The organism is Maribacter sp. R86514, from assembly GCF_044597005.1.
Lineage (GTDB): Bacteria > Bacteroidota > Bacteroidia > Flavobacteriales > Flavobacteriaceae > Maribacter.
Genome location: NZ_CP138999.1, coordinates 1910657 through 1968327, shown reverse-complemented (window position 1 = coordinate 1968327; position 57671 = coordinate 1910657). Strand labels below are relative to the sequence as shown.

Annotated in this window: 42 protein-coding genes (2 of these 42 running past the window's edge); 17 read left to right on the top strand and 25 right to left on the bottom strand. The window is 34.9% G+C overall.

Annotated features, from left to right (window positions below):
- Nucleotides 1-92, top strand: partial view of a hypothetical protein gene (locus SJY30_RS08695; protein ID WP_396635159.1) — the 3' end only. It extends 355 nt beyond the left edge of the window; 92 of the gene's 447 nt are visible here — the last part of the coding sequence; the start codon falls outside the window, past its left edge; its stop codon occupies nucleotides 90-92.
- 58 nt (nucleotides 93-150) lie between these two features.
- On the top strand, nucleotides 151-1197 hold the full coding sequence (locus SJY30_RS08690) for a quinone-dependent dihydroorotate dehydrogenase (protein ID WP_396635158.1): 1047 nt from the start codon (nucleotides 151-153) through the stop codon (nucleotides 1195-1197).
- Nucleotides 1198-1267: 70 nt separating this feature from the next.
- Here the strand turns inward: SJY30_RS08690 and SJY30_RS08685 are convergent, their stop codons facing one another.
- Nucleotides 1268-1678 (bottom strand): Dabb family protein, encoded by a 411-nt coding sequence (locus SJY30_RS08685; RefSeq protein ID WP_303598097.1) that lies wholly within the window; start codon nucleotides 1676-1678, stop codon nucleotides 1268-1270.
- 85 nt (nucleotides 1679-1763) lie between these two features.
- Here SJY30_RS08685 and SJY30_RS08680 point away from each other — a divergent pair, with 85 nt between their 5' ends.
- The 7 genes from SJY30_RS08680 to guaB all read left to right on the top strand — a co-directional run bounded on the left by SJY30_RS08680 (nucleotide 1764) and on the right by guaB (nucleotide 11360).
- Nucleotides 1764-2384, top strand: coding sequence for a LysE family translocator (locus tag SJY30_RS08680; RefSeq protein ID WP_396635157.1), 621 nt, complete (start codon nucleotides 1764-1766; stop codon nucleotides 2382-2384).
- A gap of 53 nt (nucleotides 2385-2437) precedes the next feature.
- Complete coding sequence (locus SJY30_RS08675) at nucleotides 2438-3307, top strand: hydroxymethylglutaryl-CoA lyase (RefSeq protein WP_396635156.1); 870 nt, start codon at nucleotides 2438-2440, stop codon at nucleotides 3305-3307.
- 141 nt (nucleotides 3308-3448) lie between these two features.
- Entirely contained in the window at nucleotides 3449-4684 is a 1236-nt protein-coding gene (locus tag SJY30_RS08670) for a DUF4856 domain-containing protein (protein WP_396635155.1), read from the top strand.
- A gap of 92 nt (nucleotides 4685-4776) precedes the next feature.
- Nucleotides 4777-5910: an imelysin family protein gene (locus tag SJY30_RS08665; RefSeq protein ID WP_396635154.1), complete on the top strand. Its 1134-nt coding sequence runs from the start codon at nucleotides 4777-4779 to the stop codon at nucleotides 5908-5910.
- Nucleotides 5910-7277: an HTTM domain-containing protein gene (locus SJY30_RS08660; protein ID WP_396635153.1), complete on the top strand. Its 1368-nt coding sequence runs from the start codon at nucleotides 5910-5912 to the stop codon at nucleotides 7275-7277. Before SJY30_RS08665 ends, SJY30_RS08660 begins: the two co-directional genes overlap by 1 nt.
- On the top strand, nucleotides 7258-9729 hold the full coding sequence (locus SJY30_RS08655; RefSeq protein WP_396635152.1) for a TonB-dependent receptor domain-containing protein: 2472 nt from the start codon (nucleotides 7258-7260) through the stop codon (nucleotides 9727-9729). Before SJY30_RS08660 ends, SJY30_RS08655 begins: the two co-directional genes overlap by 20 nt.
- Before the next feature lie 158 nt (nucleotides 9730-9887).
- Nucleotides 9888-11360, top strand: a complete 1473-nt coding sequence (gene guaB / locus SJY30_RS08650) for an IMP dehydrogenase (protein ID WP_036152871.1) — start codon at nucleotides 9888-9890, stop codon at nucleotides 11358-11360.
- 58 nt (nucleotides 11361-11418) lie between these two features.
- On the opposite strand, the gene SJY30_RS08645 is transcribed toward guaB, so the two are convergent.
- From SJY30_RS08645 to lysA, 4 genes are all read right to left on the bottom strand, one after another.
- Nucleotides 11419-14001 carry a M1 family metallopeptidase gene (locus SJY30_RS08645; RefSeq protein WP_396635151.1) on the bottom strand — a complete coding sequence of 861 codons (2583 nt, stop codon included), beginning with the start codon at nucleotides 13999-14001 and terminating at the stop codon, nucleotides 11419-11421.
- A 204-nt stretch (nucleotides 14002-14205) separates the two neighbouring features.
- On the bottom strand, nucleotides 14206-14871 hold the full coding sequence (locus SJY30_RS08640; protein WP_396635150.1) for a hypothetical protein: 666 nt from the start codon (nucleotides 14869-14871) through the stop codon (nucleotides 14206-14208).
- A gap of 121 nt (nucleotides 14872-14992) precedes the next feature.
- A complete protein-coding gene (locus SJY30_RS08635; protein ID WP_396635149.1) occupies nucleotides 14993-15529 on the bottom strand; it encodes a thioredoxin family protein in 537 nt (178 codons plus the stop codon).
- 60 nt (nucleotides 15530-15589) lie between these two features.
- Nucleotides 15590-16828 (bottom strand): diaminopimelate decarboxylase, encoded by a 1239-nt coding sequence (gene lysA / locus SJY30_RS08630; RefSeq protein ID WP_396635148.1) that lies wholly within the window; start codon nucleotides 16826-16828, stop codon nucleotides 15590-15592.
- 151 nt (nucleotides 16829-16979) lie between these two features.
- Here lysA and SJY30_RS08625 point away from each other — a divergent pair, with 151 nt between their 5' ends.
- The 4 genes from SJY30_RS08625 (at nucleotide 16980) to SJY30_RS08610 (ending at nucleotide 20238) form a co-directional block, all read left to right on the top strand.
- Nucleotides 16980-17618 (top strand): LON peptidase substrate-binding domain-containing protein, encoded by a 639-nt coding sequence (locus SJY30_RS08625; RefSeq protein ID WP_396635147.1) that lies wholly within the window; start codon nucleotides 16980-16982, stop codon nucleotides 17616-17618.
- Between the two features lie 151 nt (nucleotides 17619-17769).
- Nucleotides 17770-18963, top strand: a complete 1194-nt coding sequence (gene sucC, locus SJY30_RS08620) for an ADP-forming succinate--CoA ligase subunit beta (protein ID WP_036152884.1) — start codon at nucleotides 17770-17772, stop codon at nucleotides 18961-18963.
- 237 nt (nucleotides 18964-19200) lie between these two features.
- On the top strand, nucleotides 19201-19536 hold the full coding sequence (locus SJY30_RS08615; protein WP_396635146.1) for a hypothetical protein: 336 nt from the start codon (nucleotides 19201-19203) through the stop codon (nucleotides 19534-19536).
- A 366-nt stretch (nucleotides 19537-19902) separates the two neighbouring features.
- Nucleotides 19903-20238 carry a hypothetical protein gene (locus SJY30_RS08610; protein WP_396635145.1) on the top strand — a complete coding sequence of 112 codons (336 nt, stop codon included), beginning with the start codon at nucleotides 19903-19905 and terminating at the stop codon, nucleotides 20236-20238.
- A 44-nt stretch (nucleotides 20239-20282) separates the two neighbouring features.
- Here the strand turns inward: SJY30_RS08610 and SJY30_RS08605 are convergent, their stop codons facing one another.
- On the bottom strand, nucleotides 20283-20660 hold the full coding sequence (locus SJY30_RS08605; protein ID WP_396635144.1) for a DUF1456 family protein: 378 nt from the start codon (nucleotides 20658-20660) through the stop codon (nucleotides 20283-20285).
- A gap of 497 nt (nucleotides 20661-21157) precedes the next feature.
- Between SJY30_RS08605 and SJY30_RS08600 the strand changes: the two genes are divergently transcribed.
- Nucleotides 21158-21553 (top strand): hypothetical protein, encoded by a 396-nt coding sequence (locus SJY30_RS08600; protein ID WP_396635143.1) that lies wholly within the window; start codon nucleotides 21158-21160, stop codon nucleotides 21551-21553.
- 110 nt (nucleotides 21554-21663) lie between these two features.
- Complete coding sequence (locus tag SJY30_RS08595; RefSeq protein ID WP_396635142.1) at nucleotides 21664-22065, top strand: TerB family tellurite resistance protein; 402 nt, start codon at nucleotides 21664-21666, stop codon at nucleotides 22063-22065.
- On the opposite strand, the gene SJY30_RS08590 is transcribed toward SJY30_RS08595, so the two are convergent.
- Nucleotides 22062-23336, bottom strand: coding sequence for a DUF2254 domain-containing protein (locus SJY30_RS08590; protein ID WP_396635141.1), 1275 nt, complete (start codon nucleotides 23334-23336; stop codon nucleotides 22062-22064). The genes SJY30_RS08595 and SJY30_RS08590 overlap by 4 nt on opposite strands.
- 206 nt (nucleotides 23337-23542) lie before the next feature.
- Here SJY30_RS08590 and SJY30_RS08585 point away from each other — a divergent pair, with 206 nt between their 5' ends.
- The gene (locus tag SJY30_RS08585; RefSeq protein ID WP_396635140.1) at nucleotides 23543-23968 is read left to right on the top strand and encodes an Hsp20/alpha crystallin family protein; all 426 of its coding nucleotides are present in this window, start codon (nucleotides 23543-23545) and stop codon (nucleotides 23966-23968) included.
- A 659-nt stretch (nucleotides 23969-24627) separates the two neighbouring features.
- Here the strand turns inward: SJY30_RS08585 and uvrB are convergent.
- The 8 genes from uvrB to SJY30_RS08545 all read right to left on the bottom strand — a co-directional run bounded on the left by uvrB (nucleotide 24628) and on the right by SJY30_RS08545 (nucleotide 46859).
- The gene (gene uvrB, locus SJY30_RS08580; RefSeq protein ID WP_396635139.1) at nucleotides 24628-26616 is read right to left on the bottom strand and encodes an excinuclease ABC subunit UvrB; all 1989 of its coding nucleotides are present in this window, start codon (nucleotides 26614-26616) and stop codon (nucleotides 24628-24630) included.
- Nucleotides 26617-26675: 59 nt separating this feature from the next.
- Complete coding sequence (locus tag SJY30_RS08575; protein WP_396635138.1) at nucleotides 26676-28157, bottom strand: T9SS type B sorting domain-containing protein; 1482 nt, start codon at nucleotides 28155-28157, stop codon at nucleotides 26676-26678.
- Between the two features lie 3 nt (nucleotides 28158-28160).
- Nucleotides 28161-29930, bottom strand: a complete 1770-nt coding sequence (locus SJY30_RS08570) for a T9SS type B sorting domain-containing protein (RefSeq protein ID WP_396635137.1) — start codon at nucleotides 29928-29930, stop codon at nucleotides 28161-28163.
- A gap of 96 nt (nucleotides 29931-30026) precedes the next feature.
- Nucleotides 30027-30860 carry an ABC transporter permease gene (locus tag SJY30_RS08565; protein ID WP_396635136.1) on the bottom strand — a complete coding sequence of 278 codons (834 nt, stop codon included), beginning with the start codon at nucleotides 30858-30860 and terminating at the stop codon, nucleotides 30027-30029.
- Nucleotides 30861-30872: 12 nt separating this feature from the next.
- On the bottom strand, nucleotides 30873-31775 hold the full coding sequence (locus tag SJY30_RS08560) for an ABC transporter ATP-binding protein (RefSeq protein WP_396635135.1): 903 nt from the start codon (nucleotides 31773-31775) through the stop codon (nucleotides 30873-30875).
- 66 nt (nucleotides 31776-31841) lie between these two features.
- Complete coding sequence (locus SJY30_RS08555; protein WP_396635134.1) at nucleotides 31842-33497, bottom strand: DUF11 domain-containing protein; 1656 nt, start codon at nucleotides 33495-33497, stop codon at nucleotides 31842-31844.
- Nucleotides 33494-33616 (bottom strand): hypothetical protein, encoded by a 123-nt coding sequence (locus SJY30_RS08550; RefSeq protein ID WP_396635133.1) that lies wholly within the window; start codon nucleotides 33614-33616, stop codon nucleotides 33494-33496. Before SJY30_RS08550 ends, SJY30_RS08555 begins: the two co-directional genes overlap by 4 nt.
- 409 nt (nucleotides 33617-34025) lie before the next feature.
- A complete protein-coding gene (locus tag SJY30_RS08545; RefSeq protein ID WP_396635132.1) occupies nucleotides 34026-46859 on the bottom strand; it encodes a T9SS type B sorting domain-containing protein in 12834 nt (4277 codons plus the stop codon).
- A gap of 162 nt (nucleotides 46860-47021) precedes the next feature.
- Between SJY30_RS08545 and SJY30_RS08540 the strand changes: the two genes are divergently transcribed.
- The gene (locus tag SJY30_RS08540; RefSeq protein WP_396635131.1) at nucleotides 47022-48110 is read left to right on the top strand and encodes a hypothetical protein; all 1089 of its coding nucleotides are present in this window, start codon (nucleotides 47022-47024) and stop codon (nucleotides 48108-48110) included.
- Between the two features lie 85 nt (nucleotides 48111-48195).
- On the opposite strand, the gene SJY30_RS08535 is transcribed toward SJY30_RS08540, so the two are convergent.
- From SJY30_RS08535 to SJY30_RS08490, 10 genes are all read right to left on the bottom strand, one after another.
- Nucleotides 48196-49254: a nucleoid-associated protein gene (locus SJY30_RS08535; RefSeq protein WP_396635130.1), complete on the bottom strand. Its 1059-nt coding sequence runs from the start codon at nucleotides 49252-49254 to the stop codon at nucleotides 48196-48198.
- Nucleotides 49255-49307: 53 nt separating this feature from the next.
- The gene (locus SJY30_RS08530) at nucleotides 49308-49805 is read right to left on the bottom strand and encodes a hypothetical protein (protein ID WP_396635129.1); all 498 of its coding nucleotides are present in this window, start codon (nucleotides 49803-49805) and stop codon (nucleotides 49308-49310) included.
- Nucleotides 49806-49831: 26 nt separating this feature from the next.
- On the bottom strand, nucleotides 49832-50866 hold the full coding sequence (locus tag SJY30_RS08525; protein WP_396635128.1) for a heme A synthase: 1035 nt from the start codon (nucleotides 50864-50866) through the stop codon (nucleotides 49832-49834).
- Between the two features lie 14 nt (nucleotides 50867-50880).
- On the bottom strand, nucleotides 50881-52341 hold the full coding sequence (locus SJY30_RS08520) for a CCA tRNA nucleotidyltransferase (protein WP_396635127.1): 1461 nt from the start codon (nucleotides 52339-52341) through the stop codon (nucleotides 50881-50883).
- Nucleotides 52310-52879 (bottom strand): L-threonylcarbamoyladenylate synthase, encoded by a 570-nt coding sequence (locus SJY30_RS08515; protein ID WP_396635126.1) that lies wholly within the window; start codon nucleotides 52877-52879, stop codon nucleotides 52310-52312. Before SJY30_RS08515 ends, SJY30_RS08520 begins: the two co-directional genes overlap by 32 nt.
- 10 nt (nucleotides 52880-52889) lie before the next feature.
- The gene (locus SJY30_RS08510; protein ID WP_396635125.1) at nucleotides 52890-53651 is read right to left on the bottom strand and encodes a glycosyltransferase family 2 protein; all 762 of its coding nucleotides are present in this window, start codon (nucleotides 53649-53651) and stop codon (nucleotides 52890-52892) included.
- Nucleotides 53644-54711, bottom strand: a complete 1068-nt coding sequence (locus SJY30_RS08505; protein ID WP_396635124.1) for a glycosyltransferase — start codon at nucleotides 54709-54711, stop codon at nucleotides 53644-53646. The genes SJY30_RS08510 and SJY30_RS08505 overlap by 8 nt, the downstream gene beginning before the upstream one ends.
- Nucleotides 54712-55824, bottom strand: a complete 1113-nt coding sequence (locus tag SJY30_RS08500; RefSeq protein ID WP_396635123.1) for a glycosyltransferase family 4 protein — start codon at nucleotides 55822-55824, stop codon at nucleotides 54712-54714.
- 101 nt (nucleotides 55825-55925) lie between these two features.
- Nucleotides 55926-56975 carry a hypothetical protein gene (locus SJY30_RS08495; RefSeq protein ID WP_396635122.1) on the bottom strand — a complete coding sequence of 350 codons (1050 nt, stop codon included), beginning with the start codon at nucleotides 56973-56975 and terminating at the stop codon, nucleotides 55926-55928.
- A gap of 59 nt (nucleotides 56976-57034) precedes the next feature.
- Nucleotides 57035-57671, bottom strand: the 3' portion of a protein-coding gene (locus tag SJY30_RS08490; protein ID WP_396635121.1) for a glycosyltransferase family 2 protein. It continues 200 nt past the right edge of the window; 637 of the gene's 837 nt are visible here — the last part of the coding sequence; its start codon lies beyond the right edge, outside the window — the gene reads right to left on this strand; the stop codon is at nucleotides 57035-57037.

Here is a 57671-nt window from a genome sequence, read left to right as displayed (position 1 = left end):
TATACTTGTCTTTATGTAAAGATGCATCACGGTCTGCATACATTGTAGTACCTGCTGTCTATACGGATAGCATACCTAATGAAAACAGATAAAATATTGCTTAACTTTTTCATTTACAGTTTGTACTTTTGCGGCTTATAAATTATATACATGTACAGGCTTTTTATTAGACCTCTTTTATTTCTTCTCGATCCAGAAAAAGTTCATCACATTAGTTTTTCAAGTATTAAGTTTTTTTCCAAAATAGGTCTGTCAGGACTTATTAAATCTATGTTCGTTGTTGAGGATAAGAGTTTGGAACGTGAGCTTTTTGGTTTAAAATTTAAAAACCCCGTTGGTTTGGCCGCCGGTTTTGATAAAAATGCTGTTTTATATAATGAACTTTCTGATTTCGGGTTTGGATTCGTAGAGATAGGTACATTGACACCTAAGCCTCAGGAGGGGAACCCTAAGAAGAGATTATTCCGTTTAAAAGAAGATAAGGCTATCATTAACCGAATGGGATTTAATAACCATGGCGTTTTTGAAGCCGTAGAGAATTTAAAGAAAAATCATAAGGTACTTATAGGTGGTAATATAGGTAAGAACAAAGTGACACCTAATAATGAAGCCATCAAAGATTACCTCATTTGTTTTGATGCATTATTTGATCATGTAGATTACTTTGTTGTGAATGTAAGTTCACCAAACACTCCGGGTTTGCGTGAGCTACAGGATAAAGAGCCATTAACGGCATTGTTGAATGAACTTCAACTAGAAAATGCTAAGCAAAGTGAACGTAAAGAAACTATACGTAAACCTATTTTGTTGAAAATAGCACCAGACCTTACTGATAGTCAATTGTTAGATATTATTGATATTGTAAGCGATACTTCTATAGATGGGGTTATTGCGACCAATACAACTATTTCTAGAGAGAATTTGAAATCCCATGCGCTAATAACGGAAGAAGCTGGCGGTCTTAGTGGTGCTCCTTTGAAGGATAGAAGTACAGAGGTTATTCGCTTTTTAGCTCAAAAAAGTAATAAAGCATTTCCAATAATTGGTGTGGGTGGTATAAACTCTGCTGAAGATGCCATAGAGAAACTAGATGCCGGGGCAGATTTAATTCAATTATGGACAGGGTTTGTATATGAAGGTCCTGCATTGGTGAAACAAATTAACAAAGCTCTTTTGGAGAAAACAGCAACTGCGTAGCAGAAACTTTTTAATATAGAAAAAGCCCTTGTACAATTTGTGCAAGGGCTTTTTTTAATTGTAATGGGTTCTATTTTTTGGTCCAATAATCTACCACGAATACATCTTCTAAATGCGGAGTTAATACAGCTCCAAAAGCTTTGTGGTCTGGGTGCGGTAAATAAATTGCCCGATCTTCTTCGCTTTCAAAAGTGAGAAAAAAGGCATGTGTAAAGCCTTTATCCAAACCTTCCGGACTATTGTTCAGTCCCCATTCATATCCTTTGATTTGCTCAATTTTTGAAGGTAGTGCACTAAAAGCATCTTCAACTTTTTTAATCTGTGCAGGGGTTGTTCCTTCCTTAAACTTAAAAAATACGGTGTGCCTTAATAAGCTATCGCTTTGGATCATTGTTGTTGAGTTCATGTTTTCATTTGTCTTGGCAAAAGCGTTTGAAGCAAATGAAATACTAATTAGTAACAGAAGTAATTTGATTTTCATAGTGTTTGATTTTTAAACAAGATATTAAAAATAGGTGTAATTGGCGGTAATTCGTACTTTTCGGGTAGAACTAATATTTTTAAGTTTGAATTACGAGATTTTATTGGCTTTTTCAATGGCGACCTTTGTTCTGGCACTTTCACCCGGTCCTGATAATATATTCGTGCTCATACAAAGCATTAGTAATGGCAAAAAATATGGCTTAGCGGTCGTTGCAGGATTAATGACCGGTTGTTTAGTACATACTACATTATTGGCATTTGGGGTTTCTGCAATTATTAAGAATAACCCTCCCATATTTACTTTTATTAAAATGTTTGGAGCTGTCTATTTATTATATTTAGCTGTAATGGTGTATAGAGGTGGTGATGCCATTTCTATTGCCGGCGAAACAAAGAACAAAAACAAATTAGGTATATTATACAAACAAGGTTTTATAATGAATGTGTTGAACCCTAAGGTGACCATATTCTTTCTAGCTTTTTTTCCGGGATTTCTATTTTCAGATTCTTTAAGCAATGTTATTCAATTCTATACCCTTGGCTTTTTATTTATCGTAGTTTCTTCACTTGTTTTTGGCGCTATCGCAGTTTTATCTGGTCAAATCTCCAATTTTCTGACAGCCAATAAGAGAACAGGATTTGTTTTAAAGTGGATTCAAGTTATCGTCTTCATCGGAATTGCGATTTATTTACTTATCGGGTAGTTTATTTGAAATATTAATATGAGATACTGATTTAGAGTTCGTATTTTTACGAAATGTCTAATTCAAACATCAAAATAGTTGAGTGTCCTAGAGATGCTATGCAAGGCATAAAGCAATTTATACCCACAGATCAAAAAGTTAGGTATATACAATCTTTGTTAGGCTGCGGATTTGATACTATTGATTTCGGAAGTTTTGTTTCGCCAAAGGCAATACCACAAATGGTAGATACTGCAGAGGTGTTGTCCAAGTTAGATTTGTCTAAAACAAATTCTAAATTACTTTCTATAGTGGCAAACGTGCGTGGTGCACAAGATGCGGTTACACACCCTGAAATTGACTACCTAGGTTTTCCATTTTCTATTTCAGAAAATTTTCAAATGCGAAATACGCATAAGACCATTGCCCAGTCCGTAGAAACTTTGCAAGAGATATTCAACTTAGCCGATGCCGCAAATAAAGAGGTAGTAACCTATATTTCTATGGGTTTTGGTAACCCATATGGTGATTCTTGGAATGTTGATATTGTAGGGGAGTGGACAGAGAAGTTGGCAAAAATGGGTGCAAAAATATTATCACTTTCAGATACCGTTGGTTCTTCTGATCCCGAAACTATTTCATACTTGTTCTCGAACCTAATTCCTAAATATCCAAATATCGAATTTGGTGCGCACTTACATACTACGCCTACCAAATGGCATGAGAAAGTGGCTTCAGCCTACGAATCTGGGTGTAGACGTTTTGATGGTGCTATACAAGGTTTTGGTGGCTGCCCTATGGCTAAGGATGATTTAACCGGCAATATGCCCACAGAAAAAATGCTTTCCTATTTTACTTCGGCAAAAGCAGATTCAGGAGTTAATTGGATGACTTTTGAGGCTTCTTATAATAAAGCCACCGAGTTATTTACAGCCTACCATTAACTATCTTATTCTCTATCAGCCTAATATTATTTAATCGTTAAGTTTATTTAGATTTATTATAGATAAGCTTGTTTTGTATTGCATCAAGTTATAAGTTTGCATTGTTATTTGAAACAAGTCTAAATAAAAATTGAAAGTAAAATGAATAAATATTTATTAGCATTAACTGCGGTTGCGGGATTGGCAATAACATCTTGTAGTTCTGAAGATGATAATTTAGATCTTTCACCATGTGATAATTGTACCATTGATTTTGAGGTGCCAGATTCTTATACGTTTACTAGAGACGGGTCATCTACAGTTAGTTTTGATGGGCAGACTACAAGAATAAAAATGGGACAAGAGCTTTTGTCAAATTTCAATGTCCCAACCAATACGGTTGATGATTTAAACGGAATGTTCGCTCATGTGGAAGGAGATAGCAATTTTGAAGAAGCGGCATTGAATGAATCAGATAAAAGTATTCGTAGTAAAGTTGCGGCATCTGCAGATTTTTATTCGACCAACGCTACAGATCAAGCTTTAATTCGTGCAGACTTAGATGGATTCATAAGTGCACAGGTTTCTGAAGTATATCCTAATTGGGAGATTGCCGCAGAAGCTGGTGTTGCCGGGCAATTAGCTGATGGTGAAAGTACACGTTATGTAAATGCCAATGGTTTGGAATATAATCAAATGTTCGCAAAATCATTGATCGGTGCCTTAATGACGGATCAGATTCTGAATAATTACTTAAGCACGGCTGTTTTGGACGAGGCAGAAAATATTTCCAATAATGATGCAGATATAGTGGAAGAGGGTAAAGAGTATACCACTATGGAGCACAAGTGGGATGAAGCTTATGGTTATGCTTACGGTTTAAACGCCGACCAAGCAAACCCTAATGCTGACCTTGGTGCAGATAGTTTCTTGAACGAATACATAGAGCGTGCCAATGCAGATTCAGATTTTGACGGTATTGCTGATGAAATATTTGATGCCTATAAATTAGGTCGTGCTGCAATTGTAGCTAAAGATTATAATGTTAGAAATCAACAGGCAGAAATAATCAAAGAGAATATTTCTAAGGTAATTGCAATTAGGGCTATTTATTATTTACAAAATGGTAAAACGAAGTTAGAAGGAGATAATCCGAATTTCGGTGGTGCCTTTCATGCACTTTCAGAGGCTTATGGCTTTATTTACAGTTTGCAATTTACAAGAAAGCCAAATTCTTCAGAACCATATTTTTCTAAAGATGAGGTCGATACTTTCTTAACTACATTATTGGCAGATGGTGAAAACGGATTGTGGAATGTAGAAGCTTCAACGCTTGATACTATATCTGATGATATTGCAGCGCGTTTTGATTTTACCGTAGAGGAAGCTGCTGAATAATGGTTTAAAATTTTAAAAAAAGCAATTATAACGAATAAGATTAAATTGCTTTTTTTATTTTTGCATTTAATTAGAATAAATAAAAATAAGCTATGAAAAAGATAATAGGGACATTGTGTATGATGACCTTAGTATGGGCATGTTCTAGTGATAGTACTACAGATGATGAGGTAATTATACCAGATGAAAAAGAAGAAGTTTCTTTTGAGCGTAGTGCCATGTTGATCAATTGGGCAGATAATATAATTATTCCTTCGTATGAAGCATTCTCTAGTGACTTAGAAGCTTTAATAAATTCATTCAACACTTTTAAAGTAGATGTTAATGAAGGTAATTTAACAGCATTTCGCTCTGCATGGATAAATGCTTATACTTCTTGGCAGCGTGTTGAAATGTTTGAAATTGGTCCTGCGGAATCAGTAGGTTTTCAACTGAACATGAATATATATCCAACGGATAATGAGAAAATTGATGGGTTTATTGTGGATGGAAGTTATGACTTATCCTTATCCTCTAACAGAAGTGCTAAAGGGTTTCCGGCTTTAGATTATCTGTTAAACGGGTTAGGTGAGAACGATGCTGAGATTTTAGGCTTCTACAATGGCGATAATAAAGAAGCGTATCTGAAATATACAGAAGATGTTTTATTGGACATGCAAGCATTGACCGCAACTGTTGTTTCAGATTGGACAACGGGGTATAGAGATACTTTTGTAGCTAATGATGGATCTTCATCTACGGCATCTGTTGATCGTATGGTAAACGATTATATTTTTTATTTCGAGAAATATCTAAGAGCAGGTAAAATGGGAATTCCATTAGGCGTTTTTTCCGGCAGTACTTTGCCAAGAAATGTTGAAGCGTATTTTGATGCAAGTATTTCCAATGATTTATTTCTAGAAGGTTTAGCCGCTGTTCAAGATTTTTTTAATGGCAAGCATTTTAACTCAACTACAGAGGGAGAAAGTTTGGCGTCTTATTTAGGTGCATTGAATTCGGTTAAAAACGAAGAAGATTTATCTACGTTGATCAACGATCAAATGAATACAGCAAAAAGTATGGTGATGGATCTTTCAGCCTTTAGAGCGGAGATTGAAGATAACAATCCGCCTACCAATATGCTTTTAGCTTATGATGAAGTACAAAAAGCAGTACCTATGCTAAAAGTAGATATGGTTTCAGCAATGAGTATTAGTATTGATTTTGTTGATGCCGACGGTGATTAATGGAATCGGTGATTAATAAATATATAAAAGCTCCCGTAGAGACCGCCCCTTTGGCGGTCTTTCGTATTTTATTTGGTCTAATGATGTTTTTTAGCATTGTTCGGTTTTGGAGCTATGGTTGGATCGATAAACTTTACATTCAGCCAACATTCTTTTTTTCTTACTTTGGGTTTGAATGGGTAAAGCCATTAGGTATGTATACTTATCTCATATTTATTATTTGTGGTCTTGCAGCGCTACTGGTGGCTCTTGGGTATCGGTATAAATTAAGTATTGTCATATTCTTTTTGAGTTTTACCTATATAGAATTAATGGATAAGACAACATACCTTAACCATTATTACTTTATAAGCTTACTTAGTTTTTTAATGATATTTCTGCCCGCAAATGCAACATATTCCGTAGACGCATATCTAAACCCTAAAAAAAGTTTTGAATATGTACCTAGCTGGACAGTGAATAGCATTAAGCTACTTTTAAGTATCGTATATTTTTATGCTGGACTGGCGAAGTTAAATTCAGATTGGTTGCTAAAGGCTATGCCTTTGAAAATTTGGTTGCCTTCAAAATTCGATACTCCGTTTATAGGTGGTTTACTTGGTGAAGAGTGGGTGCAATATGCATTTAGCTGGTCTGGAGCACTATATGATTTAACGATTCCTTTTTTCTTGTTATACAAAAAAACCAGACCGTATGCATTTGTAATGGTCGTAGTTTTTCATGTGTTGACTAGGGTACTTTTTCCTATTGGCATGTTCCCGTATGTAATGATCATTTCTGCTTTGATATTTTTCGATGCAAGCTTTCATGAGAAAATATTAAAATACCTTTCGAAGTTCTTGAAAGTGGATGATACGAAATTTAATAATCAGAAAGTTTATCAGCATTTTTCGACTATTACATCGAAAATGAAAATGACCGTTTTAATTGCCTTTTTTGCTATACAACTTATTTTTCCTTTTAGGTATCTTTTGTACCCCGGTGAGTTATTCTGGACGGAAGAGGGATACCGATTTTCTTGGCGCGTAATGCTCATGGAAAAATCTGGTTACGCACAGTTTAAAATTGTAGATGGTGAATCTGGCAGATGGTTTTATGTGGATAACACAGATTTTATCACTCCGTTTCAAGAAAAACAAATGGCATTTCAGCCAGATTTTATATTAGAATATGCCCATTTTTTAAAAAATCATTTTGAAAAAGATGGCCATAAAAATGTGCAGGTATTCGTAGATTGCCAAGTTAGTTTAAATGGTAGGTTAAGTACAACATATATAGACCCTACTATTGATCTTGGAAAACAAAGAGAGTCTTTTTTACATAAGAATTGGATAACACCATTTAAAGATGAGATTAAAGGAATTTAGTTATATACTGTTATTATTAGTATCATTTCCATTATTTGGGCAACTAAGTATTTCAGGACAAGTAACCGATGAAGATGGCGCACCCGTTTCTGATGCAGAATTGTACATTAAAGAATTAGAGCGTTTAGAAACAACAAATTCAGAAGGTTATTATTCAGTAGAAAGTTTAGCGGCAGGTACGTATACCATAATTGTATTTGCCTATGAGTTTGAAATTGAAGAACAAGATGTTGTTCTAAATGACAACGTTACTTTTAATGTAACACTGCAGCGTCTACAAGTCAACAATTTGTCAGAAGTTGTTTTAATTCATAAAAGAGAAGAGGTTTTTGCATTAAAACAACTGAAGAAAGTAGAAGGTACAGCAATCTATGCCGGTAAAAAGAGTGAGGTAGTATTACTTGAAGGTATTACTGGTAATTTGGCGGCTAACAACCCAAGACAGATATATAGCCAAGTAGTAGGACTCAATATTTATGATAACGGCGACGCAGGTTTACAATTGAATATAGGTGGTAGAGGTTTGGACCCTAATAGAACGGCGAATTTCAACACCAGACAGAATGGGTATGATATAAGCGCAGATGTTTTGGGTTACCCAGAAAGTTATTACACTCCGCCAGCTGAAGCTTTAGAGGAAATTCAAGTAGTTAGAGGTGCAGCTTCATTACAATATGGAACACAATTTGGAGGATTGGTGAATTTTAAATTCAAACAGCCCAACCCAAATAAGAAAATCGAATGGGTTAGTAGGCAGACAGTGGGGTCTTATGATCTAAAAACCTCGTTTAATAGTCTTAGTGGTACGGTAGGTAAAATAAGTTATTATACATATTTTAATTATAAAGAGGGCAGTGGTTTTAGACCAAATTCTAATTACAATAGTAGAAATTATTTTGCGCACATAGGGTATCAGGTTTCTGATAAAACGAAACTTACGCTAGAGACTACATTTCTTAATTATTTGGCGCAACAGCCAGGTGGTCTTACAGATGCCCAATTTATTGAAGATCCTACTTTTAGTAATAGGGAACGTAATTGGTTTGATATTGATTGGAAATTGTACTCCTTGCGTTTAGATCATAAATTCTCTTCAAAAATGGATTTTAGTTTGAATCTTTTTGGATTAGATGCTTCTAGAAGTGCACTTGGTTTTCGTACAAACAGGGTGTCGCAGCCAGATGACCTTGAAGAACCACGAGAGTTGTTAATTGATAATTTTCAGAATTGGGGTGCAGAAGCTAGATTGCTTACTAGGTATAAACTGGGTAATACAGAATCGGCTCTTTTATTAGGCTCTAAAATTTATAGAACCGATAATGATCAAAGACAAGGTCCTGGTACAAACGCTTCTAATGCGGACTTTAATTTTGCGGATGATGAATTTCCAAATTACGAGAGACAATCTCAATTTAATTTTCCTAATTCTAATTTGGCATTCTTTGGTGAGAATATATTCAATATAACTCCAAAATTCACCTTAACACCTGGTTTTAGATTAGAGCATATTAAAACAGAAAGTATTGGTAGTTATAAGAATATTGTCCTTGATCTGGCGGATAACCCACTTTTAAATGAAGAGATAGAAGATAATAGAGAGTTTGATAGAACGTTTTTGTTGCTTGGTATAGGGGCTAGCTATAAGTTAAATTCCAGTATTGAGTTTTACGGTAATTTTTCTCAGAATTATAGGTCCGTCACTTTTAGTGATATACGAGTGGTGAACCCTTCTTTTCAAGTGGATGAAAATATCTCAGATGAAGATGGCTTTACTGCAGATATTGGATTTCGAGGTAGATATAACAATGTGTTGTCTTATGATGTTAGTGCATTTAGCTTATTATATGACAATAGGTTAGGGGAGATATTAAAGAGCGAAACACAGACCAATGCTTTAGGTGAAGAAGTGGAAACGGGAAGTATAGTTCGTTTTAGAGGTAATATTGGTACTGCCTTTATGTACGGTATTGAGAGTTTTGCAAATTGGAGTATCAAGGAAACTTTCCTATCTGCTAGTGAAAAGTTGAAACTAAATTATTTTGTAAACTTGGCGTTGACCAATTCGGAGTATTTATCTTCAGAAGAAACGAATGTAGAGGGAAATAAGGTAGAATTTATACCTGACGTAAACCTGAAAACCGGACTTAATTTCGGGTATGGCAACTTAATAGGTAGTTTGCAATACACGTATTTGTCAAGTCAATTTACAGATGCGACTAATGCGCCACAAGATGTAAATGATAATCAACGTGGTATAGAAGGAGAGATACCTGCATATGACATTATGGATTTTTCTTTGGCTTATTCTTATAAAAAATGGAAATTAGAGACTGGTATAAATAATCTTTTGAATAATAGCTATTTTACACGTAGAGCAACTGGGTACCCAGGACCTGGTATTATTCCGTCAGAACCGAGAACATTTTATACGACTTTACAGTTTAAATTTTAGTATGTCATCTGGTAAAGTAATAGTATAGTTTACTAAAAAGATGTCTTGCTTGGTTTTTAATATAGCCTTTTTATGTGAAGCTTTTGCTAAGGTTATGTTAATGGTATATAAGTCAACAATATTCGCTATATTTGCACGCAATTAAATCCTTAATTGCTATGCAAGCCCACCAAAATAAAATTCTAGGAGAAGGTCTAACTTACGATGATGTACTGTTAGTACCTGCTTATTCTGAAGTGCTTCCAAGAGAAGTAAGTATTCAGACAAAATTCACAAGAAATATTACAATCAATGTACCTATCATATCGGCAGCGATGGATACGGTTACAGAGTCTAGAATGGCAATTGCCATGGCTCAAGAAGGTGGTATAGGTGTTCTGCACAAGAACATGACCATTGAGCAACAGGCAATGAAGGTGCGAAAGGTAAAAAGGGCTGAAAGCGGAATGATTTTAGATCCGGTTACCCAACCACTTGATTCAAAAGTAAAAGACGCCAAGGCTAATATGAAAGAGTATAGCATTGGTGGTATTCCTATTGTTGATGCCGATGGTAAACTATTAGGTATCGTAACCAATAGAGATTTACGTTTCGAAAAAAATAATGAAAGACCAATATCAGAAGTAATGACATCTGAAAATTTGGTAACAGCAGCAGAAGGTACTTCACTTTCAGAAGCTGAAGATATTCTGCAGCAACACAAAATTGAAAAACTACCTGTAGTAGATAAAGATTATAAGTTGGTAGGTTTAATTACATTTCGTGATATTACTAAACTAACCCAAAAACCTAGCGCCAACAAAGATCAGTATGGTCGTTTACGTGTAGCAGCGGCATTAGGTGTTACTGCAGATGCAGTAGACAGAGCTGAGGCATTGGTTAATGCCGGTGTGGATGCTGTGGTTATAGATACTGCTCATGGGCATACAAAAGGTGTGGTATCTGTATTACAAGAAGTAAAAAAGAAGTTTCCAAACTTAGATGTTATTGTTGGTAACATTGCAACTGGCGAGGCTGCTAAGTATTTGGTAGATGCAGGTGCAGATGCTGTTAAAGTTGGTATTGGTCCTGGTTCTATCTGTACGACAAGAGTTGTTGCAGGTGTTGGTTTTCCTCAGTTTTCTGCTGTTTTAGAAGTAGCAGCGGCTATAAAAGGTTCTGGTGTTCCGGTTATCGCAGATGGTGGTATTCGGTACACGGGTGATATCCCTAAGGCTATTGCTGCAGGTGCAGATACAGTTATGTTAGGATCACTTTTGGCAGGAACCAAGGAATCTCCGGGAGAAACGATTATCTATGAAGGTAGAAAGTTTAAATCTTACCGAGGTATGGGGTCTGTAGAGGCAATGAAGCAAGGTAGTAAGGATCGTTACTTTCAAGATGTTGAAGATGATATCAAGAAATTAGTACCTGAAGGTATTGTAGGTCGTGTGCCTTATAAAGGTGAATTATACGAAAGCATTCACCAATTTATAGGTGGTTTAAAAGCTGGTATGGGATACTGTGGAGCAAAAGATATTGCTACGTTACAGGACAATGGAAGATTTGTTAAAATTACAGCTAGTGGTATTAATGAAAGTCATCCACATGATGTAACCATTACAAAAGAAAGTCCTAATTATAGTAGATAGAAAAATAGATGTGTATAAAAAAAGAGGTCTTTTAGACCTCTTTTTTTATGTCTCAATATTAATCTAAAGAGGTGTCTATCTGTTTCTGCAGAAGTTGCACCCTTCTTAAATCATCTGAAGCTTGTAATACTTTTGATTTCAATGAAGGATTTAAATCGGGATTTTCCTCAAGAAAACGCTGTAATATTTCATATGCCTGTGGAGATGTATAATTACCTATAGTACTACTTAGCCATCTCTTTGGGAAAAAGATATCACCTGTTTTTTGTATTTCATCAACTAAGTCTAGACTTGCCCTTAGATAGTTAATAGATTCTTTTTGATGTAAAGGGTGATTTAAATTATTCATTGCATTAGCCACCCATGATTCTTTAGCACGGTTTTCTTCAAGTTTTAGAGATTCAAAGAATGCATTTTTAGTGTTAATGTCTATTGAAAGAGATGGAAGTAAAAACTGAAATCTATTTAATTTGTCATTGTTGCTTATTGCTTTTTCAGCTATATTAAGGATGCTCTCACTTTCGGGATGTTCGTATAAGGCTAAATCCATCGCCAATTCCGTAAAATTATCATCGTTAAGTTTTAGGTTACTGATTACTATATCTTTTTTCCAGATTTTGTATAATCGGTCTTGGGAAATACCTGTATAACCTAATGATACATAGGTATTGTATAAGGTCTTTTTAATATTGGGCGAAAGTTCTTCTTGTAATTTAGCCCATATCTCTTCTGTAATTTCTTTCTGATAAAAAAGGCGTTGTTCAGTAGTAAGATATTTCCAAAAAACTGAAGTGGTATACCTAGAAATGAGATTAATTAATAATTCATTCTTTTCATTAACTAGTCCTTTTGAGTATAATTTTATTGCTTCATTGGGAGTAATACTGCCATTTAGCATATTCTCATACACATTGATGTAGGCGTAACCACGAGCCACTTGGTCATTTATGGAAGGTATAATTTCTATATCTTGTTCTTGAACAGGAAACACTCCGTAGCCTTCAGCATTAGAATTATATAATATTGCGCTCGGTTTATCCATGCCAATAGCTTCATCTAAACTTAATTCGCTACCAACCATGTTAACGGTTAACGTCTTGGTTTTATCAGGATAAAGAAATGATACGTCAAATCTCTGTGGCCACGAATGATTAGATTTATCTTCTGCTTTTTGAAATAGTTTATATGAGGTTATTTTATTGTCATCACCATATTCAATATCATCACTAAAGATGGGTCTACTAGAACTATTGACCCAAACATCGCTCCACCCAACCATATCAGTAGTAGACTTTTTATCAAGAATATCAATTAGCTCACCCCAAACAGCATTCTTGAATGCAAAGGTTTTAATGTATTCTTGAATGCCTGTTTGAAATGCCTCTTTACCTAAAACGGTTTCTAGTTGACCCATCATTATTGGCGCTTTGTTGTAAATAATACTACCGTAAAGTGAACCTGCGTTGTTGAGGTTTTCTAAGTCTTGGCGAATAGGGTTTGTACCCAATGTTCTGTCTTCACCATAAGCATTGGGGTAGTGGGTGATCATGAAAGCCAATTGATGGTCTATATCTGGGAAAGCGGGATTCATAATTTTATCTGCCATGAAATTGGCAAACACCTCTTTCATCCAAACATCATTAAACCAATTCATAGTTACTAAATCGCCGAACCACATATGAGATGTTTCGTGGGCAATTAGCTTTGCACGGCTTAATTTTCTGTTAGCGGTAGCGCTTTCATCTAAAAAGAGAGAAATCTCACGGTATTGAATTGCGCCTACATGTTCCATTCCTCCATATTGAAAACCGGGTATTGCAGCGAAATCCATTTTTTGAAAAGGAAAGGGATATGCGGTATAATCCTCTAAAAATGATAAGGATTGCTGATGTAGATCAAAAATGGAGTCTAAGCTGTACTTAATTTTGGTGGTATCCGTTTCTCGGTATGATAGGGTCATATCCATATTAGCCGGTTTTTGAGTTACAGATTCAAATTTACCCGCTACAAATGAAAATAGATAGGTACTCATTTGATCAGAAGCACTAAAATTATGTTGTGTGTATTCACCTTTCTGAGTTTGCTTTACTTCTTTAGATCCACATAAAACTTTCCAGTCGTTTGGTGCTGTAATATTTAGCGTATATATACCTTTTATATTAGGTTGATCAAAACAGGGGAATAGTGTTCTTGCACGATCAGGTACTAATAAAGTATACAAGTAATCTTCATTTCTATTAAGAGAAAGCTCACCAGCATCAAACTCAATTATAACGGTGTTATTTTCTTTAATCAAGTGGTTTTCATGTAAAATGATATGTTCATTTTTATGAAGAATATCAACTTTAGTTTTGTTAATGGATACCGATTTTATTTTGGTAGTTTCCTCTTTAAAATCTAAGTAGACTGGTTCTTTAAGATGTTCTAAATCAAAATTTAAAACCAGTTGAGAAGGTATAGGAGCTTCTTGTTCTATAGGGATATCAAAACTTAAGTTGTAATGAACATTGGATATTAGAGAAGCTCTTTGGGTTGCCATAGCTTCCGATACTCCAGATTCAAGTGGCTTTACAGTATCCCTTTTGTTAGTGCATGATAATAATATAATGATTAAAAAACTAGCGTAAAATAGATTCTTCATAAGTTAGCTTTTTCCGTTGCTGTGAAAGTACTTTAATGAAGATTGCTTTCCAATTTTTGAAGAGTTTAAACGGCTACATGAAATGGAGGTGCACTTTTATTTATAATGATACGGTAGTATGCTATTAATAATAGTAAATAATTGACAAGTATTATGATAAGATTTTTATTGCTAAAAATTGATTTCTACTGTAACTTACAGAGCTTAGTTGTGTAAACATTTATCGAATTCTTTTACAATTTTCAGCACGTCAGATTCATTTAAACCTCTGTTTTTTAAGCTCGAAACTAAATCGGGACAATCAGAAAAATATTTGATGCCGTTTTTACGAAATGATTTTGCAAAGGGACCTGAATTGTAAAGAATAGAAGCGACGCCTTCAAACTTTCTTTGAGCGTAATATCTTGTATTATAAACGGTATTATTGTCAAACACATGAACTATGTCATGTACACTGTTTACAGGAGATGGTAAATAGGCATTGTTGTCTGTTTCAGTTATTCTTTTAAATAACCTTATTTCGTCACTTTCATAAACAACCTCAAACAATCTATATTTAGAATCTGATATTTTAACGAATTGATAATCCCATGTTTTATTTAGCATGTGATTTTTAATAATTACTTTTTTAACATCAAAATGGCTATAGTTGGTTTTCTTAGTTTTAGGACTTTTTTGAAATTTTACCTTTTTCGAACTTGTTAGCGCCATATCATCTAAAATAGGTAATATCATTCTTCCCTTTAATGTATCGCCATTTCGTAAAATTAACTCGCCATATTTCCACTCACTTTGCCATTTTTTTTTGTTTTGACCGTATACAGAAATTATACTTAATGAAGAAAGTAGAATAATCAATAAATACTTCATAAAACTTGTTTCTCGTGGTTTGATAGCATACTAAACTATATCAAATACTTTGATAAAATCTTAGTTTCTTCTGTCAAAAATGAATAGAGATTTTAACTAAAGAGGGGTAAGGTTTTTATGCTTATTTACCAGCTTCACCAGTATAGGCTTTCCAGTCTTTTTCTTTGTAAATGTCGCTGCCAAAATAGCGAGCAATTTCTAAGAATGGCTCTGGCTTTTGATAACCAGGTATTGGAGAGAGCATGTTTAATTCTTCGTCTAAGAAAATAGTAGTTGGGTAGCTTAAACGCCCTTGCATTAAAGCGGCTGCAAATTCATGATAACCCTTTCTGCCCGAGGGAACAAATTTATATGTCTTCCCTTTATATTCGATTGGGTCTTTACCTTCACCATCAAACTTTACCATATAATAGTTCTCTGCCATGTATGCAGCTACTTCCGGATTTTGAAAAGTGTCCTTATCCATTTTCTTGCACCATCCACACCAATCTGTGTACACGTCAATAAAGACTTTCTTTGGGTTGGTGTCGGTCGCCGTTAATTCGGCAGCCTCTTCCCAAGAAATCCAATTTACCTCTTGTGCATAACTAGCGGTCGAAATAAAAAGAACGGCTAAGAATAAAAATGATTTGGAAAAAGATAAAGAATACGTTTTCATGAGTTTAATTTGAGTGTATAGTCCAACTATTATACCAAAACTAACGTATTTTTAAATGCTTTATTTCACTTTTGCGGTTTCTTTAACAGCGAACAAATCTTTTACATCTACTTGATTGCGAATTAAATCGTCAAAAGTTTCTCTTTCACGTATTAGAATTGCTTTTCCTTTATGCCAAAGAACTTCTGGTGGTCTAAATCTTGAGTTGTAGTTACTTGCCATAGTAAAGCAATATGCACCTGCATTTTTAAAGCAAAGAATATCGCCTTCGGTAATCTCGTTTATTCTTTTATTGCTGGCAAAAGTATCGGTCTCACAGATATACCCTACAACAGAATAATAACGTTCTCTACCACTTGGGTTAGAAATGTTGTTTATTGTATGTGTAGCACCATAAAGCATTGGTCTAATTAAATGGTTGAAACCTGAATCTACACTTGCAAAAACTGTTGATGTAGTTTGTTTTACCACATTTACTTTTGCAAGAAAAACACCTGCTTCGCTCACTAAAAACTTGCCTGGCTCAAAAGCCAATGTCAAATCTTTACCATATTCTTTACAAAACTCATTAAAGCGTGTACTTAGTTTTTTTCCTAGTTCTTCAACATTGGTTTCAATATCACCTTCTTTATAAGGTACTTTGAAGCCGCTACCGAAATCGATAAAATCAAGATTTTTGAAATTGCGAGCAGTATCAAAAAGTATTTCTGAAGCATATAAGAATACGTCGATATCTAAAATGTCGCTACCTGTATGCATGTGAATACCGTTGATATTCATTTTTGTCAATTCTACAATACGAAGTAAATGCGGAATTTGATGTATACTGATGCCGAATTTAGAATCTATATGACCAACGGATATATTAGAATTTCCACCTGCCATTACATGCGGATTAATACGTATACATACCGGAATATTTGGATGCTTACTACCAAATTGTTCTAATATAGAAAGGTTGTCTATGTTAATGCGTACTCCTAATTTAGCAGCTTGCTCAATTTCTTCTAAAGAAACTCCGTTAGGGGTAAAAATGATTGATTCTGGTTTAAAACCTGCTAATAAACCTAGTTGAACCTCTTGTATAGAAACGGTATCCAAACCGCTACCAAGACTATTCATCAATCTTAAAATAGTAATATTAGAAAGTGCCTTGGCTGCATAGTTAAGTTTCAATTTTTTTACAGAACCAAAAGCTTTGGTCAATCTATTGAACTGTGAAACTATTTTTTCCGAGTCATAAACATAGACCGGATCACCATAGGTTTTTGCGATTTGCAATAAATCCTCATTTCTCATGCTATCTATTTTTTAGCAAATTTACTTTTCTAAATGCTTAGGTACAAAAATAATAACATAAATACATTTAAAATAACAAATTGTGATATTTGAAACAATTGTCTTTTTTATTTATTTTGGAGCTGAATAAACCTCTTTGTATTTTTAGCACATGAGATTACCATTATTTCCATTACAGTCTATTTTTTTTCCTGGCGAAACAGTGCCGCTGCATGTTTTTGAAGATCGCTACAAACAATTAATTCAAGATTGTAGAAATGAAGCCATCACTTTTGGTATACCTGTTTTCATAAATAATAAGATGGAATATGGTGTTGAAGTACAATTGGTAGAAGTTGTTACAACCTATGATACCGGAGAAATGGATGTGGTCTGTGTAGCCAGGCAAGTGTTTAAATTACTTGCTTTTGATAATGTTATGGATGATAAGTTGTACGCTGGTGGTATTGTAAAGCTTATGGAGTACGATTTTGAAGCTACCGATGAAAAAAAACAGACGATTATAAACGGTATAGAGCAATTGTACGCCATTATGGATGTCCCTTATACAAAAATCAATGTAAAGGAATTCAATAGCTTTACACTAGCTCATAAAATTGGGTTGTCTTTTGAGCAAGAGTATCAGCTTTTACAGATACCTTCAGAAAATGACCGACTTAATTTTATTGGGCTTCATTTGACATCTACAATTACCGTACTATCTGAAGTAGAAAGAACAAAAAAGATTATAGAATTGAATGGTCATTTCAAAAATTTTGATCCGCTAGATTTTAAGGATATAGAGATTTGATAAGGTATAGAGCGATAAAATGAATCACTTTTTAATAGTTTTTTGTTTTTATCGGGTTAATTAGGATAGATATTCCAATTAATTACTAGTATTTTTAGATTATTAATTACTGTTTCCTATTTTTGCTTAACAAATAAAATTCACCATATATATGAACCTTCACGAATATCAAGGAAAAGAGATATTAGCAAGTTTTGGGGTGCGCATCCAAAGAGGAATTGTTGCCCAGAATGCAAAAGAGGCTGTTGAGGCTGCAAAGCAATTAACTGCTGAAACCGGAACGGGATGGCACGTTATTAAAGCGCAAGTACACGCAGGTGGTCGTGGTAAAGGTGGTGGTGTAAAATTAGCCAAAAACCTTAAAGAGGTAGAAGAGATAGCTAACCAGATTATTGGTATGAACTTAATTACACCGCAAACTTCTGCAGAAGGTAAAAAAGTACACCAAGTATTAGTTGCCGAAGATGTTTACTACCCAGGCGAAAGCGAAACTAGTGAATTCTATATGTCTGTTGTATTGAACAGAGCTACTGGTAAGAATATGATCATGTATTCTACAGAAGGTGGTATGGACATTGAAGAAGTTGCAGAAAGCACTCCGCATTTGATCTTTACAGAAGAAATTGATCCAGCTACAGGTTTGTTAGGTTTTCAAGCAAGAAAGATTGCTTTTAACTTAGGACTTTCAGGTACTGCGTTCAAAGAAATGACAAAATTCGTTGCATCATTATATAAAGCATATGTAGAAAGTGATTCTAATATGTTTGAAATTAACCCTGTATTAAAAACATCCGATGATTTGATCATGGCTGTTGATGCTAAGGTTTCAATTGATGATAATGCACTATACCGTAGAAAGCAATATGCTGAAATGCGTGATCTTAGAGAAGAGAACGCTATAGAAGTTGAGGCAAGAGAAGTTGGTCTTAACTATGTAGATCTTGACGGTAACGTTGGTTGTATGGTTAACGGTGCAGGTCTGGCTATGGCGACTATGGATTTAATTAAGATGGCAGGTGGTGAACCAGCTAACTTCTTAGATGTTGGTGGTACGGCAGATGCTAAAAGAGTTGAAGAGGCGTTTAGAATTATATTAAAAGATCCTAACGTAAAGGCAATTCTAATTAACATATTCGGTGGTATCGTTCGTTGTGATCGTGTTGCACAAGGTGTTGTTGATGCTTATAAGAATATGGGCGATTCAATGAAAGTGCCGATTATTGTAAGGTTACAAGGTACCAATGCTGAATTGGCAAAAGAGATTATTGACAATTCTGGACTTGCAGTACAATCTGCTGTACAGTTTCAAGAAGCTGCAGATAAAGTAAAAGAGGTATTGGCTTAAAACCAATTCACTTTTAATACCTTTAAAGACCACTCCGATTGGAGTGGTCTTTTTTTTTTTTTTTTGACAAAATACATCTTGCTATTATTGAATGTGTAGATTATAGTGTTGAAATCTGCATATATTATTAATATAATATTAAATAGATGTTAAAATTATCATATTCACATTTTAAATGTTTTATTTTGTGGTATACGCAATATATGCGTATAATTTCGAACCTTTAATATATATAGTATGAAAAAAGTCAAAATCATTTTAATCGCATTTTTAACATTTGGGATTGGAACTGTTACGGCTCATGATAAGGAGTCTAATGAAGATAAAGGAACAAAATGGATAACTGCTCAAATTCATGACATGTTAGCTGATGAGGATATACCAAATCAGATAAGAGGTGCTAAAGCTGAAATTAAAATAGCCGTTGCGGAAGATGGTATGTACAGGTTATTGTCAATTAAATCCAATAATGGTCATTTAAAAGAATTTTTGAAGAACGGTATAGATTTTAAAAGTCTTGAGCCAGGTAATACAGATTTGGTTTACGTTATTCCAATTGAAATAGCAGAGTAGTTATTTTATAATTTATTATTCTTTGAAGAGCGCTTATTAAGCGTTCTTTTTTTTGTGTTATTGCGAGGCATATGCTCTGGAAAGTAATTTATTGTATATACCATTTTAAGTAATCGTAATGAAAACTAAGCTGAATCTGAGTTTTATGTTAGCGAAATGAAATAATGGTTAAGCCTTTAAATCTTTGTTTTTTAAGTGATTGGTATTTCTAAATTTGTGGTGTAAAACGGAAGGATTATTATAAAAAAGATGTTAAAATGAGAAAAAATTGTAACAATCTTAATTTACAGTCGTCTTTTTAGTAATTCATCATCAATCAATTATTAATCATACTTCAGAAAAACTGAGGTAAAAAAACAAAAAGTCATGAGAAAATTAAGTTTAGTAGTCGTAGCTGCAATGCTACTTGCAACAGGTAATGTTTTAGCGAACGATGTAAAAGGTGAAAATCCTTCTAAAAATCTATCAACACAGATTTCAAAAATGCTAACGGTAAATAATTTTACTATTGGTGACGGCGATTTAACAGCCCAGGTTCGATTTACTTTGAATGCAGATGGGGAAATCGTCGTTTTATCGGTTAATTCTCAATTTGATAAAATGGAAAGTTTTGTCAAATCTAAATTAAACTATCAAAAAGTTAATTTGACAGAAGTAAAGGAGGGTAAGATATATACCGTTCCTGTGCGTATAAAGGCATAACCGATTAATTTTTGCCGTTAAAAATCTTAATACAAAGACGTGTATTAAGATTTTTTTTTGTTTTTATACCTAACAGGGCTTATCGCAGTATCTACTTTTTTCATCTGTTTGGTCTTAAAATCTTTTCGGTCATTATTTTTTTGAGGCGGTCTTTTAGTACTTGTTGACATGGCCAAAAGTACTTCTCCGGGTATTTTAGGGGCATCTTTTGTACCTCTTAAATGAAGAACAAGACCATTTAGAAAGTTGCGTAGCACTTGGTCACCACATTCCATATAATTAGGATGGTCCTCATTTCTAAAGAAAGCGCCTAATTCACTTTTAGAAATCTTGAAATCTACAAGCTGTAGAATATCAACGATTTGATCATCTCTAAACTTTAATGCAACTCTTAGTTTCTTGAAAATATCATTATTTGTCATACTACAAATTTAAGATGTGCAAGTTATTATAAAAATATGACCTGTTGTTAAACGGTGTATCAATAATCAATAGCTTGTTCAACAGATTTAATTTTTAGTTGCTTATTTTTTCTATTTTTTCTATTTATATCGAAAATATTTTGTTTGAATTTTCACAACTCCTTTATGTTAGAAGCATAAGTGAATCATTTATCGATTGTTTTGGTATTTCATCGATTTTTTCTTGAAGTAAATCGTTATATATAATAATCAGTAATTTTCCGTGTTATTATTGTAGGAATAATCTTTCAAATTTCGTATATTTAAGTGTATACAAGTTAATCGTTCGCTATCTATATATTTTGGTAATTTATTCTTTTAATTATGTAATCTAGGTCAGTTATTAAATGTTTAAATTTTCATTATTGACAAGGTGGTAAAGTTTAAAATGGTCTTCGATTTGTAAAATTTAAAATAGTGGTAGACTAAGTTTGTTAATGATTATTTAAAAGATAAAGATGATGAGGGAAGAAAATGTAAAATTAAAAATAATCTCAGGCATGATCAAATCTTCTATGGTAGAAAATGGTCTTGATGAAATGGAGTATGAATTTATCTGTAATGTAGGCGGGCAACTGGGTTTAGATCAAGATATTATTGATACATATATTGAAGAAGAGGAAATTTTTATTCTTCCTATTTCTAGTGAGTCTAAGCTTTTAAAGTTTTATAAAACCGCTCTACACGATAAAAATCTATGTAAAAGCTACTTTAAATGGGTAAGAGCATCTTATAAAAAAGGAATTTCTTTGGGTTTACCACAAAAGGTCATTAGAAAATTTTTATACGATATTCATTTTTCAGAAGATTATTCTCAAGGTGAGCATGTGATTAAAAGTTATTTCTCGAAGTAAGAAAACATCTCTTTTCTAAGTATTACTAAGGTTATCTCTTAATGAAATAAAAAAGCCGTATTTAACGTTAAATTATGTAGCAGCTGAATATCAATTATTTACTTAAGAATATGCCTACTAAAAAAGAGAAACTATCTATTTTATCAGAAATGATTGCATTTGCCAAAGTCAATAACGAGATTAAAGAATCTGAATATGACTTTCTTTTTTCAGTAGCCCAACAATTAGAGGTAAGCAAAAAAACTTTTGACAGTCTTTTTACTGCTAATGTTGAACATGTTATACCTAAATCTCAACCAGAACGACTTTTGCAATTTCATAGATTGGTGTTATTGATGAATGTTGATGATGAACAAGATATAATCGAAGTCAAAAGAATTTATGATATCGGTTTAAAAATGGGTCTGCCACCCGGTGCTATTCAGCAAGTACTCTCCGTAATGCATAAATACCCTAATAAAGTAGTGCCGCCAGAGGTACTGATTTCAATTTTTAAATCACACTACAATTAAGACCAAGAGATAAAATCAGAATTTAATGTACTAAGATCTCTTTTGTTTTCGATGTTGTTATCAGCATCTTTTTTTAATTCATTGATTTCCGATTCTATTATAACAAGTTGATCAGAATTTATAACGTGGTTTGTAAGTGTCTTCAGCATGTGCATAAGTTTTCTCATAACGGTAATATCATGCTTGCAATACAGTCTGTACGTTGCCATTACATTAAATAGCACTTCTGAAAATTTAGAACTTCTAATAAGTACCCAATTTTCTCCAGTTTGGTCATCATCGGCAAGGTATTCAAAATCCGCCTTACGCATTAAATCCATAAAAAGAGAAGTTAGGTAGTCAATAGTGTTTAGAGCTGTCCCAGGGTCGTTAATTCCGGGAGACATGGCTTTCACCCCAATTTCTGAGATTTGTCTAAACCCATAGATATAATTTTTACCTATTAATTCTTCGTGGCTAAAGAGCAATGTGTTCAATATCTTCTCTTTTAAATCATTATCTATAGGTTTTTCAGAGGTAAAGCCAATGGTTCCGTCTAATATAAATTGACCTTTGTGAAGTTGAACTGCAATTTTTGTTTGGTAATCTTTGCATAACTTCAATAAGTCATCTTCAATTATACCGTGAAAATATCCGGTTTCGTTTATTTCATATGCTTCCCAATGTTCCTGCTCAGGAAATTTTAAAGATATTTTTTCTTGATTTTTAACAATTGACCTTATTTCAGATTTTGTTCTGGAATGAATTGCGGTCAATATGTTACCTACCTGTATAGCTTGTGAGATATGATGAATGAAATATATAAAAGCAGCTAAACAAACTACTACTAGAATAATGCCTAGTAGTACTGAGAAACCTGGCGTTTGGTAGTTGTCTTTAGTAGGTTCTATAGAAATAAATATGAAAATGTTATATAGTATTGTGCCAATATAGAGACCCAGTACAATTTGGTGCTTTTGATCTGATACAATACCTGGCAATACTCTTGGTGAAAAATTACTAGATGCTTGATTTAATAATACCATTACCATTGAAAAACTAAATACTGTCAATGAAATTAAACCACCTATAAGAGTGCTTAGAATTGTTTTAGCTGTATCTGTATCATCAATAACCAAAGCAGGGGCAACTTCCATGATATGTGCTGAAATATCTTGTTGTTCCAAGTAAATCATAAAAAAAGCCGTTAGCAATCCACCCAAAGCAATTATAGTGGGAAAAAAAGCAATTCTAGATTGAATATGGTCAATAAAATTAGTTAGTCTGTCCATTTTAATAAGTCTGCCATAAAGCTAGCGATTGTTCGTTCGGTAAAATGGCTGATAAACTAAAATTACACGCTCATATCATTTAAAAATGTCAAAATGACACCCTTTAACCTTAGGTTAATGTCAAATTGACATGTAAATGGTGTTGGTATATAATTTGTTTTATTCAAATCGACTATTAAAATTAATTTATTTAAAAAGATATGATTATGAGTTTAACTAAGAGAAATGACGTTTTGTTCCCAGCATTAATGAATGAGATATTTAGACCAGACTGGTTTGGTGGTACTGAGAATTCACGTTCATCTGTACCCGCTGTGAACATAAAAGAAAATGAGAAAGATTTTGAATTAGAACTTTTTGTACCTGGTAGGGCTAAAGATGATTTTAATATAGAAATTGATGATTCTGTTTTAACAATCTCTGCAGAAATTAAAGAAGAGGGTGAAGAGGTGAAAGAAAATTTCACAAGAAAAGAGTTTAGTATCTCTTCTTTTAAAAGAGCATTTACCTTACCGGAAACTGTTGCAACAGATAAAATTGAAGCGACTTACGAAGGTGGAATTTTGAAATTTAATCTTCCTAAAAAAGAAGAGGCTTTGCCAAAGCCAAAAAGAATGATCGAGTTAAAGTAAGTTTTAGCGACTACTTTTTTTAGGTTGGTTTGAGTTGTTTAGTTGAAGTGCTTTGAGAAATCAAAGCACTTTTTTGTTATTTTTTTATTTGTTTTACATATTCTTATTTCGTGTTGAAATTGAACTGAATTGCTCATTCATATAATTGTTCAATTAACTCATATGCGGCTTTTTTTTGGGGATGAATATTTGTCTTATGATATTCTTAAATCGGTATTTTTACAATTGAAAATATAGGTTATTATTTTGTAGGATTAAGCTATAAATAACCCCTTTAATTAATTCTTGAAAAGGGGTTTTTCTAGTGCTGTAAATCGATTTTCGAGCTTTAAAACTGAACTCTTTTTATTGGGTTGTAACTGCCGATTTTATTGTTCAAAAATTTAACGTAAATTCGTAATGTACGCTAGTATATTTTTTCTTTTTACAAGCTTTGTTTGCTGCAAAGGAATTTTAGTGAAAGAGCAACTATTGTTGTTTTATGATTAAATGAAAAACAGCTGAAAAACACTTTTAAAATCGATTTTAGTTAGAGCAAATAAGATTTAGTCTTGTCTAAAAATTGTATTTAAATAATTGTTATCCAGTATTTTATGTGATATTAAGTTAAGTTTAAATATACCTATAATCTAATTTGGTTGATTTCGTCTAATCTTAGCTTATTCTTGCTCTTGTAATGACTTTATTTCGTCTCGTAATTTCGCTGCTTGCATAAAATCCAATTCTTTTGCAGCTTTTTCCATCGCTTTTCTCTTGTCTTTTATGAGCTTTTCTATTTGCTCTTTTGTAAGGTAATCCATGTCTGGTTCGGCAGCTCTCAACTCCTCTTTTATGAAGTGATATGTGGAGACTGAATTCTTCGAAAGTACGCTGTCTAAACTTTTGTTCAATGCTTTCGGTGTTATGTTATTATCCGTATTATATTGAATCTGTTTTTGCCTTCTGTAATTTGTTTCGTCTATCGTTTTTTGCATACTGTCCGTTATCTTATCTGCGTACATAATTGCTAGTCCATTTAGGTTTCTTGCAGCTCTACCTACGGTCTGTGTCAATGATCTATTGCTACGTAAAAAACCTTCTTTGTCGGCATCTAAAATAACGACTAAAGAAACTTCTGGTAAGTCTAATCCTTCACGTAATAAATTCACACCTATGAGCACATCAAAAATTCCCTTTCGTAAATCTTGCATGATTTCTACGCGCTCTAAAGTGTCAACATCACTATGAATATATCTACATCTAATATTGATTCTGTCCATATATTTAGCTAACTCCTCTGCCATCCTTTTTGTCAAAGTGGTCACTAAAGTCCGCTCATCTTTCTCAACACGAATTTGTATTTCTTCTACTAAATCATCAATTTGGTTTAAGCTTGGTCTCACCTCGATTATAGGATCTAAAAGTCCTGTTGGTCTAATCACCTGCTCAACATATACCCCTTGACTTAATTTTAATTCATAATCCGCAGGTGTTGCACTTACATATAAAACCTGATTTTGCAATGCTTCAAACTCTTCAAATTTTAATGGTCTATTGTCCATTGCGGCTGGTAAACGAAAACCATAATCTACCAAATTAACTTTTCTAGAACGGTCACCACCATACATCGCGTGTACTTGTGGTATGGTAACGTGACTTTCATCGATCACCATTAAGTAATCATCAGGAAAATAATCTAATAAGCAGAAAGGCCTTGTGCCCGGTTCACGACCGTCTAAATATCTGGAGTAGTTTTCAATACCTGAGCAATACCCAAGCTCACGAATCATTTCTAAATCAAAATTGGTACGTTCTTCTAATCTCTTAGCTTCAAGTGGCTTTGCGATATCTTTGAAGTAGTCTATTTGCTTTACCAAATCATCTTGAATATTATGTATGGCGTTCTGCAAAACATCTTTAGAAGTTACAAACATGTTGGCAGGGTATATGTTCAGATTCTCATATACCTCTATAATATTGTTGTTAAATGGGTCAAATGCTTCTATTTCTTCTATCTCGTCGCCGAAAAAGTGAATTCTATAGGCATGGTCGGCATAACTGGGGAAAACGTCTACTACATCGCCTTTTACCCTGAAGTTTCCATTTTTGAAATCTGCCATGGTTCTTGAATATAGCGATTGCACCAATTGTTGCATCAGCTTTGTTCTAGCTATAACCTGATCTTTTTTAATGGAAATGACATTTTTTTGAAATTCAATAGGGTTACCAATACCATACAGGCATGAAACGGATGCAATAACGATGACATCTCTTCTGCCTGAAAGTAGCGAAGAGGTAGTACTTAAACGCAGTTTTTCAATATCTTCATTTATTGAAAGATCTTTTTCAATATAAACTCCGCTAGTTGGTATAAACGCCTCTGGTTGGTAATAGTCGTAGTAAGACACGAAATATTCCACCGCGTTATCAGGAAAAAATTGTTTAAACTCGGAGTATAATTGAGCTGCCAAAGTTTTGTTGTGCGCCAATAATAGTGTTGGTTTTTGTACTTCTTCGATGACATTGGCTACCGTAAATGTTTTACCAGAACCGGTTACACCTAGCAATGTCTGGTATTTCTCTTTCTCATTTATACCTTTTACCAATTCTTTAATGGCATTTGGTTGATCCCCAGTGGGTTTGAAGTCTGATACTACTTTAAATTTCATGCTATAAAATTACGAAAGAAGCACGATTTAAATGGACTCGAAAAGAAGATAAGTTGTAACTATCGTTTTAAGGTGAAATGACCTCTTATTGGCGGTTGATTTAGAAAGTTTGCTTTAAACCAATAATCGGTTTGTGGCATTTCTTTATTATTGAAGGTTCCGTCCCAACCAATACTACTTGGGTTTAGTTGTTGAATTAAAGTGCCAAATTGATTAAAAATATAAATTACCTCTATGACAGATTCAAAGTTTTCAACTGGTGGAATAAATTGCCAATAGTCATTAATACCATCTCCGTTTGGCGTAAAAAATGATGGAAAATCTTTTAGCGAAATATCTCTATCTACCGATCTTTCTGTTGTACCGCAACCGTTTTTATCTCGTACATAGGCAGTATAATTGGTATTTGGCATTTCTATGAATATCGAAGAATCTTGAAAAGGACCATCGCGGCTGGTTAATGAATACTCATATTGTCCGCCACCCGTTACAGAGACTGCTATTGTTTTGCCTAATGGTAAATTGGTGACCTTTATTTCAGTAATTGTAGCAGGTTCAGACGCAACTACATCAATTAATTTTGAACTTGTACACTCAATAATACCAGCGTCTGTTGATATGGTATTATATGCCTCGATTCTATACTTACCAGGGGAAGAAACGGCAACGCTTTGCGTCTCTGACAATAGGGTTTCTTCAGAGCCACTATTAGTAAGATACCATCTAAAACCCTCGGCTATATCATCTGTCGAAATAGTATATGGCAATTCATCGCTACAGATACCCACAACGTTGGGTAAATTAATTTGAGGAGCTCTATAAGTTAATTCGCCTGTAGTTTCAGAAATGTATGGATCACAAACATAAACGGCAAAACTTGTGGTGAATACCTCTTCTGTACATGCGGTAGTTGTGCCAATTTCATTATACGGATTGATTCTTACATATATATTTGAATTTTGAGGAAGATCTTCTGGTGGCTTGTAGCTAAGTACATTGTTTACATCTTCATTATTTAAAATTTCACTACCATTTGGCGTTGTACCAATTGATAAGAAGTAACCGGTTGCCGTAGGTGCATATTCCCACTCTAAATCGGTAATTATCGTTACACTCCCTGCATTGTTAATTGGGGTAATTAATTGTGAGCAAGTTGGTTTAGTTGTAACTGAAATGGTTGAAAATACTACTTCATCGCATGCTATTGGTGCACCATCATAGGGTACAAGGCTTAGTGTTGCATATAATGTGCTATTAGCGGGAAAACCAAACTCAGGCTTGTAAAACGTATCTGTTCCTATAGGTTTTCTATCCAATATATCTCTTCCTTGGGGTGATGTACCTATGGTTAGTAGGTAACCGTTAAACCCCGACACTTCTTGCCATGTTAAGGTTGCATCTAAATCAATATTATTTGATCCATTTTCGGGGTATATAAATGATGTGCACTCTTGACCATAAAAAAATGAACATGAAAATAGAAGGAAACTAAATCTCATTATGAAATCCATTTTTTTGTTTAGCATGTTATTTTGGGTCATTACCTATCTTTTTAAACTAAAATGACCTGTGATTACCTTGTTATTGTTTGATAAAGCTTTAAACCAGTATTCAGACTCAGGTAGCTGCTTACCATTTAATATACCGTTCCAACCTTTTGTATTCGGTGCTATTTGTGCTAAAAGAGCACCGAATTTATCAAAAATGAAAATCACGTATATATCCTTTTCTTCCGTACCCATTGGTGGTATAAATTGCCAATGGTCATTAATGTCATCTCCGTTTGGTGTAAAAAAATTAGGAAACCCTTTAATGGTTAAATCTTGCTCAATTAGTTTTTCTGTAATTCCGCATCCATTTTTATCACGAACATAAACTGTATGATTTTGTAATGAGATATCTGTAAAGCGATTATTGTTTTGATAAGGTCCTTCCGCATTATCTATCGCGTATTCATAATTACCATTTGTCGTTGTAATAACTTCATAGTTTAACGAATTAGCATCTAATTGCACTTTTACTTCATCTATTTCCGGACCTTGTGATGTTTTTACTTTAAATATTTTTGAAGAAGCACATTCAAACAATGTTCCAGAATCTTCAATGTTCATATAGGCTTCATAAAGATATTCACCCTCTTCGCTTATGGATACTTCTGCAGAGGTAGAGAGTAAAGTCTCATTTCCTCTTTCATCTAACTGAAACCACCTGTACCCGTCTGCTTCATCTGTTGCGGTTATTATATTAAATTCGTTGTCAAGGCATATAGACACGGAATCAGGGAAGGATAATTCGGGATTTAAAACGAGTAGTTCTCCGCTTTCGGGGTCAAAGTAAGGTCCGCAACCAAGTGCTGTAGAAAAAGTTTCTTGAGTACAACCAATGGCTTCACCGGCTTCGTTAAAAGGGTAAATGGAAATAAAGAATGTGCGGTTGGGTTCAAAATCAATGATTACCGTAGATGTTCTGAAAAAAACCGCGTCATCTAGAATATTGGTTTCAAAAGGTGATGTGCCTATAGATACTTTGTAACCTATTGCATTTGGGACAGCATTCCACTCAAGTGTAGGACTCAGAGATACATTTGTTTCTCCGTCAATAGGAGAAATCATAGTGGTACATGTGGGTAGAACAGCTTCTGGTGAAGTGATAAACATAATAGAGCTACAATCTGATGCCAAGCCAATTCTGTTATATGGAATTAACGTGATATAGATTTCTGTTTCCGCGGGTAAATCTGCAGGTGGATTGTAGTTGAGTGAATTTTCAACATCCGTACTCGTTAAAATTTCAGCTCCGTTTAATGTGGTTCCTATTGATAAATAATACCCAGTAGCACCCGGTGCTGCATTCCATGAGATGTTTGTAGTTGTATTAATGTCTATGGCATCATTTGCAGGAAAAGTAGATGGTACACATTTCGGTACTTCACTCAAAGCAGCTGTCGTAAAACTTTGACTATCGCAAACTATATTTGGCTGGTTAAAAAAGAATAAGGTTATGGTTACAAATATTTCTGTGCTCTCAGGTAAACCTGTTGGTGGAATATAACTGGTAGCCGAACCTACATTTCTTTCGTTCAAAATGTCATTGCCGCCAGAGGTGGTTCCTAGGGAAATAATGTAACCGGGAACTCCTGTAACAGCTTCCCAACTAATAGAGGCATCTATGGGAACTAATGTGGTACCATCTGCAGGACTTACTAATGACGGGCATTCTTGTGCCGATATTTTGAAAATACCAAATAACAGGACTATAAAAAATATTGGCGCAGCCAATATTTGGGGTATTCTATAGTCCCATTTCTTTTTCATAGCATATTCGTAAACAATACAATATACTACAAATTAAAAATGTACACTTTTTGAATCTTGTTAAAAAGCATTAACGGCCCTAGTACTTGAGATGAATTAAAGGTCACGTCTTTTAAGAATTGCATAAGAACCATATATGAAGATGGCTATCCAGGCTAGAACAATCACAATTTCATACCAATGAATATAATAGTCCAATGCAAGTTTTTCTCCCATTTGATTGGCTACGGATTGTACGGCACCTAATCTAGAAAATGGTTCTTTAATTAGATTGAACATAGCCTGTAAAGGAAAAAAGCCCATGATGGCATCTGTCGTTTCGCTTTCAAAAAACTTCCATCTAATTATTCCTCTAAATATTCCTTCTAAAACTTGCCATAATATTAGAAAACCAAGTGCAAATGCCGAGCGTTTTACTAAAACACCTAGGAAAAGACAAAAAGAGAAGAAACCTGTCAGTTTTACAAAAAAGGCTAAAAGGAACTCTAAATCGGTAAAAATGATGGATAATTCATTAAAATCGGAGTAAATAAGCCCTAAAATCAAAGAAACTATAAAAACGAATATGGTCGAAACTAGTGAAAAGGTAATCACCGTCAAGAATTTCGAAAGGATGAATTCTTTTTTTGAGAGTCCGTCAATTAAATTCTGTTTTATCGTTTTATTGCTGTATTCATTAGACATCATCGAAACAATTACAATGGCTAAGAACAGTTTAAAAAATGCTGTAATAAATGTATTGAAATGCCAGATGTACGGAAAGTTGAAAATACCTTGATCTGCTAAATGAAACTTTATAGGACCAATATCGAATTTAATGGCCGCTACCAATGCTATAGAGGTTAAAAGCGCGAAGTATGAAATAATCAACACTTTGCTAGCCCTGTTGTTCCAAAGTTTTATGAATTCTATTTGTAGTAATCGTATCATGATGGTAGTGTGTTAGGCGTTAGCATTTTTAGTTAAGGCAAGAAATTGCTCTTCTAAACTTTCTTTTCGTTTTACTAAATGAGATACGATGATACCTTTATCAAAAAGTATTTTGTTCAATGATTGTGCATCTAGTTCTGAAGTTAAGATTGCCGTGACCAAACCATTTTCTTTTTTTATACTTCCAAAATGATCATTGGTGCTCAAATATGATGTCAGTTTTTCTAAGTCATCGGATTTTAATTCGAAAAAGCCGAAACTAGCTTGTAAACTATCAACTCTACCAGAATATAGTTTTTCTCCTTTTCGTAAGATGACCACATGAGAGCATACTTTTTCAACCTCATCCAATAAATGAGATGCTAAAAGAATTGTTGTTCCTTTAGCGGCAATGGTCTTTATAATTTCCCTGATTTGATGAATTCCTTGGGGGTCTAAACCATTAGTAGGTTCATCTAAGATTAAGATTTCGGGATCGTTCAGTAGGGCAGAGGCAATAGCCAAACGCTGTTTCATCCCTAGAGAAAAAGTTCTGAATTTGCTATTTTTTCTATCTAGTAATCCAACTAAATCTAGCTTTTCCTCAATTTTGTCTTCGGTAACGTCTTTAATTTTACAAACTAATTTTAAGTTTTGTAAAGCGGTCATGTATGGGTAGAAGTTTGGGCGCTCAATAATTGCACCTACTTTTTTTAAAGCCTCGTGTGTTGAGGTGCCGCCACCGAACCAGGCAAATTCTCCGTTGGTTTTATTGACTACGTTTAATACAATGCCAAGGGTAGTTGATTTGCCGCTACCGTTTGGTCCAAGAATACCGTATACATTGCCTTTCTCTATAGTAAACGATAGATCTTTTACTGCAGTAAGGTGCCCGAATTTTTTGGTAAGATGATTGACTGTTAGAATAGTACTCACGTCAAGTGTTTTTTGATTGGTTACGTATACTTGACGATAAACTAGACGGAATGTTACAAAAAGAAATTAATTTGCTGTTGCTCTGAAGGTAATTCTTCTATTCGTGATTACTGTTGTAGGGGTTTTAAAATTTACGGTTATTGTCTCTGATGGGTCGTCAGCAGTAATGTTAGTATCGGTTTGGTCTTGAGAATTACTAATTGTATTGGTGTATGTGGCTGTTGATGTATTTACATCTGGTAAATTTGCCCGTGTTACTATAGTCAAGGTTTCTAGATCTCCGCTATCCATACCACCTACAGACCAATTCGGATAAGAAAAACTACCTTTTATAACTGATGATGATATTAATGAAATACCGTCTGGTAAAACATCTGTAATTACAAGATTGGAAACTGAATTTATGCCATAACTTTCTACCGTAATAGTGAAGATTACCGTTTCGCCATCATTGACTGTATTTCGGTCTGCTACTTTTTTGATTACGATATCTGGCTCACAATAATATGCGGTAAGCGGTTGAGAATCATATGTGCATCCTCCCTTTGTAACTCTTACGTAGTAATCGCCGGCTTGGGTTGGTGTGTAAGTAGAAGTATTTGCCCCTGCAATTAATAAACCGTTTTCAAACCACTGGTAATCATCAAAATTAGGGTCTATAACTTCTATTTCAGCTGTTGGTAGGCATCCGCCTCCTGTAACTTGAAGGTCAACTTCTGGTACAGTATCAAAACCTGAAAAATAACCGGCAATACCTCTTGCGCCACTAAACCCAATGAAGCCCACAGCTATTGGACCTGTCGATTCTACCGTAACGTCTCCTGTTAAATTTGCGACATAGTATGTTTTCCATAATGTGGTACCTGCTACTGCAGAAGAGGCGGGGAGGGTTACCGGTCCTGTTCCATCTGTGACAGTAATATTAGCATCTGGGGTAGTGGTGGAGGCAATTAATGTTACTCCGCCTGTCATTGTAACCCCAGCAGCATCTTCTATATGTGTAATATTATCTACCGTATCTGGCAATAAACAGTTTACGGGTGCAATAAAGTTTAACCCTTGTGTATAAATAGCACTTGCACCTGCCATTAACTGATAGGCATACGCATCTTTAGAAGTGGTTACATACATGTTTCCACCTGCTGAAGAAACAGAATAATTACTCTCAGGTATCTCAAAATAATCACCATCGTTAATGGTGGCTATTGGTGTGGCAGATCCATTTACATAAATTGCTGTTCCGTTTTGTGTACCTATTATAATAGGTATTTCTGTTTCACTTGTACCGTTACCTCTTATAAAAACGTATTCTTTACCAAGTCTGTTTTGAGGCACAGGTTGGTCAATTGCAGCATCTCTACCTGAGTAACCTACCCTTGCACCTGTATTTAGACCACCATTACTGATAACGATTGGGTTGTTGGAAATCATATCAGCTCCTAACCAACCATCTGCATTGGCAGGCGTTTCAGCAACATATGCTTCAAATACAAAAGATTCGTTTGCATCTAAATTTATAGTATAACTATCGTCTAGTATTCCATCTCTGTCGTTTCCTAGTTTAAATTCAAAATCTGGGTCATAACCTGAAAGCGTTACTGTGGTACCGTCTTCTGTTGCCATTATACCCAATGAATTCGTTAAACTGTTTTGAGTTCCTTTATTTGGCGTACCTCCCCACTTAAAATGTGTACCCATTGCTTGCCTTCCTTTACTGGTCAAGGAGGTTGCTTGTGCTCCAGATCGGCCCTATAATTGACATAGAATTTTTCTCCACCCGGAGCTTCTAATCTTAAACCTCCACTGGTAAGAACAATACCGGTATTGGCGTTGGTCATCATGGTTATATTATTGTCGCCATTTGCCAATGTAATTTCTTGCGGTGCAGTTTTAGAAATAGATGCAGTAGCATATAAAGTGGTAGAAGTACCTTGATAAATATTTACCGTAAACGCAGTTGTTTCTGGGGTAGATAATTATATATTTTGTTGCGCAACAGCTTGGTTATTGCCCCCTTGTTTTAAGGGTGGTAAGTAATGCAGGTCGCTCAACTGGGAAAAGCCAGTTGCCCAAACCATTATTAGTAGAATTACTAAAAAATACTTTTGTCTCATTTCAAGCCTGCTAGTTATAAGATTAAAGAAACATCAATTGCGTTAAAACCAAAATTAATAGTTGTATAATGTTGATATTAATTTGTTAATATGTAAAAAAGATAGGTAGTCGTAAGCAACTACCTATCTTTTATTTTTATCTATAAAGTGTAAAGTTACCTACAAGCTCTCTGGTATCTGCTACACCGTTTAATTTAATGATGTACCAATAATCTCCGGTAGGCAATTCATTTTCTTGATAGAATCCGTCCCATCCGTCTTCATTATCTTTAAAGGTGAAAACTGAACGTCCATATCTATCATAAATACTAATGAAAATTTCTGGATAAATTTCAATGTTATCCGGCATCCATAAATCGTTTTGCCCATCGCCATTAGGAGTAAAGAAATTAGGGATTTCAATATCAATGAATTCAATGAATAGACTAGCTGTTGCTTCGCATCCGTTTTCGTCTACAACGGTAATCGTATATGTGCCTGTTTCTGTAATATAGAACACATTGTCAGAACCTCTATTCTCATCCTCAAAGTAGAAAGTGTAGTTTTCTCTACCTCCAACAACCGTTGCGGTAATCTCATTGATATTACTTTCTTCAACGGTAATTTCAAGAGGATCGAATGCCAATATCTCAAAATCGTAGGTGGTTAAACAGCCATTTGCATGAGAAATACTAATATAATGCGTGCCAGGGGATAGATCTCTAAACATAGGGGTCAACTGCATTTCTAAAGGATCTACAGTATCTAAACCAAATAGTACATCATTTTCTATACTTGGGTCATTTAGAATAATATTTACATAGTTGCTAGGGAATGTGCCATTGCAGCCATAAACCGGCTCAACGGTAGCTCCGAGATCCACACCAGGATCAATGGTAACTATTATGGTTTCTTCACAACCTTGTGTATCTTCTATGTAGATGATATAATCGCCAGCTGCCAAGTTGGTAAAGTTTAATCTGTCTTGTATAAAATCTGTTTCAGATTCTAAACGAGTGCTATATGAAGCGGTACCACCAGTTATGGTTAAATCAATAGTTCCATCTTCTTCCCCTACACAAATTTCAGGTGTGCTTTCTATTGTTATTTCTAACACTTCTGGCTCTGAAATGGTAGCTTCAATTAGCTCAAAGCAACCATTAGAATCTTGAGCGATAATAGTATAATCGCCTGGTGCCAATTCGTCGAACGTATTATCATCGCTAAAACGATCTAAGTTTGGTGAGATTGCATATTGATATGTACCCGAACCGCCAATCATATTCACGGTAATGCTACCATCTTCCTGCCCATTACAAGTAACATCGTTGATAGTAGTATTGGCCGTGTCGATAACCAATGCGTCTGGTTCTGTAATGTTGATCAATGCAGATGACACTTCACAATCATCACTTTGAACCCTTACATAATATGGTCCAGCCAATAAATCGGTGAACAAACCAGTTGCTTGATTTGGACGAACCTCATTGGTAAAACCTGCATCAGAAAATAATGCATATTGATAATTACCTAATCCACCTTGTGCCTCTGCATTGATAACCCCGCTATCATCACCGTTACAGCTAATGGTAGGGTTGTCGTTATCTAAGGTAACAGTTAAAGGAACAATCGGGTTTATAGTAACGCTATTACTTATAACCGATACACAACCAAAACTATCTTGAATATAGTATTGATATGTATTTGGTTGAACACCTGTGAATAAATTGGTGTTAGGACCATTTGTTTCGTTCATGGCATTGAATGCAGACGTACCATCTATACTCCACATATATGGACCTGTACCACCAGAAGCGGTTAATAAAAGTTGTGCATCATCTAGGCAAGTTGCTCTTTGCTCAGTAACTAATTGTCCTCTAACTTCTACTGGTTCAGCAATTTCAACAATATTAGTTTCATCAGAACAATTTAAGTCATCTAACACAGTAACACTGTAATAGCCTGCTCTTAAATTCATAAATGTTGCTGTAGTCTGAGAACTAGATGTCTGTAAAAGGTTAGCTCCAGCTGCATCACCATCATACGTATTAAGAATGTATCTGTAATTTGTGGATACTGTTCTTGGTGTAAACGCTGCTGTAATTATTCCGTCCGTATCACCTTCGCATTCTAAACCTACAACTGTTTGAATATTAGCAGCAATTGGTTCTGGAGGCGTCAACGTAAATGCATTGGTAAAGGTTTCTGTACAACCTAAACTATCGGTTACTTCTACGGTATATTGACCGTCACTTAAACCTGTAAATAAATTACCGTTTACTTGATTTGCCGTATAAGTTGTTGTTGAACTAACATGTGTTAAAACGATATCGAAAGGCGCTTCACCACCATTAGGTGTAATATTTGCAGTACCCATGTCATTATTACAACCTACATCTGTGGTTGCAATGGTCGCTAAAGTTATAGCGGCACTAGGCGATGTAATCGTAAATGATCTTTCTTGTACACATTCCGGAGTTCCAACTTGTGAAGCTCTTAAAATATAGCTACCTGCTGCTACGGGAATAGAAGCTGTGGTTCCTGTTCCTGTAAAAGTAGCGGCATCATCTGTACGTGTAGTAGCTGTGCCATCTGCATTTACAACTTCCCAGTTAAAATCACCAGTATATGTAGCATCGGTAAATGTTACCTCAATAGCCCCATCTGTTCCAAAACATACGACATCAGAAAGCTTATTTACCTCAATACTAAAAGTATTAGGGTCTTCAACGATATGAGTTCGGGTTATTTCACAACCTGTAGTTACATTTTTAATACCAATCGTATACGTGCCAATTGCCAAATTCGTGAATATATTATCACCTGTTTGGTATGTTGCAGAAGGTAAAATTCTAAACTCGTAGTTAGCAAGATTTGCCGTGGTATTGGTAACTGTACTATTTACAATAATAGTAATGTTTTCTCCACTGTTAATACAATCTAATGCTCTGTCGACAGTAATAGTCGCGTCAATAAAAGTGTCATAAGGGTTTATAGTAACAATGTGTTCTGCAGAACAACCTTTGTCATCATATACACGTACTATAATATCACCACCAGCTGCATCTGTATGCGTATAGGTTAATGCACTACTGTTTTGTAATACAGTAGCAGTTGCATCATCTATGAATTCAAAACGATTATATGTACCGCTACCACCACTTATTAAACCTGCGTCTATTGTTATTGTGGCATTGTCACCATCATTACCGGAAGCACAACCAAATTGGTCAGGAACGGGAGCAGTAAATGCTACGGCTGTATTTTCATCTACAACCACAGTTTTTACTGTAGGACAGTTATTCGGACCTCTTGCAGTTACATCATAAGATCCACCTGGAAGCCCGGTGAAAGATTGTGTCGCCGCATCCCAAGATGCGCTAGCAGGCATTGGGTCTAATACATAGGTCAACGGATTGTTACCGTTATTTACTTGAACCAATTCTATGATACCGTCATCAGCACCTGAACAGCTAACCTCGATAGCAGTTGCCGTGAAATCTGGAAGAATGGCCGCAGGTATGGTTACATCAATAGTTCTAAAACAATTTGGTGATGCTGTACCAATATCATAAACATTAACTGTGTAAATGGTATCTATAGTGTTGTCAGGTACGCTAACTGCTACGTTCATGGCTCCACCAGTAAGTGTCTGTCTTGTTTCAACATCTGCTGATGAGCTGTCAAGAATTTCAAACTCATAATTACCGGAACCTGAAATACCTTCAATAGCTATTTCGGCCTCATAACCTGCACCACAACCTAATTGTTTATCTAAGGTAGCCGATGCTTGTAGGGTAGGGTGTACCACTATATTGGTGTCTTCTGTACAACCTGTAGCATCTTTTATAAATACTATATAGCTGCCAGCAGCTACGGTATTGTATATACCGCCGTTGTTTTGATATGTACTACCACCATCAATAGAGTAAAGAATAGTGCCTGTTCCTGTAGCATTTATGGTAACCGATGCATTGGTATCGCAATTTGAAATTACCACATCATCAATAATCGGTGCAGCCGTAAAGCTCATGGTAACAGCATTAAGCGGATACGAACAACCATATTGATCTTCGACGTTTACGGTATATGTTCCTGCGGGAGATCCTGCTGGTATTTCTATAGGGTTATCACCTGTTGCTGTAATAGTAGTAAAAGTTGCAGGACCCGTAATGGTATAGAAGTAATCACCTCCACCGCCTTGCACATTCTCTACTAATATTAATCCAGGGTTTTCACAAGAAATATCTTGTTCTGATTTTGCGACTCCTGTAATTATTTCTAACTCATCTAAAATAGCATTTTCACTTGCACTAATACATTGTTGTGCACCACCGCTGTCTATTTGTGTTACCTCAATATAATACTCACTTGGGGCTAGACCGGTTACGGTAATAGTGTTGCTGTAGGCTATTACCCCTGCACTTTGATCAACTATATTATCATCGGTATCAAATAAAGTCCATTGCATGCTAGGTTCGGTCAGTCCATCTTCATCAACTATTGTGTAAGTGATTTCGCCATTGTTTGCAGAACTACAAGAAGGGTTTATTTCTGGAGTAATGGTCATCGGTAGACCGCCAGCAATTTCATTAACGTTAACCGTACTTTGTCTAATACAAGTTACTGGTGTATTATTATCTCTAACATAGAAAACATAGGTTCTACCAGGTATTAAATTGGTAAATTCATACATACCATGACCTGCGGTTACTGTGCTACCATCTAAAGCAATAGATCCACCGGCGTACCATGTAGCAGTACTTTCATCGAAATTTGCTGGGTCACTTGAAAAAGTATATTCGTATCCTGGTACTCCTTCACCACCTTGTACTTTTACTTTTAATTCATCGCAATTTTCAACTACTGATGAAGTCGTAATATCCAAATCATCCAATGGATAAGGAATGATTTCTCTTGGTAGATCTGTTTGACAAACTAAATTGCCGCTACCGTCAATTGTTCTAATAGATGGGAAGACTTCATCACCAGAAGACAATCCGGTTCTAAAACTAGTTCCTGTTTGCCATGTACTACCACCATCTTGACTATATTCTATAGTACCGGTCAAACCTGTAGTTACGTTTGTAAAGTCAAAACCAAAATCGGTATCCAATCCGCTACAATCACTAGCATAAGCCAATACAATATCTGCAGTGAGTTCATCAGGTGCTGTTATCGTCACTGATTCCGTCTCAGAACATCCGCCTTCATCGGTAATAATTACATCGTAATCACCTGGTGCCAGGTTATAGTATGTTTTAGAAGTTCCTACAACATTATTTTGTACTTGATCTGGTGTACCGTTAGTAATATCTACCAATCGGTAATCGAAAGGAGATAGTCCGTCGTTAATAGTAACTTCAATATTACCAGTGCCATCATGGCAATCTGGGTCTGTTGCCACTGCTGATATATCCAATACTGGGTTGGCAGCAATGGTTTCGGTTACCATAGTTTGGCAAGCATCGGTACCATTAGCTTTGTCTCTTACGTAAATATCATAATCTCCAATATTAGCTAGTGCAACTGTTGTTGAATTACTAATTGAGAAATCAGCATCAGTTACTGTATTTCCAGCAGGAACAAAGGCATACATGAAATTATTGTCACCACCTGATGCAGTTGCCGTTAAACTACCATCGCCACATAAACTTGCATTTACAGGTACTACACTTAATGAAATAGTCGGCGCTATTGTTATTGATTGTATCGCTGACGCACAACCAAACTCATCATTCACTTCAACATCATATGTACCTTCGGTTAAATTACTGAATGTATATGTTACGTCTGTAATTGTTGAAGGTGTTTGCCAAGCTCCGCCGTTAATTCTAAAAGAGTAATTACCATTACCATCGGTAACGGTTGCTGTAACGGTACCATTATTTTGACCGTCATAACATTGCGTTGCGGTTAAGTCAAAAGCAATTGTATCTGGCTGAACTACAGTTACAGTTGTTGTTGAGATTACTTCACAATTATTTTGATCTCTTACTCTAACATGATAATCGCCTGCCGGTACATTTAAAAATTGTGCCGTTGAACTAAAAGTTCGTATAACTGTATTATCCGTTAATTCTAATTGATATTCATAACTAGGTGTGCCTTCATCTGCAGATGCTTGCAAAGTAGCACCTGAGTTAAAACATGTGAATTCTGCTTTTTGTTCAAGATTTGCAGTTAATGCATTTGGTGATGTCAACGTAACCGAAGTCGCTGAGGTTGCCGTACATGTATTATCGTTTATTTTTTCGACCATAATACTATACGTGCCATCGGCAAGAGTGGTCGGTGTAGTAATCGGAGATGTAGTTTCCGTAACCCAAGTTGCTCCATTATCAATAGAATATTGATAACCTGCGATAGGATCAAAATTAGAAACTTCAAAACGGATACTACCATTGTCACTTCCATTACAAGTTGGGTCAGTACTACTTAAAATAGCTACTTCGAAAGTTTTTCCTGTTTCTACAATAACTGTAATATCTTCTGTTTGCTCACATAACTCAGGAGTCTGTGAAGCTTGAATATCATCTAATACCAAGAAGTTACCATTGTCACTATTAAGGTTGGTACGTAATACAACACCAACTGCCGTGTTTGCACCAGGGTTAAAAGTAACCGTTCTTAGGTGCCAGTCGTCTGCATTGTTGTTTTGAGGAATAGCTGCTGTTGCCTGACTACTGATTACAGTGCCCGTACCGTCAACTAATTCTACCAATATCTCTGGGTCGTTACCCGAAGCATTATCAATTAATATGTTGTAAGCGTAGAATGATATCGTTATTTCTTGATTTGGTAAAGCTTCTAACCCTGTTCTTGACCATAAAATATTATTGTCTCCGGCTGAGGTACTTACCCCAATTGCCATAAACCTACCATCTGTTAATCCAGAATGATCGTTAGGACTTCTCCAAGATGCATTTGGATTGGTTATTCTGTTCGTTACTGCATATTCTGCATTTACAAGAATACCTGCAGGACCTAAATTACAATCGGTATCTGTACCATCTTGTGGTTCATAGCAATATCCTGCGCCAATTTCCGCAATCTGTGTAGTTACACCAGCTCCAAAATATTCAAGAAACAATGTGCTTTGAGAAGCAGCAATTGAACTTGTGTACCCAACTGTTATTGTTTGAGTACCCGATGCGACATTATTGAAAATATTACTATTCAATGGTGTGTTATCCGTACCGTTTAATTTATAGGTATAGGTAAAATCTGTTGTGTTCGAAGGAGTAATTGTTACTACGCCGTCCCCATCGCACTCATAAGTAATATCATTAGTAAAAGTAGGGTCTACAGCGGCTGTAGGTACCGTAATCTCTAAAGGTGTTTCGCAACCTAAAGCGTCTTTTATTGCCAATTGATACGTACCGGGAGTTAAACGTTGTTCATCTACCCCAGAGAAAGTATTACCACCATCAAAACTATATTGGTAAGGAGCTTGACCGCCACTACCATTTAAAATCTTTACCAAGGCAGTGGGTGTTGCAGCACCAGAAGTGTCGCAAGAAGCATCTTCAATAATTGAAGGAGATGCTGTTAATATAAATGGTTGTGTAACTTCATATTCTAAAGTCTCCTTACATGCATTACCTGGATCACTATTGGTATCTATAACCGTAATGGTATAGGTGCCGGCAGCTAAATTATTAAAGTAGTTTTCCGTTTGGTACGTTGTACCTCCATCAAGACTGTATTGGTATGGAGCATTACCACCAGATGCAGTTATCGTTAAAACAGCTGTGGCAGAGTCTGCACATATAATATCCGTATTTGTTGCACTTATGGTAATTGATCCTAAATCATCCATAGTTACCATATTGGATAAACCATAACAGCCATTGTCATCTCTTATTACGAATACATAATCACCATCTTCATTAGGAATATATGCAGAAGAAACAGTATCATACCCGAATAAAAATGTTGGATTAGATGTAAAATCCGAATCAGGAATTGTAGTTTCATCGGCATATGGAGCAACAGCATCTTTACTGTAGATAGCGTATTCATAACCTGTTGTACCACCCGTAGCCGTTAAATTAATAACACCGGAAGTACAGGTAATATTATCTTGAGTTGTTGCTGTCAACCTTAGTTCAGGAATTTCGTCTACGGTTATAGTTTTTTCGTCACTACAACCATCTACAGTAGTCGTTACAATAACATAATCATCTGCTGAAAGCCCTGGAAATGTATACGTGTTGTCAGAAGAAAGTAAATTATTGGCTACCAAGTCTCCTTTACCACCGCTACCGTTATCGAAGTAAAGCTCATAGCTATATTCTGGTGAAACGTTCAATGCCTGTATAGAAATTGTTCCTGCATCTGTACAATCAAATGGAGTTGAAGCTATTGTTGTTTCAAAAACTCTTTCTGCAATACCTATTTCTTCGGTTTCAAATACACAACTGTTCTCAATTGGTGCACCTGTTGAAGGATTTAGTTGTGTGATTTGTACTATATAGGTTCCGCTAGTTGCTATAGCAAAATTTGGACCTTGACCAGCACTAAATGGTACTGCGATTGAATTATTCTCAACATCATATAACTGATATCCGTAACCGCTACCTAAATCTATTACTCTTATAGAACCTTCGGTATCACAAATGATATCAGATGAATCTGGCTCAGGAATGTCCAAGGTATTTTGATATGCATTGAAATAGAATCTACTGAAACATCCGCCTTCATAACCTATAACAACTCTATATTTACCGCTTTCGGTAACTGTAAAATTATCAGTATCCGTTTCTTCGTTCCATGTCCATCCAGCATTATTGTTAACACAATTATCGCTTACATCGCCACATATTTCAGTGGTACAACTATTTTCATCAAGTTTCTCCCACTTTATGGTTAGAGCATCGGTTATACCTAATTGAATAAATGCACTATCGAATTCACCACAAAGAAATATATGTGGCATGTCACTATTATCATTGGAACAAGTAACGGTTTCTCCCTGAATATCATTATCAGGATTACTGTCACTATTCACTTGGTTTAAATAACTAATGATAGGATTGGTCTGTGTTTCACCATAACGCTCAACAGTAATTAGTTCTGTATGGTTGGCACAGCCAGAAGTAGATGTTTTCTCAACAATATAGTTTCCTATTGTTGTTACTGTCAGTGTATCTGAAGTACCGTCATCTAAAATTGTATCTCCAGCATCTATAGCACCATTATTATTTGTGTCAATTGCCCAAGTGTAGGTATCAAAACCTATACCGGCAGAAAGTGTACCGCTAGCACCACAAAGTTCTACCGTACGTGCAACGCTACAATTTGCCAATGCATCAGAAACATTGTTGGCTGCTACCTCTAAAGTCGTGGTACAAGCACCTGCAGGGTTACTACCATCTTCATCAGAAAAAGTGTTGGTATTTAAAGTGCCTGAATAAATTGCATATGCATGATTCTCTAATTGAGAAGCACATGCCGCTACAAATTCAGAACAGTCGCCGGCAACGGAAACCGTTATTTTTATCTTATACTCAGGATCATCTATTTCAACCAAAGCATCTGGTATAGTAAATGTTATGGTTCTAGTACTTTCTTCATAACTACTGGTTACCCCCGGGGCATCATCAATATTTATATCATCTAAGGTTACATTGTTCGGTAATACATTTTTGATTGTAAAACCGGTTGCATGATCATCGCCCGTATTCTGAAATCTTAATACATAATTGTACGTATCACCTAAATCAACATCCTCTCCATTAATATCCGTACCACCTAATAATTCAGAAGTATTACCTAAAACAATAACCGGTGCAAATACTTGAGTATAAGATGCTGCATTTACGGTACCATTAGTTGGGTCAACAGCAGGAACTCCCGTTCCATATTCGCCACCATCACCACCATCTGTTGCGTCATCTTTATAATATTCGTTGGCATCGCTACACCCATCGTCATCGCTATCTAAGTCTAAATGGTCAGGTAAGCCATCCATATCGGTATCTAGATTTGCACAAAATCCAGAAAATGAAGCTGTATTATAAGATAAAAAGGCAACATCGGCATTTGAACTTAGTTGTAGTCGTAGATAAGACACGTCAGCTAAATTGGCAGCAGGTACACCAAATTCTGATAATTCTACTGTTGCTAAACGGTAATCTCTTGTGGTATTGTTATAAAAAATACTTCCGTTTGAATGGTAAATATCCAATCTGTACCTACCTACAACATCGGCAAGTGCTCCACCACTATAGGCTTGAACACGTACTGCATTTCCTAGAGGAGCACCTGTGGCATCATAAAGACTTACAACGTGACCGACACCACTTGGGTCTGCAACTTGGGTCAATAATATATCTGGTATACCATCGCCAACGTTGGTCGCTACGATAGGATCTATTTCATAAGTCCATGTATCGCCAATGTTTACAATACCAGAACCAAGATCCAGTCCGTTTTGCCCGTAGGTCAATAAAGGATTCAATGGATCTGTCGTAGGGTCATTAATAATGGTTAATCCTAATGAATTATCATTATTTCCATCATTTAAATTAGCCTCAAAGGTCGCCTCATTGTAAATGGTATTTGAAGGTGTTAAGGTCATCCAGCTAGATTCTGTGGCAGAAATATCCGCGATTCCATCATTGTTAGAGTCTATGCCATCTAATAAACCATTTCCGTTAGCATCATAAAGATCATCGTCTGCAACCCCAGTGGTAAACGTAGTACCGCCAGAGGTAAATGACAATAATTCATGTGATAAGTTGGGCAATACCGGATTTATTGAAGTTGTAGAACTTCTCCAAAAACCAGAGAAATTAGAGAAAATTTCTGTTACCGCAGTACCACCTTGTACAGTGCTTGATGGCGAGGTAAAATTAACATCGCTAGATATGATACACATTTGTTCAATAGCATCATATATACCATCATTATCATCATCTAAATCAACACTATCTACAACGCCGTCATTATCAAAATCGTTATGGACTATTATTCGGGCCGAAGGCTCATCTCTTGTAACATTGGCGTCCGTTTGGTCTTGGGTGTTCGTTGCAATATTTACGAGATTGAGTAAAGGCAAGATGTCTATTTCGTCTGCGGTTACTTCTAAAGTTAAGAAGGCAACTTCACCGGGTGCTAGTGTGCCAATATTCCAAACACTACCATTAAATGCCCCTGTTATCGTAGAGGCTTGTACTAATGTCAGTCCTTCAGGAATGTTATCCGTAACCTGTAAATTGGTTATATCGTTAAAGTAAAAATTTTCTGCTCTTATAGTGAACGTCGCGGTTTCCCCTTCGGTTATTTCAGGCTTGTCAACAGTTTTTTTAATTTGAACATCTGGTTCGCAATAGAAAATTTTAATGGTTTGCGAATCGTAGGTACAAGGTCCTTTTGTACCTCTTACATAATAATCACCCGCAAGTGTTGCCGCATAGTCATAGGCATTCGCACCAGGTATAGCTACACCGTCAAAAAACCATTGGTAGGCATCAAAATTATCATCTGAGGCTTCAAAAATACTTGACCCGGAAAAACATTCACCTTCAACCCCTCCGTTAATTTGTAATACAACTTCTGGTACGGTATCAAACCCAGAGAAATATCCTGCAACACCACGAGCACCATGAAAACCAAAAAAACCAATAGCCATTGGTCCGGTAGAGGTTACGTTAATATCGCCATCAAGATTGGGTATGAAGAATGTTTTCCAATCATCTGATCCAGCAACTGGGTCAGAAGCTGGTTTAGAAACCTCCACACCATTTTCATATACCTTTACATTGGCATCTGAGGTATTTACAGAAGCAATAATGGTTAAGCCACCTGTGACATCTGTACCGGCCATATTTCTAATATCCGGTATATTGTCCATTACATCTGGTAATAAACAGTTTACCGGAGCTACGAAGTTTAAACCTTGAGTATAATTTGCTGCAGCACCAGCTAAACTTTGATAGGCATAGACATCTTTAGAAGTCTGTACGAACATATTCGCACCGGCTGAGTTACTTGAGTAATAGGTACTTGGTATTTTAAAGTACTCGCCATTATCAATGGTAGCAATAGCAGTAGTACTACCATTTACATATACTTGTGTGTTATCTGCCGTAGCAATTACCAAAGGGAATTCTGTAAGCCCACTAGAAGAACCATTACCTCTAATAAATACGTAATCTTTTCCTAATTTATTGATAGGTACTGGCTGATCTATACCAGCATCTCTATGACTTTGACCATCTTGACTACCAAAGTTCATTGATCCATTACTAATTACTATATCTTTTGTAGCAACAATTGAAGCACCGATCCAACCATCTTCATGAGCCTGTGTAGGTGATGTACCTATATAGGTTTCATACACAAAAGATTCATTGGCATTTAATGTTATTGTATGAGAGTTGGCGGTTATACCTGCTCTGTCATTACCTACTCTAAATTCGCAACCGGGGTCATAACCAGATAAGACCACGGTAGTGTTGTCTTCGGTTGCCATAATACCAAGGGTGTTAGATTTAGATACTTGAGCCCCTTTGTTAGGTACACCGCCCCATTTAAAATTGGTGCCCATTGCTTGTCTACCCTTTGCTGTTAGTGATGCAGCTTGTGCCCCAGAATTACCTCTGTAATTGACATAGAATTTTTCTCCACCGGCAGAAACAAAACGTAAGCCACTATTAGAGAGTACTTTGCCGGTGTTTGCGTTGGATACAAGGGTAATGTTGTTATCACCATCAGCCAAAGTCCATACACCAGGGTTAAGTCTGTCGATGGTAATTGTTTTAACGATAGTGTTAGAAGTACCTCGATACGCATAAACGTTGAAAGGCGTCGTTTCTGGAGTGGATAAATATATGGCTTGGTCTTCTATAGCTTGCTTATTTTGACCTTGCTTCATTGGTGGTAAATAATGAAGGTCGCTCAATTGTGCAGTTCCAAAAAAGCAGCTTAACACAAATAAAAAAAACAGTAAGAATTTAATGCTCTCGTTTTTCTTGGTAATCATCGGTATGGTTTTCAAGTAGTACTAAAACAAATAAAATACCCTTTAAGCTCTTGGCTAAAAAAATGTTGTATACCTACTAATTCTGTATCTGTAAATATTGTTTCTATATGCTTGATGATATTTATTGTGCCTAATTGTTTATTTTACCAGTAAATTTGTAGCATGTCAGACGAAAAATTAATGTCCAAGAAAAAACCGGCTTATCCGGTAAGTGAGGCTTTAGATGGTTATTTGGATCACTATAGTAGAAAAATTGAAATACCTATATTTTACGACGATTTGCTTCGATTTTCTGGCTCTGTAGTGGTCTATGATAAGAATGATGAAGACACATTGTGGGTACGTGCATATTATTCAGAATTCGATAGAAAGGAAATTGACGATAGTTTAAAGAAAGTCTATTCTATTTTACATTCTGATGGAAGTGATAATATTCATCAATATTTAAATGTTGATGCGGTAGATTTCTGTACGTTTGGTAACTCTAAACCTTTCAGAATCAAGATCAGAAATATCTTAAATGACAATTTCACCTATTTCTATATTAAAAAGACAGATGCATCTCGTATTTATGGCCTTGAGCTAGAGCATATGCTTTCCCCGTACAATCTCAACTTTTTGGTCTATAAAGATACTTTAATAGAAGAGCATATTGCAGGTATACCTGGTGATGAATTCATTAAACATAATTTACCAAAATGTACACCACGCGAAAAGGCACAGTTGGCAAAAGAGTTCGTAAAATTCAATGAGCGGTGTATGATTCGGTTATTGGGCGATATGCGCTCGTATAACTATGTTATCGTGCCTACGCATGACTTTGATCACGTTGTTTATAAAATACGCGCCATAGATTTTGATCAGCAGTGTTTTGAAGGAAAGTTGAAAGTTTACAGACCTCAATTTTTTAAGGAAAATTACCAAATGGTAGAATTGGTTCGTAAAAAACTGACTCATGATTCAGTGGATCAATATAAACTCGAAGAACGCTCTATGGTCGCTAAAAGAATCTTGAGTTCTGGTAATAGAATTAAAAAATTACGGGCTATTTGTAAAACCGATACTATTTCTACGCCAGAAAATATAGCTACTTTAAGGGAACAAATTGAAGTACTTACCATGGATATGGACTTTCAGAATTGTAAAACAATGGGAGAAGTACTTGATTTAGCGCTTAATTTTGTGCGTAGAAATTATGAAGATGTAAGTTTGAAACAGATTATTGAAAGCAGGATAAAAATTGGAAGTTGATTGATTATCAGTTATTTGCCAAATAAAAAAGCCCATTTTTCTGTAAAGAAAAATGGGCTTTTTTATTGGCTTTTAGCAAGTATTACTAGCTCTTCTGTTCTTTATTAAAGTATACTAGGTAGTAATACATCTGTCTTTCTTCATCCCACCCTTTTTCTACAAATTTCTCTGCAGATTCTGGGTTAATGAAATCCATTTTAATTTGAATGTTGGTGTCTAGGTTTATTACATTCTTTATCTTTTTACGTGCATCTGATACTGCTTTGTTGGCAATATCAAACGTAGAAACATCTTCAATACTAAACTTAGGTCCTTTCTCTGTCTTGTAGTGCTTAAACTCTGGTATCAACTCCGGATTCTCCATAACCTCATTCAAAAAAGTAGACTCTTCAAAAGCATCATTTTTTGCGAAATGGTTTACCGCACGGTTCATGAATAATACCTCTTGTTGCTTATCTTCTGCCGGTAGAACAACTTCTTTGGCAAAATCTTGACAAAATTTCAAGTAATTTTTTGTCTTAAAGTTATCATCTGAAAGTGGTTCAACACCTAAAAAGTTTTCTATCCAATACTTGGTGTCGTACTTATTACTATCTACAGAAAGTACCTTGTAACCTTCTTCTTTTTCTACGTTGAAAATTAAACAACCCTTATCTAATTTATTGATATTGATTCCTTGTTGAATTACGATATCTAAATTGCTGTTCTTTTCTTCGAACTGAATAAAATCGTGCTTTAACTCGCTTTTAAATATGCCTATAGCGTCTACCTTTTTATTATCTAAAAGTAAACCAGAGAGGTAGGCAACATATACTTCACCACTTTTTATATGTGGGTGGTTAGATTGCTCAAATAATAAAGAAGCTACTTTTTTAGAATTTAAATGAGCTTTAGACGGGTCTTCGAAAACTTCACTTACGATCTTGAACAATTCGTTGAATTCTACGTCAACTTCGTTAGCAAGTTTATAGTAGTTTTCTTCTTTTTCTCTAAAGGGCTTAAAGAAGTATTCTTTTAGTAAACCGGTAGTTTCGTCATTAAGTCTAAATGGTTCTTCTGAAAGAAAAACCCCTTCGTTTTTATTTTTGTTACCAACTCTATGTATAGAAATACTTTCAATTTGGGTAGCATAAAGATTAATCATAAAACGTTCTAAATTAAATGGTTAGTAAGCGAAAATATGTTGTTTACTAAAATTTAGTTCCAATTTTCATCGAAATCTAAATCGTCGTAATTATCAAAAGTGTCATCAAAATCAAAGGCACTGTTCTCTGCCTCAAAATTCTTTTCTGGCGGAGTTTCAGGTAGCTCACCAAATGTAAAAAGTACATTAGGGTAAGCACGGCCATCTTCATTTTCCTGAATATCTGCCAACTCAACAAAAAATGTCCACATGTTCATGAAATCATATACATAGATTAGTTTAGGGTTGTTCTCTGTCATTACATCCTCTAAAAAGGTCTCGTTCATTAACCGAACCTCAGAACCAGATTCGCTCATATCAAAAAGTGCGATTTCCTCGTCTTGTTTCCATTCCTCGTCGCATGTATAAAAAGACGCCATTTCATTGCCTAAAAAACCAAATGCCTGAGTAATGGCATTATGGAACTCTTCTAATGAATTGTGAGATTCAATCTCTAAATCTCTGAAAATATCTTCTTCAGCGTCTAGAATTACACGAATTTTATAAATCATACTTTAATTTTTGCGGGTCGGCAAAGTTACGAAGTTTTAGAGTCTTTTCTAGGCATTAATGCATCTAAAAGTATATAGAACTGAACACCGAACAGAATCGATGCCAAGACAAGGTGTAATGGCTGACTGGCGAAAGGAAAATCTAAATAGTTCATGGCTACACCTGTGAATACTACGACTAGTAGTAAAAACAATACCCAGTATACTTTAAAGTGACCAAGGTCTAGCTTGGTTATTCTGTATGCCAAGAAAGAATTCACTAAAATGATAAGTATTGAAAATGATCTGTGAACGTAAAACAGCAGCTCAGGATCTTGTAACCAATTTTCTTTTGCGGCATAACCGTAAATATCTATTTGTTCATCAACAAATTGGCGTACTTGTGTTCCCATAGCAATTTGTATTAGGGTCATACCTAGGGCCAATATACTGATATTCAGCACTAATTTATCATACTTAATGCGCTTGTTTTCTTTATTTGCCAAGTAAATGATGTATAATAGTATTGCAACAATTACCAAAGCCATGAGCATATGAACCGTAATCTTTGCCGGCTCTAAAACCGAATATACCACAGTTGCTCCAAGCCAAGCTTGAAAAACCATACCTACAACTACAAGCCAAGACAAAATGGGTATTCTTTTTTTCTTTTTCCAGAATTTAATGGAAAAGACGGCGAGTATTAAGGTAGCCAAGCCAGCCAACGCACCTAGTAACCTGTTGATATACTCGATCCAAGTGTGCCAAGGATTAAATTCTGCGTAGTCATGTTTTGTGTAAGGCTCCCAATTAGCTTTATTAAAAGAATCTTTTGTAGTGAAAGATTCTTTAGCAACCTGTAAGGTTTCGCGATAAATAATTACCTGGCCTTTTTCAAATAATCGGTCTGGTTGCCATTGTATTTCTGTTACCTCTGTCGGTGGTATATAGTAACCGAAACACTTTGGCCAATCTGGACAGCCCATACCACTACCGGTCATTCTAACTACGGCACCCGCAACAATCACTAAATAAACTAAAACCAAAGATGTTTTGGCAATTTTTCTAAATGTAATATCCATAAATAATATCCATTCTATTTTGTACTCTGTAGACCCAATTCAGCACCTTTAAGATACATAAAATTTTGAGCCGCTTCATATTCATTTGGTATTTCTCCTTCTAGAATAGCTTCTTTGATCGCTTCTTTGATAATACCAATTTCTTTAGAAGGTTTTAGCCCAAATGTTTTCATTATTTCTTCCCCACTAATAGGCGGCTGAAAGTTTCTTACGTGATCTCGAGCTTCTACTTCTTCAATCTTTTGACGAACAACTTTGAAGTTTTGATGATATCTACGTTGTTTTTTTGGATTCTTTGTAGTGATGTCTGCCTCGCATAAAGTCATTAAGTCCTCAACATTGTCACCTGCATCAAAAATTAACCTACGAACAGCAGAATCTGTAACATAATCTTCAGATAGTATAATTGGTCTTGAACTCATCAATACCATCTTTTGAACGAACTTCATCTTCTCGTTCAATGGCATACGTAAACGTTTGAACAATTTAAAGACCATTTTTGATCCTACAAATTCATGCCCATGAAATGTCCAACCAATTTTTTTATGGAATCTTTTAGTAGGTGCTTTGCCTATGTCGTGTAACAAAGCCGCCCAGCGTAACCAAAGGTCATCTGTAGCTTCAGATATGTTATCGACTACTTCTAGTGTATGCCAAAAGTTATCTTTATGCTTTTGCCCTTCAATTTCTTCTATACCCTGTAATGCGGTAAGCTCAGGAAGAATTAGTTCAAGTAATTCTGTTTTGTGTAGTAATGAAAGACCTAAAGAAGGTTTTTTACACAACATAATTTTATGTAGTTCGTCTAAAATTCGTTCATTGGAAACAATTTTTAAACGGTCTTTATGTTCTGTAATTGCTTGTAAAGAGGGTAGTGCTATCTGAAAATTTAGCTGGGTCGCAAAACGAATGGCCCTCATCATACGTAAAGGGTCATCTGAATAGGTTACGCCAGGTTCTAGCGGAGTCTTAATGATTTTATTCTCCAAATCTGTAATACCGTCAAAGGGGTCAAGAAGTTCACCGTAGTTTAATTTGTTCAAAGAAAGCGCCAAGGCATTTATGGTGAAATCCCTTCTTTTTTGATCATCTTCTAAAGTGCCGTCTTCAACAATAGGTTTGCGGCTATCTCTATTGTAACTTTCTTTACGTGCACCAACAAATTCAAGTTCAATACCATCACTTTTGATCATGGCGGTACCAAAATTTTTGAAAACGGAAACTTGTGGTTTTCCTCCTAATTTAGAAGCAACTTTTTCGGCAAGTTTAATACCGCTGCCAATTGCAACCACATCTATATCTTTTGGTATGTTACGTTTTAAGAAATAGTCTCTGACGAAACCACCAATAACGTAACAATCTACAGAAAGTTCTTCTGCACCTTCTGAAATAATTTTGAAAATTGGGTTGTTTAAAGCGTCTGTATAGCTCTCTTGCATGTTCTTAATCTCGAATAATCTTAACCGTACCGTCATTAGCTAATCTAATAATCGATGAGGCGGAGCTATTCTGTTTCTCACGATGCAAATTTACCACATAGTCTACACCTTTTAAAATGGCTGAATCTATATTTTGGAAAGATTTTGGAGTACTCTGACCAGAAATGTTGGCAGAAGTAGATACAATTGGCTTTTTGAACTTTCCGATCATGTATTTACAAAACTTATCTGATGCAACTCTAATGGCCAAAGTATTATCTGCTGCTATCAAGTTTTTAGCAACTCCACGGGGATTGTCAAAAATAATTGTGGTTGGTTTGGTAGACAGGTCAATAATATCATAGGCAAGATCAGAAACTTTCTCAACATGTTTTTCAAGCATGGCATCATTGGCAACCAAACATATAAGGGCCTTGCTATCGTTACGTTGTTTTAATTGATATACTTTTTCAACTGCTTTTTCATTGTTAGCATCGCAACCAATACCCCAAACTGTATCTGTAGGATAGAGTATGAGACCGCCATTTTCCAGTACTTCTATGCATTTGTTAATTTCAAGCTGAATATCCGACATGACTATTTTTTTAAGATTGTAGTAGTTTAAGTTCTTTATACCTGGCCCAAACGCCCAAAGCATTTAAATAGCAAATAGTAAGCCCTTTTTTACCATCTAAAATACCTAATCTAATGATGTAATGATTTAAGAATTTATAAAGTGGTCTAAAAATAAAGTGATACCATCTAGCTTTTTTTCCTTTCTTTACCTCTTCCCTGGCCTTCATTTTACCGTATTTCAACATTTTTCTTTTATAGTCCTCGTAGCCTTTGTAAGAATAATGTAATAGTTTGTTCGATAGAGTTCCAGATAGGCCATCTACGACCAATGTTTCATGAACAATTCTGTCTTGATTAAAATGTACCTTACTTTTTCTAAAAAGCCTGTAGTTTTTATCACTTTGCCAACCACTAAATCGTAATTTTTCTGTTTTGAACATAAATGTTCTTTGAAAATAATATGCTACGATTTTATGAGGTCTGTTTATAACTTCTAAAATTTCGGCTTTTAATGATGGAGTTATTCTTTCATCTGCATCGATAAACAAAACCCAATCATAGTTAGCTTGCTCAAGCGTGTATTTTTTTTGATCCGTGTAGTTTACAAACTCTCTACAAATTAATTGAACATTTTTATGCTTTTTAATTAAGTTAATCGTGTTATCTGTACTATATGAATCAACAACGATAATTTCGTCGGCAAAACTAAGGTTAGTTAATACCTCGTTGATATTATCTTCCTCGTTGTAAGTGATTAATAAAGCTGATATTTTTTGGTTTGCTTTATTCATTTATCAGATAATCTTCAATTTTTTTTAATTGTAGGTTCTTATCAAAATTTTTAGCGATATGATTATAACCGGTTAACCCCATTTGCTCACTTAACTCTTTGTTATGGTATAAAATTTCAATTTTATCGCAGAATTTAGTTATATCACCAACTTTCGTTAAATAACCACTTCTATTGTCTAATACTAATTCAGGATTACTACTGATATCAAAAGCTACTATGGGTTTCTTACAAAGTGCTGCCTCTGCCAATACATAACCAAAACCTTCCCATAAAGACGGCAAAACGAAAATATCTGCTTTATTTATGAATTTTAACGGTTTTTCTATAAAACCAGGCAGCTCAACTTCATTGGTGACATCTAACCTTTGTACGGTTTCCTCTAAGTTCTTTCTTAAGCTACCTTCACCACCAATTATTAATTTAAATTTTAAACCTCTTTGTTTTAATTCCGAAGCTAGTTCTATTAAAAATGTTTGATTTTTTTGATATTCAAGTCGACCTAAGTTCACTATTGTGAAAATTGATGAACTTTGATTTTCGACCATTGGTTTTATTTCAATACCATTATAAATTACTTCAATTTTTTCTTTCTTAAAAAGTGCTTTATTATTTGCATTAATTGTCTTTTTTGTAGCTAAGGAATTAGCTAGTACGTCTGTCAAGACATTTTTGAAATAATAACGATTCAAAAAAGAATTTTTAATTGGGATGGCACTTCCTCTTCTGTAAATTATACGTTTTATTCCTGCTTTTTTGGCACAGAACCCTGCTATTTTTACATCGCTAGATAAATTTAAAATAATTGTAGAAATATTTAATTCGAGAAATTTAGAAGTAAGTTTTAGGTGTTGAACAGGATTTATAAAACTTAAATTTGAAATTGAAATACCAATACATGGAACTTTGTTCTCTTTTAAGCGCTTTATTAGTTCACTTTTAACATGAGCAAAGACAATTACAGCATAGCCTTTGCGGTGTAAAAAAGTACTTATTTCTAAATGCCATTTCTCACCTCCGCCCCAAGCTTTTGCAGTATTAAAAAAGCAAATGTTTTGCATTTATAAAACTTTTTTATATAGGTTCATTAGGTTGTTAGCCACATTTTTATCAGAGAATTTTTGTACGTACTCTAGTCCAGTTTGCGTAAGTTTCAATCTTAATTTCGGATCTTCAAATAATAAGTTGATTTTAGACCTAATTTCATTTTCATCAGTAGGGTTAACAAATAAGGAATTTGGACCGGCAGCCTCTGGGAAACATCCAAACTTAGTTGTGATGACGGGTAAACCACTAAACAATGCTTCAATAATCGGTATGCCAAAGCCCTCGCAAATAGATGGATAACAAAATATTGTTGCATTTTGGTAAATTAACGCTAAATCTTCTGTTGTAATATTTTTTATAAAAGTTACTTGTTTTTCTAAATGGTTGGTTGAAATATACTTGTGTAATGCTTTTGCATATCCTTTTTCATGTCCTACTAGTACTAAATGATGTTCTGTACCATGTATTGCCTGAATTAATGTTAGTGCATTTTTTCGTTCTTGAAGCGTACCAACATTAAGTACATATTGGGTAGGTAAATTAAATTTTTGACGATTTTTTAGCTTTTCGTTTTCGGTATATTGCTTTTTGAATACAGCATTACATCCTTGGTATATAACACTTATTTTATTTTCATCTGCTTTTAAATATTTTATAGTGTCACTTTTTGTCTGTTCACTAATTGCAATGATATGATCGGCGACATTTACAGCGTACTTAAATTTAATCTTATAGATTATGCGATCAAAGAAATTATAATAGTGAGGATGACTTAAAAATATTAGGTCATGAATGGTTACAATTTTTGGTATATTGTTCTTTGTAATTTGAATAGGTATTTCACCAGATAAACCATGATAGAATGATACGTTTAACGGTTTTACCTGTTTCCACTGACCAATAAGCCTCCATAAGGAAGGAATTGTTCTCCATAATAATCCTTTTGGGTAAACTATAGTTGTGTCTTCATAGGGCATACAACCTTCAAGTTCGGATTTTTTAGTATTGAAGAGATAATAGTGATCTACAAAACCTTGTTTATGTAATATTCTAACAATGTCTCTACCGTAATTGCCCAAACCAGTATTGTTATGGAAAATACGTTTTGCATCGTAAGCTATTTTCATTGAATGAATTTGGGTTTGGGTATAAAACTACATATTATTTGTTAATTGCTTAAAAGAATTATTTAGGTAATCTTAAATCCTTTGCATTAACTAAGCTATTTTTAAATTGATATGAATTGAATATATTTTTCTTTTTGATTTCTGTATAGCCATTTATCATCTAAATATTTAGCTGTATTAATAGACTCGTTACCTGAAATCTTATTTAAAACTATAGACAAATTATTATCGTCGAAAAACAGTGCATTTTCTTTTAAATCAGGTATCGTGTTAAAATAGCTATTGCATAGTAATGATTTTTTATAGGCATAAGCTAAATTAAAACTTCCAGATATTTTATAAGTTAAGTAATCAGCACTTTTCTTAAGTAGCGGCATTATATAATCACTTTTCATCAAATAATTGTGATAAACGTTATTAGGTATAAATTCATCAAATATTATAAATGAAGACTGTAATTTGTTACTTGTTATTTTTTGCCAAATGGCTCTGCCTTCTCTAGATTCTTTATTTAATTTACCTAAAATTATAAATTTAATATTAACATCTATTTGGTTTAATGAAAGACAATCTATTAGTAAATCGAAATCTCTTCTACCTAAATCAATTCTACCGGGTATCGAAATCCAAATTTCATTACTAGGTTTAATTATTTCGTCTTTGTAGATAGGAAAATAGCATGGATAAAAGCTTTCAACTTTAAGTCCCTTTTTTTGATCAATATTAGTTTTTATGTAATCACTTAAAACTAAATAATCTTTAATTTTTAAAGAGATTAACTTTTGAGTAAAACTATCGTTGAGTTTTTTACCGTTATGCAGTATTCCTATACACTTCATTTTGTAACAAGATAGCAGAATAGTAAGATTTCTTACTATTTTACTCGAGCTAGCGGTATTGAACACAACAATAGGGTAATTTTTAAGAATTTTAATTAGTCTTCTTTGTTGGTCTATTTTATTGAAAATACCATTTTCAACGGGTACTATGAATTGAATTGCATTGCATAGGTTCTTGTAAGAATGAACACTACTTTTAAGTGATGCATTAAGTAATAAATCTACTTTATAGCCAGAATCTGTTAAAAATTTTACTTGGCTATAAATACATTCTTCATGGCTAGTACTAATTTCGAATAATAGAATTTTCATTATTCAATATTACACCTTATCTATGAAAAAGTAAACTAAATGTGAAGTAGTAAAATGAATTATGAAGCCAGTCTTTTTGATCTAAGTTCAATTTGGGTAATATTGTTTAGTTTAGAAAAAACAGGTTTTTCTATTGTTTTTTCCAATTTATGAAGTTCTTTATATCTAATATACACACTTAAGGCATTTAGGTAGCATACATTTATGCCCTTTAAACCATCTAATATACCTAGACGAAATACGTAATTATGAAAGAATTTCCAGGTTGGTTTGACGAAAAGCTTTATATAATTGAATTTTTTACTGTTAGATAATTCTTCTTGCGCTCTTAGACGACCATATTTAAGCATTTTACCTTTATAGTCTTCATAACTCTTATAACAGTAATGCGTCAATTTTTCTTTTAAAATGCCAGAAGTTCCATCAACGTCCAATGTTTCATGAACAATTTTGCAATCGGAAAATACAGCTTTACTTTTTCTAAAAAGTCGGTAGTTTTTATCTGTTTGCCATCCGCTGAAATTCAATTTTTCATTTTTGAACATGAATTGGCGATAAAACCAGAATGCTGCTATTTCAGTATCACTGGATACTGTTTCTATAATTTCGCTTTGTAAGGCATCTGAAACCACTTCATCTGCATCTAAAAATAAAACCCAGTCATTCTTGGCTTGTTTTAGGGCAAAAGATTTTTGA

Bases quoted from the DNA above. Each gene is read 5' to 3' on its own strand.
- SJY30_RS08690 (WP_396635158.1), top strand. From the start codon at position 151: ATGTACAGGCTTTTTATTAGACCTCTTTTATTTCTTCTCGATCCAGAA.
- SJY30_RS08685 (WP_303598097.1), bottom strand. From the start codon at position 1,678: ATGAAAATCAAATTACTTCTGTTACTAATTAGTATTTCATTTGCTTCA.
- SJY30_RS08675 (WP_396635156.1), top strand. From the start codon at position 2,438: ATGTCTAATTCAAACATCAAAATAGTTGAGTGTCCTAGAGATGCTATG.
- SJY30_RS08670 (WP_396635155.1), top strand. From the start codon at position 3,449: ATGAATAAATATTTATTAGCATTAACTGCGGTTGCGGGATTGGCAATA.
- SJY30_RS08665 (WP_396635154.1), top strand. From the start codon at position 4,777: ATGAAAAAGATAATAGGGACATTGTGTATGATGACCTTAGTATGGGCA.
- SJY30_RS08660 (WP_396635153.1), top strand. From the start codon at position 5,910: ATGGAATCGGTGATTAATAAATATATAAAAGCTCCCGTAGAGACCGCC.
- SJY30_RS08655 (WP_396635152.1), top strand. From the start codon at position 7,258: ATGAGATTAAAGGAATTTAGTTATATACTGTTATTATTAGTATCATTT.
- guaB (WP_036152871.1), top strand. From the start codon at position 9,888: ATGCAAGCCCACCAAAATAAAATTCTAGGAGAAGGTCTAACTTACGAT.
- SJY30_RS08645 (WP_396635151.1), bottom strand. From the start codon at position 14,001: ATGAAGAATCTATTTTACGCTAGTTTTTTAATCATTATATTATTATCA.
- SJY30_RS08640 (WP_396635150.1), bottom strand. From the start codon at position 14,871: ATGAAGTATTTATTGATTATTCTACTTTCTTCATTAAGTATAATTTCT.
- SJY30_RS08635 (WP_396635149.1), bottom strand. From the start codon at position 15,529: ATGAAAACGTATTCTTTATCTTTTTCCAAATCATTTTTATTCTTAGCC.
- lysA (WP_396635148.1), bottom strand. From the start codon at position 16,828: ATGAGAAATGAGGATTTATTGCAAATCGCAAAAACCTATGGTGATCCG.
- SJY30_RS08625 (WP_396635147.1), top strand. From the start codon at position 16,980: ATGAGATTACCATTATTTCCATTACAGTCTATTTTTTTTCCTGGCGAA.
- sucC (WP_036152884.1), top strand. From the start codon at position 17,770: ATGAACCTTCACGAATATCAAGGAAAAGAGATATTAGCAAGTTTTGGG.
- SJY30_RS08615 (WP_396635146.1), top strand. From the start codon at position 19,201: ATGAAAAAAGTCAAAATCATTTTAATCGCATTTTTAACATTTGGGATT.
- SJY30_RS08610 (WP_396635145.1), top strand. From the start codon at position 19,903: ATGAGAAAATTAAGTTTAGTAGTCGTAGCTGCAATGCTACTTGCAACA.
- SJY30_RS08605 (WP_396635144.1), bottom strand. From the start codon at position 20,660: ATGACAAATAATGATATTTTCAAGAAACTAAGAGTTGCATTAAAGTTT.
- SJY30_RS08600 (WP_396635143.1), top strand. From the start codon at position 21,158: ATGATGAGGGAAGAAAATGTAAAATTAAAAATAATCTCAGGCATGATC.
- SJY30_RS08595 (WP_396635142.1), top strand. From the start codon at position 21,664: ATGCCTACTAAAAAAGAGAAACTATCTATTTTATCAGAAATGATTGCA.
- SJY30_RS08590 (WP_396635141.1), bottom strand. From the start codon at position 23,336: ATGGACAGACTAACTAATTTTATTGACCATATTCAATCTAGAATTGCT.
- SJY30_RS08585 (WP_396635140.1), top strand. From the start codon at position 23,543: ATGAGTTTAACTAAGAGAAATGACGTTTTGTTCCCAGCATTAATGAAT.
- uvrB (WP_396635139.1), bottom strand. From the start codon at position 26,616: ATGAAATTTAAAGTAGTATCAGACTTCAAACCCACTGGGGATCAACCA.
- SJY30_RS08575 (WP_396635138.1), bottom strand. From the start codon at position 28,157: ATGACCCAAAATAACATGCTAAACAAAAAAATGGATTTCATAATGAGA.
- SJY30_RS08570 (WP_396635137.1), bottom strand. From the start codon at position 29,930: ATGAAAAAGAAATGGGACTATAGAATACCCCAAATATTGGCTGCGCCA.
- SJY30_RS08565 (WP_396635136.1), bottom strand. From the start codon at position 30,860: ATGATACGATTACTACAAATAGAATTCATAAAACTTTGGAACAACAGG.
- SJY30_RS08550 (WP_396635133.1), bottom strand. From the start codon at position 33,616: ATGATGACCAACGCCAATACCGGTATTGTTCTTACCAGTGGAGGTTTA.
- SJY30_RS08545 (WP_396635132.1), bottom strand. From the start codon at position 46,859: ATGATTACCAAGAAAAACGAGAGCATTAAATTCTTACTGTTTTTTTTA.
- SJY30_RS08540 (WP_396635131.1), top strand. From the start codon at position 47,022: ATGTCAGACGAAAAATTAATGTCCAAGAAAAAACCGGCTTATCCGGTA.
- SJY30_RS08535 (WP_396635130.1), bottom strand. From the start codon at position 49,254: ATGATTAATCTTTATGCTACCCAAATTGAAAGTATTTCTATACATAGA.
- SJY30_RS08530 (WP_396635129.1), bottom strand. From the start codon at position 49,805: ATGATTTATAAAATTCGTGTAATTCTAGACGCTGAAGAAGATATTTTC.
- SJY30_RS08525 (WP_396635128.1), bottom strand. From the start codon at position 50,866: ATGGATATTACATTTAGAAAAATTGCCAAAACATCTTTGGTTTTAGTT.
- SJY30_RS08520 (WP_396635127.1), bottom strand. From the start codon at position 52,341: ATGACGGTACGGTTAAGATTATTCGAGATTAAGAACATGCAAGAGAGC.
- SJY30_RS08515 (WP_396635126.1), bottom strand. From the start codon at position 52,879: ATGTCGGATATTCAGCTTGAAATTAACAAATGCATAGAAGTACTGGAA.
- SJY30_RS08510 (WP_396635125.1), bottom strand. From the start codon at position 53,651: ATGAATAAAGCAAACCAAAAAATATCAGCTTTATTAATCACTTACAAC.
- SJY30_RS08505 (WP_396635124.1), bottom strand. From the start codon at position 54,711: ATGCAAAACATTTGCTTTTTTAATACTGCAAAAGCTTGGGGCGGAGGT.
- SJY30_RS08500 (WP_396635123.1), bottom strand. From the start codon at position 55,824: ATGAAAATAGCTTACGATGCAAAACGTATTTTCCATAACAATACTGGT.
- SJY30_RS08495 (WP_396635122.1), bottom strand. From the start codon at position 56,975: ATGAAAATTCTATTATTCGAAATTAGTACTAGCCATGAAGAATGTATT.